Raw genomic sequence first — 56,420 nt, forward strand, 5'->3', positions numbered from 1 at the left:
GGCGACAGTGTGTGCCGCTTCCTGGCCCGCCACGGCGAGATCAGTGTGCTGTCGGTGGACTACCGGTTAGCACCGGAGTTCCCCTTCCCCGCCGGGGTCGATGACGCCGTCGCCGCATTCCGGTACTGCGTCGAACATGCCACAGATCTGGGAGCAGATCCGAAATCCATTGCGGTAGGCGGAGACAGCGCGGGTGGGAACTTGGCTGCCGTCGTCGCGCAGTCCACGATCGAAGACGACGTCAAGCCCGCATTTCAGCTACTCTTCTTTCCCTGGGTGGACCTTTCGTCGAAGCGCCCTTCGCACAAGATGTTCGGCACCGACTTCTTTCTCACCGACGCCCAACTCGACTGGTATGCGGCCCATTACCTGTCGGGCGGCGCTTCGGCCCTCGACCCGCGAGTCTCCCCGCTGCTCACTCCGGACCTGGCCGGCCTACCGCCCGCGTACGTTGCCGTCGCCGGTTTCGACCCACTACGCGACGAGGGTGAGGAATACGCGAACAGGCTGCGAGAGGCCGGAGTCCCGGTTGCACTCAGGCGTCACAATGGATTGATCCATGCCTTCGTCAACACCACCGGTGTCGGCCATACCGGTCAAGATGCGATGTTCGAGGCCTGCGGCGCTCTGCGGGTTGGACTTTCGGGCCCGCACTGAGGGCAGGGTCACGAAACGGGGAGTGCCAGATCCGCCCACTCGACCATCGCTTCGAGCACGGAGCGCAGTTCCATCCCCGTCGCGGTGAGTTCGTACTCCACTCGCGGCGGCACCTCGGCGTAGGCAGTCCGGGTCACCAGATCGAACTCCTCGAATCGCTTGAGTCTGGTGGACAGTGTCCTGGGACTGATGCCGGGCAATGCGCGTCGTAGTTCCGTGAAGCGCATCGGGCCGTGCGTGAGCTCACGAACGATCAGCGTTGCCCACGGTCCGTCCAGAACCAGCAGAAAGCGCGCGACGCCGCACTCCGGAAGCACGTGACCTGATTCACTCATCGATTCCCCATTAGTTCACTTGAAGTAACTGGTTCCCAATCTGAACTATAGGCGTCATGACTTACACAGTGCATGGCGCCACCGGCGCACAGGGTTCTCCCGTTCTCGCGGGATTGGTCGCGGCTCTCGCCGGATCGACAGGTGCCGAAGTCCGAGCAATCACCCGCAACCCTGACCAGACGTTCGAGGGTGCGAACACCGTCGTCGCGGACAATGCGTCAGCCGACTCTCTCGCCGACGCTTATCGCGGGGTAGACGGGGTGTTCTTCCACCTGCCACTCGCCGGCGACACCGAGACGCTAGCTGGTTACGCCCACAACGTTCTGGCAGCAGCAAGAGTGACAGGTCCTTCGCGGTTCGTGATCTCTACCAGCGGCACGGTGACCGGCGACGCTACTTCGCCGCTTGCCGGTCCCAACACACCCGTTCTCTCCGAGCTCGTCGACGGACTCCGCGCCGAAGGTATCGCGGTGACCGTCCTGACCCCGCGTTTGTTCCTCGAGAATCTTCTTCTGCCCACCGTGCTGTCGGGGGTGAAAGACGAAGGGGTCCTGCGTTACCCACTACGTGCCGATCTCGCGGTCGCATGGAGTTCACATCTCGACGTCGCTGATGCAGCCGTTGCGGCCCTGACTCTCGACGTAGCACCGGACGCGGTCGACATCGGACAGATTCCGGCGATCACCGGCATCGAACTGGCCGAGGCATTCGCCGAACACTTCTCGCGCGCGGTAACTTTCGAAGCCGTGACGCCCGACGCCTTCGGTGCGTCGATTGCGCCGATCATCGGAGCGGGCGCAGCAGCCGGGGTTTCCCAGCTCTACACGGGGCTCGAATCTGCCGACAGCGTCGCGTTCGACTCCGCGACGGGTTCTGCCGTTGCCTTGGGCATCGTCGCCCGCAGCCCCCGGGCCTGGCTGGTAGATCTCGGAGTGAACTGACCGGAACAACGCAAACGGCCGGCTCCGCGAAGTATCGCGTGGAGCCGGCCGATTTCCGGGGTTACCGGTGCGTGCGGGTCTTCAACTGGCGGTTCAGCTGCCGACTCCCGAAGTCCAGACCGGCACCGTCACTGGTGGCCAGCACGGTGAGTCCAGCGGCGACCAGCAACGAAATAAGCACAACGCTCATGGTGAGTCACCTTTCTTCCTGTCGTGAAACGGTTTTGCGCCTCCGGGAAATGTCGACATATCCGGCACCCCACTTCAGCTGACCTCAAAGTATCTGTAACTGTGGGTTACGCGCAATGTGTGGTCCCTCACCTGAAAGCGCAGGGTGATGCGCAGATCACGCTGCGTTCGACGGCGAACTTACCTGGCCAGAACCATGTTCACGAACTCGTCGGCGAGCGCCTGAGCGTCCGCACCGCTGCCAGGAACCACATCGGGCGCACTGTGTACCAATTGCATCTGGCCCAGGTACATCGAATAGGCAAGTACGCCACGATGTTCCGCTTTCTGCCTGTCCATCCCCAGATCGACCAACAACGTCACGATGTAGGTAACTCGACGCTCGGTGACACGTCGAACCGCCGCCGAAACCAAAGGATGGCCGATCCCGGCAAGCAGTTCCAACTCCGCACGGCGACCGGCCAATCCGGTCGTGACCGAATCCACCAGACGACGCAACCTCACCTCCGCCGGTTCACCAGAGGACTCGACGGAGGAGATCAGTCTCTCGGTTGCCAAAACTTCCCACCGGCCGAGCGCAGCTTGCAGCAATTCGTCGCGGTTGGCGAAGTGCCAATAAAAGGAACCCTTGGTCGATCCGAGCGTGCGCGCCACCTTTTCGACTGCAACTGCATCAGGCCCATGGCTTGTCAGAGCCTGGAAAGCTGCATCGATCCACTGGTCGCGAGAGAGTCGGGCGCGGGCATTCGGCACCTCCGTACGGTACCGTATGGGTAAGTTCCATACGGCACCGTACGGAGGACGAAATGACACTCGCTTTCAAGGCAATGCCTGCACCGGACTGGGCAGAAGCCACCACGATCACCATCCCGTCTGTTCCGACCCATACATCCGAGGAGTGGGCGCAGGCAGTCTTCGACGTCAGGAATGTCCCCGCACCCGTCCTCGCGATGTTCTGGCTCAGGGAGCGGATAGTCGGACTGCTCGGCATCGCCAAGGGACGCCCCGACACCTTTGCCGTCGACAAGATCGCCGACGGCGAGGCCCTCATCGAAGCGGACGAGAAACACCTACGATTCGTCGCCTCGGTTCAGGCCGACAACGACGCCGGCCTCCTGCACGTCGTCACCGCCGTGGAGCTGAAGAACCGCGCGGGCCGAATCTACTTCGCACCCGTTCAGGTACTGCACGGCGTGATCACGCGGGCAATGATGACGTCCGCTCGAAAGAGACTGTGCACGTGATCAACCGTCCGGACCGCCCTTGAGTTCGAGGCTGATCTGATCGGCATCCAGCGCGGCAAGTGCCGATCCGAGCATCCGTGCGTCGAACACGCCATCGTCACGTGCGTCGAGCAGTGCCTGACGCTGCGCGTCGATCACGTCGAGGCGGATCCTCTTCTTCGACCGACCCTCTGGCGGAACGACACTCGCAGCAGCATCTTCGAGGAGGTCGAGCAACCTGCGATGCTCGTCTAGTTCGGATTCGGTGAGGTCCTGCGCTGCCGGACCGGTCGCCACTACGACGCGCTTCAACGTTCCTCCCTGAAGGATCAACGAGCCTGCTGCCACCAGGAACGCAACCAAGATCAGGAGCGATCGACTCGGGGTGTCTTCCGGCAGAGTCTGCGCTGCAGCCAGAGTGACCGCCCCGCGCATGCCGGCCCAGATGACGATCGTGCCTTCACGCCATCCCAACGGCGCAGCAAGGTAGTAGTCGATATCGGCAACCGTCCGCCGAACCCGAACCTTGAACCTTTCCATCTGATTCGCCGAAGGTGCCCGGCGCCTGCTGCGTCGTTCGTCTGGCGGGTAATCCTCGGGATTGTCGAGGCGATTCGCGATGTCGGAGAGTCTGGGTTTCATGCGTTCACGAAAATTCGCCCGCGCTTGGAGCGCTCGCAGGAGCGGGGCCACGTACAGAGCCCGCACCAAGATCGTGAGGAACAGTGCACCCGCCGCCACGAAGACCGCCGTGGATATGCCCTCGTGGTCGACCCGGACATCGTCGACTATCGACGAGAGTTCAAGGCCCATCACCAGGAAGATCGCACCTTCGAGGACCAATTCGACTGTGCGCCAGTTCTGGGAGTCGGACAACCGGTGTCGCGGTGACAGCTTCCGAGGAGCGTCGTAGCCGGTGACGAGCCCGGCCACGACGGCAGCAACCAACCCTGACGCACCCAACTCTTCGGCGGGGATCGCCGCCAGAAACGGCACCGTGAACGAGATGACCGTGTTGACCGTCGAATCGGTGACACGGGCGCGAACCATCAGGTTGACCTTGCCGACGACAACTCCGATGACCGCGGCCACGACGACGGCAAAAGCGAACTTGCCCAACACACTCCACAGCGACACCGATGCGGCGGCCCCGGCGATGGCAGTACGCAACAGGACCAGAGCGGTGGCGTCGTTGAGCAGGCTTTCGCCTTCGAGGATCGACACCACCCGCGGCGAGACCGGGAGTTTCTTGACGATGGACGTCGCGACGGCATCCGTCGGGCTCACGATCGCACCGAGTGCAATGCCCCACCAGATACCGAGTCCTGGTATCACCCAGGAGAAGAACACACCGAGAACAAGCGCACTCACGACCACGAGCAGAACGGAAAGCCCACCGATGGCACCGAACTCACGCCGAAACTCCATCGACGGCATCGAGACCGAGGCGGAGTACAGCAGTGGCGGAAGCACGCCTGCCAGAATCCATTCCGGGTCGATGTCCACTGCTGGGACAAATGGTAGGAGGCTGACAACGATCCCGGCCATCACCAGAATCAACGGTGCTGCGACTCCGATCCGCGCTCCGAGCGTCGAGGCCGCGACGATTCCGAGCAGTCCGAGCACCACGATGATCAGAGCATCCACTGCTTCCCCCTGTACCCCCGGATTTGTGTCTGGCTCTTTCTACACCTTTGCCGGAGACGGGGGCGAGACCTGCCAGGCAACGGCGATCAGAACAACCGTGAACGCCGATGCGGGCCACAGAGCGTGAAGACCGATCCACCGATGAACGAGCGCACCGACCACCGCGCCCGCGATCAACCCCGCGCACATCCCGAAGTGCTGCAGCCACGCCCACTTCGGGCCACCCAGAAAGGCTCCGGTCAGACGCTGGCCCATCTTGACCAGCGCACCGGTCATGTACGTGACACCGATCGTCACCTCGCCGTCGCGCTGGAACACCGAGTTGACGGCTCCCATCGCCAAGGCCATCGCCGAGATCGCGCCGGGGGTGACGTCGAGGCTGCTCATCACCGAACCGATGGACAGCAGCCCGGCTACAACCGCGAGCACCGTGACCTTGCGAGCCCGGACCGAATAGCGCTCCGTGAAGTGGGTGACGACGGTTCCCAGCGCGATTCCCAGGAGGAAGAGCACGATGATTCCGCCGGCAACTCTCGCGGTCGACCACACCCCGTCGGCAAATGCGACGCTCGCCTGCGTCATGTTGCCGCTCATGAACGAAACGAAAGGCCCACCGAGCGTGATGAATCCGAGCGCGTCGACGTAACCGGCCAACCCGGCGAGCGCTGTCGCCAGGCCGATCAGCGACCTGCTGTATCCCGTCACCCGACGAGCTCGGTTCAGCTCAGCTTGCTGGTGCGCAGCTCGTGGCCCTTGGACGTCTTGCAGCGGCCGGTCTCGAGATCCCACTGCCAGCCGTGCAGATCGCAGGTGAGGTTGGTGCCGTCGACAACACCGAACTTCGACAGGTCCGCCTTGAGGTGGGGGCAACGACGCTGAATCTCGTACCCGCCCAACTCGATAGACGCGCTGTCGTCGTGGGCCTCGGCGAACCAGCCGTCGGCGTACGCGATGCGCTCGTCGGTGAGGCACTTGAAGAACGTGTAGAGGAATTCGTTGTACCCACCGATGCGCCACGCCGTGAAGCGTGTCGACAGGAAGATGGTGTTGACCCAGTCGGGCTCGTCGTCGCGCAGAACGGTGCGAACCAGTTCGGGAGCGATGCGGAAGCCGTAGCGGTACTTGCCTTCTCCGTCGATGGGCTCACGAACGATCCGCTTCGGGAAGTCGAGGACGACCGTCTCCTCTCCCATCACGAGTCCGACGGGGTAGCCGATTCCGTCGCAGATCAGATCGGACTGAGCCATGATCGGCTCGAACTTGGCCTTGAGACCGTCGAGCAGCGGCTCGCCTTCGGCCGGAGCCCACGTGGCCTTCTGCGCGGCGATGACCGGTGCCATCTTCTGCGCCATCTTCTCGATGTACTCGGCCTTGTTGGAGAAGATCTTGTCGACGTCTGCGTCCGGGATGGGATGCGTCAGCGCGACCTTCTCGCTTCCGCGAAGTTCGACGGCCGAGCCGGGGATCATCAGCAGACCACGATCGTTGCCGTTGATGCGCATCTGCTCGAGGAACGTGATCTGGTCGGGGAAGATGTTTCCCTCGTCGCCGTGATCGTCGTTGAGGTAACGCAGGTCGTCGTCGAGGAAGACCGGCGGGCCGGCCGACGGGACAACCCAGGCAGCGTCGACCTGGGAGATGTAGTTGCGGCAGCGGTCCATGCCGCGCTGACGCTTCTGCTTGCCGAAGTTGCGCTTGGTGCCCTTCGGGATGTCGTAGACCATCGGGTACCAGATCGCGCCCGAGTACTGCAGCAGATGGATGTCGACCTTCCCGAAGGCGTCGGTCAGCGGGTCCAGGTCGACGGGCCTGGCGTCGTTCATGTTGAAACAGGTGGTTTCCCCGTCCGAGACGACGAGGCCCGAGTCACCGATCGGACCGTCCGCGGGAGCGCGCAGAGCGATGATCATGATGTCGAGATCGCCCTTGGGACCGCTGACGGTGTGCTTGACGGAGTCTTCCGTCTCGAAGAACTTGTGGAAGCCGAGCTTCTCGAGTTCACGCTTGAGGTCCGGCACCGGGTAATCGGGGAGCAGGACTGTGGCGTCCTTGTTGACGTGCGCGATCAGATTCTTCGGATCGAAGTGGTCCTTGTGCAGGTGCGAGACGTAAAGGTAGTCGCAGTTGCCCAGCGCGTCCCAGTCCAACTCTGTGTTGTCGGGGAACGGCACCCAGGACGCAAAATACGTCGGGGTCACCCATGGATCACACAGGATGGATCCGGCCTCGGTCTGGATGTGAAATCCTGCGTGGCCGACGCTGGTGATCTGCATTGCAACCTCCGAAATCGTACTGCTGGTCAACTCAGCATAGTCGGCGCGATCAGGGCCAAATCGCGATCGAGGAGGCGGCCGGTTGTGACGTCATGCACGTCAGAGGTCGAAAGTGGGTTGTGAATCAGACCTGCCGGTGACGCGGACAACACTCTCTGTGCTGGCGTGTTCGCCGTATTTCTTGGCGTTCGCGGGAGCTGTTTCAGCATTCCCGAAGACAGCCCCTAAGGCTAACCTAACAAGCATGACTCGACTCCTTTCTCCCTCCACGACCGATCGCGACTACTGGGCGATCGTGGACAACCTGACGCGACGCGGTTTCTTCGGCGTCGGCGCGGGCGTCGCTGCGGCCGCGTTACTCGCCGCCTGCAGCAGCACGGAAAGTTCGACGCCCGACAACGCGGAGACCTTCGAGTTCACGCGCGGCGACGAGAAGCTGATCATTCCGACGGACCCGCAGAACGTCGTTGCCCTCGATCCACGGGACGGCCTCGAATTGTCGATCCTCGCCGGATACCCGGTGACCGCCTACCCGACCGGCGCCGCCGAACACCTGCGCCGTGAGGTCCCGGATGCCACGGGTGTCGAGATCTTCGCCGAAGGTGCTTCCGATCCCAACTTCGAATACATCTCGACCCTCGGCGCAGACCTTCTCGTCCTCAGCGCAGGCTGGTGGGACACCGGGTCGTACGGCAACGACCGGATGCAGCAGATCGCACCGGTCCTGCCCGTCGGCAAGGACTTCACCCCGGAATGGCGGAAGGTCATGTCGGACTTCCTCACCGGCATCGGGCGCAGCGATCGCGCCGAAGAAGTACTCGCCGAGTACGACGCCCATGTAGCTCAGGTCCGCCCGACCGTCGAACCGCTGATGGCCGGCAAGAAGGTTGCCTTCGTCGCCGCCGCGGAGGATCAGATCGCGTGGTTCCAGAACGATTTCCGCACCGCCGTCGCCGAGGACCTGGGATTCGAGGTGCTCCGTGAAGGCCCCGACCTTCGCGTGATGCTCGGGTCGGAGCAGTTCAACCGTCTCGAAGAAGCCGACGTCATCTTCGCCTTGGATCGCAGCGCCTCCGGCAGCGTGTACACCTCGCCGACGTGGCAGCGTCTGCCCGCCGCGCAGGCTGGTCGAGTGATTCCCTTCGACTACTACAAGGCCGCGGGATACGCCTTGACCGCCAAGGTTCTCGTCGACGACTTGGCGGCCGGGGTCAAGCGGTAGAACCTGTCCTTCGTCAGCCCGACGGGGCCCCGATCATTCGGCGCCGGCGGCTCGTCCTGTCACGCGGTCTCGAAACTCGCGGAACGCTTCGAATCCTCCGGTGAGCGCCCGCGCCAGTTCCTCGGCGCTGTCGACCCAGACGACGTCCTCCAACTCGGAAACGTCGTCGGGCTCGTGATTGCGCTGAGGAACGAGAAACGTCGGGTCACCCTGAGGGTTGACGATCAGGAACCCAGCGGCCGCGCAGAGGTCGTAGACGAACGCGCACTCGGCAGGCGACAGCGTCGCGTGGAAGATTCCACCACTGAGTGGATCGCTCTGCTCGAGCGAGTCGAGATGAAGGTCGGAGAAGGCCCCGTCGATCGTCAATGCCCTGTCGTCACGGTCGACGATCTCGCCTCCGTACGGGCTCTCGACCACGCGCAGCCCGTGCTGATCGAGGAAAGCGGCGACCGCCGCCCGATCAACATCGAGTTGCACGTCCTTCGTCACCCGCATGAAGTGCAGCGAGAAACCCATCGATCCCCCTCGTCCATTCGCGACGCACGTGATGCGCTCGCCAGTACCTCGACAGCCGAGAAGCGTCAAAACTACCTCTCGAGTAGGGTCCGGATCGCCTCGACCACTTCGGCAGGCGCCTCTTCTGCCATGAAGTGACCTGCGGACAGCGTGCGGTGCTCGAGATCGGGCGCCCACGCTTTCCACAGGGCCTCGGCGTCGTAGCCGAGCATCGAGCCCCAGTCCTGCTGAATGACCGTGACCGGCATGTGCAGTTGGTTGCCCGCCTCCCGATCGGACTGATCGTGTTCGATGTCGATGCCTGCCGACGCCCGGTAATCAGCAACGATCGACGGCACCGCCTCCCGTGAGGCGCGCAGGTATTCCGCCCGCACGTCTACCGGAATCGCTTCGCGGTTCTGCGTCCACACGTCGAGAAAGTACTCGAAGAACGCATCGGCGCTGGCGCTGATCATCTGCTCGGGAAGACCAGGTGGCTGAGCCATGAGATAGAGATGGAACGCCACAGCAGCATTCGATCCATGCAGGATGTCCCACATATCCAGGGTGGGGAGCACGTCCAGCGAGCCGAGTTGCGTGATCACATCCGGATGATCCAGCCCCGCTCTGACGGCAACCAGTGCGCCACGATCGTGGCCGACGAGGGCGAACTTCTCGTGTCCCAATTTCCTCGCCACCTCGACGATGTCGGCAGCCATTGTTCGTTTGGAGTAGGTGTCCGGGTTTTCCTCGACCGGTTTGTCGCTGGCTCCGTATCCGCGGAGATCCGGGCAGATGACGGTGTGATCCGACGCCAAGGCAGTGGCTACGTGACGCCACATGAGGTGAGTCTGAGGGAAGCCGTGCAGAAGGACGAGTGGTGTTCCGCTTCCGCCGACCGCGACGTTGAGCCGCACTCCGTCTGCTGTGGAAATCTGCTGGTAGTCGAAGCCTGGAATGGTGATAGTCATCGATCGCTCTCGTTAGTCGGGGTGATGGCAGGTCGGGGTGATGGCAATCAGCTTCGCCGCAGTCGATGAGCGTTCGATGAGCGCGATAGCGTGGGGAAATGCGAGACCACACATTTGAAGCCCCGGCTTTCGGAGTGCTCGGACCCGTGGTCGCGTGGAACGAGTCTTCACACCAGATCGATCTGAAGGGTCCACGACACCGAGCGGTCCTCGCTCGTCTCGTCGTCGCCCGCGGACGTGTTGTTCCCGTGGACGTGATTGTCGACGACCTCTGGGTCGATCCTCCGTCCGGCGCTACCAGCGCAATACGTACGTTCGTTTCCGCATTGAGGCGTGCGCTCGAACCGGATCGCGCGCCGCGAAAGAAGCCGAAAGTCATTGTCACCGAAGGGCCCGGTTACGCCTTTCATGCAGCACCCGACGCGGTCGACGCTTGGGAATTCGAAAGACTGGTGCGAGAAGCCGCAGATTCGACGCCGGCGCAATCACTCGAACTGCTCCGAACCGCGCTGCAGCTGTGGAGAGGGCCGGCCTACGCGGAGTTCGCCGACGAGCCTTGGGCCCGAACGGAGCGATCACGCTTGGAGGAACTGCGTCTGACTGCCGTCGAACGCTTGGCATCCGCGCAGCTCGATCTCGGGCGAGCTGCCGAAGCGATTCCCGATCTGGATGCCCACGTGACGGAACACCCTTGGCGCGAGGAGGGTTGGCGACTACTCGCTCTGGCGCTGTACCGGTCCGATCGTCAAGGCGATGCTCTGGCAGTCCTACGTCGCGCACGGAAGTTACTCGCCGAAGAGTTGGGCATCGACCCTGGTCCACGACTGAACGACCTCGAGTCCGACATTCTCCGCCGGGAAACCCGCCTGGATCCTGTAGGGGCAGAACAGATCTTCAGTCAGGTTTCGGCAGCGTACGACCGGACCGTAGCGGCAGGATCGAAATCGAGATTGGAGTCAACCGTCGGCCTCCTCCGAAGTTTGGCAGTTGCGGGCGGAAGCGGACTCGAGACTGCCCGAAACCAACGACTGACAATCATCGGCGCCGCTGAACAATTGGACGACGTCGAACTCACCGCGCGGATCATCGGCAATTACGACGTGCCCGGGATCTGGACGCGATCCGACGATCCTCGGCAGGCTACGCAGATCGTCGAGGCCGCTCAGCGCACTCTCGATCGACTTCCGGCCGGCAACGAACCCGCTCGGGCGAGACTGTTGGCGACAATCGCACTCGAATCGCGCGGACTGCCCGGTCATCACGGTCTCGAATGTGCCCGTGCCGCAGTACAGATCGGTTGCGCTCTCGACGATCCAGGGCTCCTGGCCTTCGCTCTGAACGGATTGTTCATGCAGACGTTCTGGACTACCGGTCTGGCCTCCGAGCGCGACGACATCGGCCGTGAACTGGTCGACCTCGCCATTCGACACGGCCTGGCTACCTTCGAGATCCTCGGCCATCTGATCCGCATGCAAGCCCTCAGCGCCCTTGGGCAATTCGATGCAGCCGAGCTACATGCCGAGACGGTTGATCGATTGGCCGGACGTCACGAACGCCCGTTGGCAGCGGTGTTCACCACCTGGTTTCGCGCTATGCGTACTGCCGCTGCCGGCGCGGAGGCCGCGCACTGCGAGAAGCTGTACGAAGCTGCGGCGGTCAATCTTTCCGATGCCGGCATGCCGGGTCTCGCGGACGGCATACTCCCTCTCGCAATTCTCGCCCTCCGCGTATGGCGGGGACTGCCGGCGATTTTCGACCCGACCACGCAGTGGGGCCCCTACGAACCCTGGGCCCGGCCACACCTGCTCATCGCACAGGGGCAGACGAACGAAGCAGCGAAGGCGGTCGAGGCATTGCCGGACCCGCCCGAAGACCTACTCTCCGAGGCACTGTGGTGCTTGACTGCCGCAGCGGCGACTGCAGTCGGCGACCGTCGAGTCAAGGAGCGTGCGCGAGCGGCGATCCTACCTGCCGCCGCCGAAATAGCCGGCGCCGGAAGCGGAATGCTCACCGTGGGACCCGTCTCGCACTACCTGGCCGAATTGGAGCAGGGCTGAACCGTCAGGTGAATGCAATCACCGTCTCACCCCACGCCTCCCGGATCTCGCGGTCGAGATCAGCGACGACGGCATCGCGTTTGTCGATCAACAGTGTCGAGCGTGTGTCGGTGTCGTAAGTGGGCCACCCCGGGTCCGCACCCAGTTCGCGATCGTCCCCGGCGTCGTAATTGCCTGCAGCTCTGGCAAAGTCCAACCACCTCGCCTGCATGCGCTCAGAGACATGACGCGCCGCGCTCAAGCCACCCAACTTGTAGGTGATGTCTCGTGCCCCGTGGTTGATGTTGCCGAAGACGTAGGCAAGTTCGGTGCCGTGGGTCGCACCGATCTTCAGCGCCTTGAGCATCGGCGGCGCGTAGTCGAAGCGATACAACCACGTCGGCGCAACCTTGCTGTGAGCCTCGGCGATCCACAACGTAGGCAGCCGGAATCCGAAATCACGGGTCAAACCGAGACCGGCGCCCAGCTTGGACAGTCCCGAATACGCGCCTTCGATTTGAGAATGATCCGGTAGCTCGAGTCCTGGATGCTCGTCGGCGATCTCCGCGAACATCGACGTGATCACGACGGGATCGATCGGCATCAACGGCGACTTCATCATCCGGAAGAGCGAAGATTCGTCCTTGTTGGTTCCGATGATCAGCGGAATCGGGTGTGCATTGCCGTGACGGAACGCGCGCACCGGGTAGTCAGGGAGCAGATCACCGTCGACGATCGGCGCGAACGCCAAAGTGCCAGGCGTCTCCTGGGGGACGCGAGCAAACAGTTCGTCTGACGGCCCGATCAAGTCTTCGGCAGACGTGGACCGCAACAGACCCAGATCGCCTCCGCCGCTGAAGATCTCGAGGAACAGCTTCGCGACGATCTCACCACGTTCACTACCGTACACCGAAGTGGCGGGCGAACTTTCGGCAATAGCGCGATGAAACAGGCCGCGAGCGGACGGGACGGTCATCAGCGTCGTCACCGCGCCGCCACCTGCCGACTCGCCGAACAACGTCACTTTGTCGGGATCGCCACCGAAAGCCGCGATGTTGCCTTGAACCCATTGCAGCGCTGCAATCATGTCGCGGAGAGCGACATTGGGCTCGAAGGTATGTTCACTCGAATTGAAGGACGAGAAATCGACGAAGCCGAACACACCGATGCGGTAGTTGATCGAGACGACGACAACGTCGCCGTTCTCAGCCAATGTGGTTGCGTCGAAAAGTGGTTGGCTGGACGCTCCGCGGAAATACGCTCCGCCGTGAATCCAGACCATCACCGGTTTACCCGGCGCATCAGAACCGACGGCGCCCGGTGCCCACACGTTGAGGAACAGGCAGTCTTCGTCCATCGGAACGTTCTCACCGAGCGGGATCATCGCGAGTCGACTTTGCGGCTCACACGGCCCGAATTCTGTTGCGTCCTGGACCTCGGTCCAGGGCTTCGGCGGAACCGGCGCGCGAAATCGCAGCGGACCGACCGGAGGTGCCGCGTAACGAATCCCCTTCCAACTCGACACCGAGCCTTCCGTCGATCCTCGAACCGGCCCGTACGTTGTCTCGACTACCGGCGCTTCGCTGGGTGTGATCGTCATTCGATTTCTCCTCGAAAACAAGTTGCTACTTCGACAGGGCTTCGACAACGTGCGAGAGTTCCAATGCTGCCAGCATCAGGAACAAAACGGTCATGATTGCTGCATTGTGGCGGATCAGAGTGCTTTTGGTGACGCTCAGTGCATCGGTCACCTTCGCCGAGGGCACGGCAGCCAATGCTGACAGCACGATCAAAGCGATGGACGCCGCTACCGCGAACAGAACGGAGTACGCGACCACTGATACCCAGCCGAGGTGCCCGCCACCGATGATCGAACCTGCCTTGAGTTCGAGCGGCAGGTTCTTCGCGTTGGGTACGGTCAACAACAGTCCCAGAACCGCAGCTTTGGCCGGTTGCATCGAGTCGATCTGTGCCAGCCACGACGGCATCGCCGGCTCGGCATCGTCTTTCGGACGGCCACGCCAACTCGAGTACGCGAGCGCCAGAAAACCGACAGTGAACACGACGGCGAACACCGTCTGGACGGTATGCGCGCTGCCGCTGGACTTCGATTCCACTCCGGTGGTCGAGAGTGCCGTCGCTGCTGTGATCGCTGTCGCGGCCAGCACGATGCTCGCGGTGTACGCGAATGCACTTGCCTTCGCCCGAGTGGACAGCAGGATCGCGATGATCGCAACCAGAGGAATCGGGCTGATGACGACGCCGGTGGCGAGTGGGATGAGCTGCGCAGTAATCGATTCCATTTCTGCGACCGTACAAGCGGCCAATCCGGCCATTGGCGAAACGTTCGGCCTCCACGACATCGCCACTCACGGTGTCACAGAAGCACGGCTGTGAGGACCACCCGGTCTTCCTCTTCGACAAGTTCGAGGGACGTTACCGTACCGGCGAGCGATTCAAGCCCGATCCCTGAGTCCCGTGCCACCGGCATCCGACCCGGCGAACTGATCCGCACTACTACCGCCCGAGCATCGGCGAGTGTCACCTCGAGGAAGACGGGCCCTCCTGCACCGTGTTTCACGGCGTTGGTCAGTCCCTCCGACAGGATCTCCACCACGCTGTCGAGCCGAGCGGAGCCGGAACCGATCACCGCCCAGACTTCGTCGTCGACGTGACTGACGACCGGAATTGCGTAGCGCCACACCGTGACAAGATCATCGATACGCTTTCGGGCATCGGAGTCAGCCGGCTGATCGGATGACGCAGACAGGTCGCTTTCCAAGCCGTCGAGAATGTGGGCAATGGTTGCCGCAACATCGACCGGGCGACCGGCAACGGCGCCCGAAGACCATGCGGCCGCTACGAGTTCGCCCTGCACCGACGAGTGCAACAACCTGGCCAGTCCACGTCGGGTGTGCATGAGCTCGGCATGGATACGAGCTGCATCGAGCGCTTGCCGGCTCAGGGCACTGCGGAGTTGACGCTCCTCGTCCTGACGCTGCGTATCCGCAGCCCTGATCAGGCAGACGGACAGCGCAACCAACGGGTAGACGGCCATCGACGAGAGATAGAAAGTCGGGGTACGGCCGAACACCGTCAGGAGCAGCCACGTCGCGGTACTGCTGATCAGCGCACTCGAGCAGTACACCGCAGAAAGAGTCGCGATCCGTCTCAGAGGGCCGTCTCCGCTGCTGACAACTCGGCGAGCGCACGCATTGCCACCGACGAAGAGCCAGAAACCGACGCCGAGCTGGACCGCCGTGAACGTCACGCTGTAAGTCGTGAGCAGGTAGACGGTCACCAGTGCCGTGTACGCGAACACCGGTACGTACAGTGGCGCCGGTTCAACACTGCGTACGACGCCGATCAGTCGATCTCTCGCCGTCAGCCGCACAGTCGGCGTCGGTGATTCGATCGGGGGAATCTCCCGGAACAGTCGATGACTCATCGGGCGAACCACGTCGTCGGAGATTCGCTTCAAGAGAGCTGCTCCTCGCACTCCCTCGAGTTCCGTTTCAGCAACCGCGTGCATGACCGTCTCGATACTGCGCTCGAGCTCTCGCCGACACTGCGCACGGGTTTGGCCGAGGCGGAATCGATCCCGGGTCTGTTGGAGTTGGACGGCGGCCCCGGCAACCTTCAAACTCCGTTGCAGCGCGAGGCGGTCGCGGAGAGCGCTTACCAGTACGGCGGTCAACGACAAGAAGACAACGCTGCACACGACGTTGAGTGCCACACGGACGAGCATCGGTCTGGGGTCGACGGGGAGTTCGAGCGAGCGGGTGATCGCGTCGAGGACGAACGGGCGGATCGCGCCGATCACTGCGAACAGGGCCAGGGCTGCGAGCTGCGATCGGTGTGCTGCAAGAACAGCCCTCGCCATCAGCAGCATCAGCCCGACGACGCAGTGGGTCGCGAAGGCGCCGACTGCCATCACGCCTACTTCGCGCACCCCGGTACACAGGTAGTAGTTGGCCATCACGGTCACCGCGAACGGCAGCGTCAGAATCCAGGACCACTTGGTGACGATGTTCCGATCACCGAGACGAAGCCACCACTCGCGCGGGTTCACACCGAGTCGGTCACTTCGGGCACACCGAAATGGCGGATGAAGATACTCGCAGCAAGCACTCGCGGATTGGTGGACGAATCGTGCGTCAATCCCAGGCTCTCGAGAGTGCGCGCGATGAGCTTCTCCACACCTCGGATCGAGGACCCACGATGCGCTGCGATTGCGCTGTTCGACCACCCGAGCGAGATGTAACGCAGAAGATCGAGCTGTGATCTGGTGAGGCTCGACAAGGCGGAGTCCGGATCACTCCCGAGCGCCGGTGGCTCGGTTTCCGTCAACGCGGCCTCCACTACGCCGATCAACTGATCCGCCGACTGGACAGCCGCCTTGTCCACGAACAGCGATTTCGGCGGCACACCCGCAGAACCTGGCGCTGTCGATGCGTTGGGGTAGTTCGTCAGGAACACGATCGCGCAATGCGGAGCCTTCACGGTGACGATGTTCGCGAGATCGACGCCGTTCGGCCGCACACCAAGGTCGATGTCCGTGACCAAGAGGTCAGGATCGAATCCGTCGAACTCCGTGAGCGCTTCGACCGCCGATCCGGCCGTACGGACCACGAACCCGGCGTGTGTGAGCGTGTCACCGACGAGCGCACGCATCAGTGGTTGGTCTTCCACCACCAACACCCGTCGCACCCACTGGCTGGTCTCCATGACCAGAGATTAACCGTTGGGAGAGTGCGTATTCGACCGAGCAGGTGGTGACGGATTCCGAGTAACACGGCAGTTATCAACCATGCGGGTTCCAAGCATTTCGCCCGATATGTCCCAAGCGTCGGAGCGCAGGGTGTTCCGAGTACACACCCCTTCGACCATCAGGACGGGCCATGACCGCACCGATCACCCCGAAGAACACCGCAGTACGACGAGCCACTTTGCTGGCAGTATGCGTGAGCACCGCAATGCTCATGCTCGACATCGCCGTCGTCAACACCGCCCTGCCGTCGATCGCATCCGATCTCGATACCGGAGTCAGCGCCCTGCAATGGGTGATCGACGCGTACACGCTGGCATTGGCGACGGTGGTTCTCAGCGCCGGATCGTGGGCAGACCGACGGGGTCGACGCCATGTTTTCATCATCGGCATCCTGTGGTTCACCACGGCATCTCTGTTCTGCGCTCTGGCGCCGAACATCTGGGTGCTCGACCTCGCGCGGGCCGCTCAGGGTATCGGCGGTGCCGTACTCTTCGCCTGCTCACTTGCCTTGCTGGCGGACGTGTTCGAGAAGGGTCCCCAGCGCGCGACTGCTCTGGCTGCATACGGCGCCACGATCGGGGGCGCGTTTGCCGTCGGCCCACTGGTGGGCGGGTTGCTCACCGAGTTGTTGGATTGGCGCGCAATCTTTTTGATCAACGTTCCGATCGGGTTGATCACACTGGCGATGACGGTGCGGTGGGTTCCCGAGTCACGCGATCCTCGACCTCGCGGCGCGGACGTGCCCGGGCAGATTCTGGTGTCCACCGGCCTGGCAGCTCTGGTGTTCGGTTTGTTACGCGGTAACGAGGATGGGTGGTTCGAGCCGCAGCCGATGATCGCCGCGGTGATCGCCGCGGCCGCCATGATCGGTTTCTCCCTGCACGAGCTTCGTACCACCGAGCCCATGCTGCCCCCGCATCTGCTCGCCAATCGGGCCTTCGCCGGAGCGCAGATCGCAGCGTTCTCGATCTCCGCCTCCCTGTTCGCGGTGTTCGTCTACACGACCATCTACCTGCAGAACGTGCTGCATCTGTCTCCCGTGGACGCCGGCCTGGTGTATCTACCGGCGACGATAGCGATGTTCTTCGTCGCGGGCGCCACCGCGAAATTGGACGGGCGCATCCCCGTCTCGGTCTCGTTGACGTGCTCGCTTCTACTCGTCTCGGTGGGGCTGGTCATGATGACCGTCGTCGACGTGACCAGTACGCCGTACGCGATACTTCCCGGATTTGTTGTCGCGTGCGTGGGGGCCGGGGTGTTCAACCCCGTCATGAGTGGGTTGGTTCTGGGCGAAAGCACTTCGAACCATTCCGGATTGGCCGCAGGGATCAACGACGCGTTCCGGCAGACCGGCATCGCAGTCGGGGTTGCCGTGCTCGGCGCCTTCCTTCCGGCGCAGTCGATGCTGCCCGGCGGATCACCGGACGACTTTGTCGGTGGACTTCGGTTGGCACTGTTTGTCGCAGCCTTCATCGCAGCTCTCGGTGCGTTGGTCTGTGCGGCGACGCTGCGCACTACCAGCGTCAACCAGACTCTTTCCGAGGAATCCGAGCAGATGTTGACGAGAACTAGTTGACCGTTTTGTCCTGCATGTATGAATTTCGCTCCTTAGAATCGAACCGTCCTGCATCCGCAGGTACGAGGGGAAACGGATGATCTATCGACTGCTCGGGCCGTTGGAGGTCGCACGGGGTCCGGCGACGAGCGACGTGATCGATCTGGGCCCTCGAAAACAACGAACGGTCCTTGCCGTTCTACTGCTCAACCGTGGTCGCGTCGTCTCCACCGACCGGCTGATCGATGCTCTCTGGCACGACGACGCACCGGCGAGTGCGATGGCAAGCATCCAGGCGTACATCTCCAACCTGCGCCGAGCGCTACGCGTCGAAACCGGTACGGCGTCACCGATAGTGCGTCAATCGCCGGGCTATGTCCTCGAGGTCGCTCCGGCAGACGTCGATCTGTCGGTGTTTCTCGACGACGCCGAAACGGCGCGACAACACGCTGAGAACGAACGGTGGCAGGAGGCTTTGACGACCGCTGACCGTGCCCTCGCCTCGGTCCGGGGGCAGCTTCTGGACGACCTGAACGACGCGCACTGGGTGGAGGTGGAAGCCGCAGCCTTCGAGGAAGTGCGGACCGAGTGCCGGGAGACCCGGATAACGGCGCTTCTGGCTCTGGGGCGCCTGGCACCCGCGCTGGTCGAAGCTGCTCAACTCTGTGGCGAGTACCCGTTCCGCGACCGGACCTGCTGGCTGCGAATGGTTGCCCTGCATCGGGCGGGCAGGTCACCGGAAGCCTTGGAACAGTTTCGATTACACGCGTCTCGGCTCGACGCCGAGCTGGGACTGGAGCCCGGCGGGGAGCTGACAGCATTGCAAGGCGCGATCCTGCGCCACGAACCCGGCCTGGCCGCCTGGCCGCGCACTCCGGGATGGACGGGGGCCGAACAAGTGTCGGTCCCGGCTTCTCCCCCAGCCGTAGCAGCGATGCCCGAGACGGATTCCTCACGCTTGTTCGTCGGGCGCGACGCTCAGACGATTGTCGCCGACAAGATGCTCGACGACGTTCGCCGTGGCTCACCTCGCTGGTTGATCTTGACCGGCCCCGCCGGCATCGGCAAGACACGATTCGCCGAGGAGTGTTCGTCGAGAACAACGTCCATTCGAGGAGCCACCGTCTGGGCACGTTGCCCGGAGGACGACGGAACGCCGCCGTGGTGGCCGATCCGCCGACTGGTTCGGGAACTCGGAGCCGACGCCGATTTCGTACTGACGCCGCCGACGGACATCGATCCGGACGAAGCGAGATTTGCCGTCTACGAACGGGTTCGCACCACCATCGAAGCTGCGGCGAAAGATGCACTGTTGACCGTCGTCATCGACGACATTCAATGGGCCGATCCCACGTCCCTTCGTTGTCTGACCTACCTGGTCGGCGCAATGACCAGTGCCAGAGTCTGGTTCGTGTCGACGCTCCGAGACTCGGAAGTCGGGCCGGCAGTGCGCAAGTTCGAGGAAGCCGTACTCCACGGCGAAGGAAACCGAACCATGATTGTGCCGGCGCTCGCGCAGGGCGAGGTTGCAACACTCGCAAGGTGCGTCTCCGGGGACTGGCTCGACGACGCGGAGGCGCGAACCCTGGCGGAACGAACCGGCGGCAACCCGCTGTTCGTCTCGGAGTACGCCAGGCTTCCCCGGAACGAGCGACTGGGCGACGGCATCCCCGTCGCCGTTCGATCTGTCCTCGGTCGACGGCTTGCCGCAGTGGAACCGGCAGTGTTGCACGCTCTTCGGGTTGCCGCAGTTATCGGCGACGCCATCGAGGTGTACACACTGGCCGCAGCCACCCGTCTCGATGTCGACACTCTCGCCGACCATCTCGACGCGGCTGCTGATGAACGAATCATCGTCGCGGACTCGGCAAACGGCGGTTACGTCTTTGCTCACGGCCTTCTCCGAGACGAAGTCCTCGAAGCGATACCCACGCTTCGTCGCCAGCGGATACATGCCCGAGTTGCCGAAGTGCTCGAAAATTCCTCCGATCCGGACCGGCTGAGCCGCCGCGCGCAACATCTGATGTCGGCACTTCCCCTGGTCGATCCACTCGTCGTTCTGGAGGCATGCACGGCTGCAGCTCAGGATGCGACCGATCGGTGGAGTTCGGAGACCGCGGCCGAGTGGTGGGAGGCAGCTGTCCGCGCGTTCGACTTACTTCCGGTGTCCCAGCAATCCGCTGACGATCGGGACGACCTGCTGGTGGCCAGAGTCGAGGCCCTCGCCCGCGCAGGTCGAGGGCAGACAGTTCTCGACGTCGTCAATGCCGGTCTCCTCGAGGCTGTTCGGGAGGGGCGAACCTCCGCCGTCGGACGATTGGCAGGCGCATTACTTCGGGCCGCCGGTGCGTGGCCGTGGGTTTCCTACGGTACCGATCCGGGACCACTGCTCGAACGGCTCGCGGCGGTCGAGCCCTTGGTCGAGAACGACAGTTCAGCTCACGCACGGGTTCTTGCTGCGCTGGCGGTGGGAAGTTGCTACCACCCCGAAGCCGAGATCCCGAATCGATGGAGCGCCCGTGCTCTCGACATCGCCCGCGAACTCGACGATCCGGATGTGATCGCGGACGCGCTGCTCGGACGGATTCTGCTTTTCTCCGGAGTCGCGGTGCACAGCGCGGAGTCCATGCGCCTACTGCGCGAGCTTTTCGAACTGCCGCACCAACAATCGCGTGTCGACAGCGTCGTCGCACACGCCGTCGCGAGCATGACGGAGATGAATCTGGCCAATGTCGATGCTGCCGTCAAACACGTCAGGCAGGGGATCATCGGCTGCGAGCTACTGAGACTCCCGGTGGTTCGGGTCCAATTACGCTGGATGGAAGCAACTCTCGCCGAATGGTACGGAGACTTCGCGCAAGCCCGCCGGCAGTACGAGACGGCCAGGCAGATCCATCTGCAAACGGAGTTGTACACGGCTGGCAGCGCAGATCTGGCGTTCAACACTCTGGAATGGGAGCGAGGTGCGTTGGCAGAATCTGATCCCGGTGTCGTGGAACCTGATTCGTGGACCATCGCCATCGACGCCGCCCGAGGCGAGCGCGAGGCCACTTCCGACGGCATCAAGAAGTGGCTGATCAATCGCGGGCCACAGACGTGGACGACATTGGGACACCAGACACTACTTGCACGCGTCGTGGCAGATCTGGAACTGGTCGAATACGCCGACACCTTCATCGAACTTCTCTCGCCACACACCGGCTGCATCGCAACGGTGGGCCATGTCGGTGAACTGGGCTCGGTCGCCGAAGCCTCCGCTCGGCTGCACGCGCTTCTCGGTCACGTCGAGCAGGCATCGACTCTCCTGGATCAGGCCGAGAAGATCGCAACTGGCTCCGGTGGAGCACCAACACTGCTGCGCTGTCGACTGCTTCGGGCGCTGCTTCGAGAGCCGTCCGCCGAACGTGAACGGGAGCTGACGGAAGTGGCGGCCGAATCGGAGACACTCGGCATGCGGGGCGTAGCTGAACGAGCGCGATCGACATGGCCCTGAACTGCGAGAATGCGCTTGGATAAAACTTGGATCCGCTTGGGATACATACGTCAAGAACCACCCAAGCCTGTTCGGACATCCTTCCCTTGACCGAAAGACGGATGAGGAAAGGAAGACCATGAACCTTCAAACCCCCACGCTCGACGCCGCGGTCGAATCACTGCGCGCAGAGGTGACCGGCTCCGTTTCCCTGCCTGGCGAAACGGGATACGAGTTGGCGATTCCGTGGAATGCAGCGGTTCCCGTCGCGCCTGGCGCTGTGGTGGCAGTCGAGAGCGCGCAAGACATTGCCGCAACGGTGCGATTCGCGGCGAAGTTGGGTCTGCGCGTCGGTGTTCAGCGCACCGGCCACGGCGCGGTCCCTCTCGGCAGTGACGTTCTCCTCGTCCACACCGGCAGGCTCACGGAGTGCGTCGTCGACCCCGAAAACCGCACTGCCCGAATCGGCGCGGGCTTGATCTGGCAGGACGTCATCGACGCTGCCGCACCCCACGGCTTGGCGCCACTGGCAGGTTCTTCACCCACTGTCGGAGTCGCCGGCTTCCTCACCGGCGCCGGCATCGGCCCGTTGGTGCGCACGTACGGGCTGTCGTCGGATCACGTTCGTTCGTTCGACATCGTCACCGGCAGTGGCGAACTCATTCATGTCACCCCCGACGAACATGCCGAATTGTTCTGGGGACTGCGCGGCGGCAAGGCCACACTGGGCATTGTCACAGCCATCGAGATCGACCTACTACCGGTCACCCACTTCTACGGCGGTGCACTCTATTTCGACGGCGCAGATGCAAGTGCGGTCGCGCACGCCTGGCTGGACTGGGGCGCCGACCTGCCTGAGCACAGCTCGACCTCTCTTGCCTTTCTGCAACTTCCACCCCTTCCACAGGTTCCGCCACCGCTGGCCGGCAGGCTCACCGTCGCGGTCAGATTCGCAAGTCTTGCCGAGGAATCCGATGCCAAGTCACTGATCGACCGAATCCGTTCAATCGCAACACCCTTGATCGACGCAGTCGGTGTGCTGCCTTATGCCGCCCTCGGGGCAGTGCACGCCGATCCCGTCGACCCGATGCCGACGCACGAATCCACGGCATTGACCAACGAGCTGTCACACGAGGCCGTCGACGCACTGCTCGCCGCTGCCGGCCCCGGATCCGGTTCACCCCAAACCGTCGTCGAATTACGTCTCCTCGGGGGCGCCCTCGCACGGGAACCTGAGCACCGCAGCGCCTTCTGCCATCGTGACGCTGCCTTCTCGCTGTTCACCGTCGGAGTTCTTGCCCCACCGATGGTCGACGCGGTAGTCCCGCACGCCGAGACTCTCGGACGAACGATGGCGCCATGGACGAACGGGCATGCACTGCCCAACTTCGCGCCGAGCGTCGACCCGGAGAAGATCGCCCGCACCTACGACGAGGACACCGCTCACTGGCTGAGCGCTTTGGCGGACACGCATGATCCGCAGGGAGTCCTGGCCGTCGGTCAGGTCATGCGCCGGATCGCCTGAACTTCGCCAACTCTCGCAACCGGACCAGATCCCAGGCGTGCCGGGGGCGACGGATGCCCGGTCGATCTCGGGGGACTCTGACCCTCAGCGCCTGCGGACTGACCGTGCATCTGACCGGAGTTGGCATCACCAGCGCCTCGCCGTCGACGCCGACCGGAATCTCGTCGGTGTCGGCGTCGACGATCACCTCGAATCCGGTGCCCTGAGCCAGACCGTGTTGATGCGCCCGATGGAGCAACCCGATGGCCTGACGTGCACTGCTGACGGAGATCGCGACGATTCCGAGAGTGCCCCGGTCCAATCGCGGCCGATGACCGAGCCCCGCCAGGTCGTTCATCTCGTACGGGCCGTTGCTGACAAGCACAGCCTGTGGACCCACCGCGGACACGCTCGGGGAGCGCGCGGTCAGCACCGCTCCGGCACGTCCGGCGAGGAGATCCGGGAGCATCTGCAAGAAGGTGCTGGTCTTGGCGTCGCGGTACTCCGGACTCTGGACTACCTCGGCGTACGCCCCGAACGATGCGTTGTTGACGAAAGTTCGACCGCCGACATTTCCCAGATCCACCGTGACCTCGACGCCGTCGACGAGCGCGTCGAGGCACCGAGATGGATCCTCGAGATCGAGCCCCAGATCCGCGGCGAAGTGGTTGCGCGTTCCCGCACTGACGACGAGGAAGGGCAGGTCGTGTTCGGCCGCGACAGCAGCAACCAGTGCCTGTGTTCCGTCGCCACCGGCCACACCGAGTAGGTCGGCGCCGTCCGCGACCGCCTGCCTGGCCAAGGCCGTCACGTCGATCTTCTCGGGCCCCTCGAGCAGTGCGACCGTGGCCCCCAGTTCCTCGGCCTTGCGTTTCAAGTCGAACTTCTCGACCTTGCCACCACCGGAGTTCGGGTTCATCACGAAGAACGGCTTGACGGGCGGCGGTGCCGGTCGCTCGACAACCGGCAATTCCTTCTCCTCCCCCGCCAAGGCGGTGCGAGCGCAGATACCGGCTACCACGAACAACCCGATCGCGAGCAGCACCACCCACAGGAGTCGTTCTCGGACCAGGAACGTGAGCACCACGATCGGGGTCAGTACCACCATCGCCAACGAGATCCAGCGGAGGAATCCGCGGGTGGTCAGAAACCAGTACACGGCCACGACACACACGACCACCCCACCGATCCCCAGGATCAGCATGGTCAAGGCTTTCAGTCCGGCGAAGATCAGGAGCACCGCGACTGCAAGAACCAGGGCCGCGAAGGCTGCGCGCGCCAACCAACTCTGTTTCGACGAGGGCCGATCCGTGTGGGCAGAGGTCGTCATCGAGCCACCTCCCCGCGATTGTCATTTCGGCCGGTACTTCGACGCTATCCCTTCGAAGCAGGCCAGTCACCTACCGGCAAGAATCTCGCGATCGCGCACTGCTACTTTATGACGACACCTCGTCATAAAAAGGAGTAGCCGTGACAACACCGCCGTCCGAAGCGTGGGAATCCGCCGAAGGAACCCTGACCGGCATTCGGAAAGCGGGACTCCACGGACTACGTTGGACGGCCTGGTTGGCCGGCGCGACAGGTCTCGCACAGTTGGTGTCGATCGGGCTGAACTTCACCGACACTGTCAGCGGAATCGTTCCGGCCACGTACCCGCCTGTAGATGTGGCGTGCAGCGTCGTCGCGCTCGTTCTTCTGGTCGGCCTGCTTGTCGGCCGCCCCAACGGTCCCGCGATGTTGTCGAGTCTCGCCCTCCTCATGGCCATGCTGATGGCGCCCACCCTTCACAAACATGCACCCGAGTCGCTCTGGCTGGCGGCGGCACACGCCGTCTCGGTCGTCGCCGTCATCACGCTGTCCGTGATGACCTCGCGGTTCTCCAGTGCCGAGTTGGATCGGTCGTGACACCGGATTCACCCCTCTCGCTTGCAGCCGAGGAATGGATCACTGATCTCACTACCGCGGAGATGGAGCGATTGCGCAAACGCACGACGCTCACACTCGCCGAAGAACAAGAGGTCTGCCGATCCGTACGCTCGATCGCGCAGCAGATGATGCTCGCACCCGTATCGATGTGGCAAGGTGATCCGCGCCTTGTTGCGGACCTGTTCGACCTCCCCGTGACCGTGAATCAGACCCAGGAGGATCGACCATGCCGAAGTTGACCGGTGGTGCGACAACCGCAGAGCACAAAATCGCCACCCGAGAAGCCATGTTGGACGCATTCATTCGCGAACTTCACGAGCAGGGCTGGCAAAACGTGAAGCTGCAGACGGTGGCCCAGGCGGCCGGCGTCTCGCGGACAGCGGTGTACAACTACTTCCCCGACAAATCCGCGTTACTGCTCGCCTGGTCCACACGCGAGATGGACAGATTCCTACTCCTGGCCGAGCGTGAACTCGCGGACCGCGAGAATCCTGTGGACCGACTCGAAATCCTCGTCAAACTGACACTCGTCGAGTTCTCACTGCAACGATTCACAGGAATCGCGTTGGTCGAATTGTTGTCAGCGCAGGATCGCGAAATTTTCCTCGAACATATTGTCCCGCTGTCGGTTCTGGTCGAACAGCTCGTTCAGGAAGGTGTCGACGCCGGTGTCTTTGTCGATTCCGATGCTGCCGCATCCGCGCAACTCATCCTCGCCTGCGTGGAAAGCCGACGGCCGATGCTCATGGCCGGCGACCGAGTGGACGCCGTCGTAGCGACCACCGTCCCGTTCATCATGCGCGCGTTGGGCGTTGCGTGGCCGGCCTCCCTCGCGGCCGAACCCTCCGATCGCTCTGCTCACGATCGGTAGGATCGCAGGTATGCATTTCGACCTCCCGCCCATCGATCAGCAAGCCGAGCGATTGATCGAACTCGGTGTTCACGAGATGGCCGGACTTTCTGCCGGCGATGTCAGGGAGGCCGCAACCGGGCACGGTGATGTCGGACTACTCACCGTGCACGAAAAACTGGCTCCGGCTTCAGTTCTGACTCCGTTGCTCGAGCTCGGGAACAAGCGCGGATTCATAGTCGTCGACATGGCGGACGTCGATCTGTTCACCCCCACCGAGCAGTCAACGCTGCCCGAAAGCCCATTACATCTGCTCAGTGGAGTCGACCGCGGGGATCACCTGGCCAACTGGAGCCCGGACGAAGCATTGCCCGCAATCGTCGACGCACACCGTACGCCGCTGACGCTTACCGAAGGCATCCACTGGCTGTTGCAGCGCCCCGACATTCTCGAACGCGGAAAGTGTTTCATGACCATCGGCTCCCGACTGCGCAAACCTGACGGATCCTTCGACACCAGAACTCCCGCCGTGTGGATCAGCAACGGAACCGGTCGCGACGGCAAAGACAACCGCAACGCCCCGAAAGTCGGGTGGTGCTGGTGGGGTAACCGCCACACGTGGTTGGGGTTCGCATCGGCGAGCGACCGGGTACCGCTCCCGAACTAGAGCACGGTTGCGCGGTCGAATCGGTACCGATCCTTCCACGGCATCTCGGCCTCGAGCATTGCAGCGGCAGAAAGTAATTCCGCGTCGCAACCCCATTTCGCCGAGATCATCACGCCGAGTGGAACGCCGTCTTCCGTCCAACCGAGTGGCAGACTGATCGACGGGAAACCGGTTGCATTGGCGACGACGGTGTTTCCTGTGAAAGCGACCATGTCGATCAGTTCGGTCGCGGGGTCTTCGTCGTTGCGCAACTCCCCGATCGCAAGCGGCGGCTTCGTCACAGTCGGAGTGACGACAAGGTCGGCGTCGGCGTAGTCGAGACTCCATCGCCGCGCCCAGGCCTGAACAATACCGATTGCCGCGGCCAGCTCACCCGAAGACACCTGGTTTGCTTGAACTCGCAAGTGCTGCACTATCGGACGCAGAAGGTGTTCGTACTCCTCCGGGATCGGCTTGGTTCCCGCCAAAGACGAGAACATCTTGACGAAAGCATCGATGAAAATGTCATCGCGAGCCTGCGGTCGCTCGAACACGTTGTGGCCCAGACCCTCCAGCACAGACCCAACCTTCGATACAGCAGCCGAGAGCTGCGCATCCACGGCTCCGCCGGAGACCGATCCGTGAGCAAGAGCGACGGTCAAGGGGCGAGCCCGAACTCCCCCAGCCTGTACGACGAACTCTTCGAACGACTTCGGCCGAGGCGGGTGGATAGTTCCGGCGCCGGGTCGCGTCGCCAGAACGTCCAGCAGCGCAGCGGTATCGCGAACTGTCCGGGCGATCGGCCCCTTGCTCGCAAATCCGAAGTTGTCATGCCCCGCCACGCCCATCGTGATCAAACCGCGGCTCGGCTTGAGGCCAACGACTCCGCACGTACTTGCCGGCGAACGCAACGAACCGGCGGTGTCACTTCCCTGTGCAAACGGCACCAGACCAGCGCCGACGGCGGCAGCAGCGCCGCCACTGCTGCCGGCGGCACTCCGCGTGCGATCGAACGGACTGCGAGCAGGCGGAGCGACTTCCGGCTCGGTGTAACAGGCTGCCCCGAACTCGGGCACCGTCGTCTTCCCGATGTCGATCAACCCACCTTCTCGGATCGCCTCGACGATCTCGTCGTCAGCGTCCGGCACGAAGTCGCGAAAGAGCGCCGATCCGAAGGTCGTGCGAATGCCGCGCGTTGCGTCGAGGTCTTTGATTGCCGTCGGAACGCCGAACAGACGCGGAAGGGGCCCGGCGTCCCCCTCGTCCAACCTGCGCTGCGCTTGTTCGGCGAGGGCGACTGCGTGCTCCCCGGCGATCGTCGTGAAGGCGCCGACGTCATCGGAAGTGGTCGCACGGTCGACGAAGTACCTGGTGACTTCGGGGATCGAGACCTGTTTGGCGGCGATAACACCGGCAAGTTCGACGGCGGACAGTTGATGGAGATCGGTCATCGGGCAGCGCTCCTTGGAGGTCGATGGACACTTGTAATTTCGATACGCGTATCGCTATTGTTGTCAGCATGGTATCCGAATCCACCAGCTCTGCAAGGGCTGGTCGACCAAAAGCATTGAGTCACAGACAGATTCTTGATGCCGCGGCAGAGATCGCCGATACGGACGGCCTGGATGCGGTGTCATTTCGAGTGCTCGCCGAACGACTCGGCATATCGCCGATGTCCGTCCACCGCACAACCGGCGGCATCGACGCCTTGAGGCGAGATCTGATCTCGACTCTCGTAGGCGAAGCCGTCTCGTCGATCGACTGGCCGACCGACTGGCGCGGGGTTGCCCGCACGTTCGCCTACGGCCTCCACGATCTCCTGATGCGCCATCCCCTGGTCCTGGAAGCCCATCGGCAGGCATCACTGGAAGCACCCGGGGCCGACGATACCGCCCACCGAGTCGTGAGCGCCCTTTCCTTGGCCGGCCTCGAGGACGAGCAGGCCACGTACGCATACGGCGCGCTGCATGATTTCGTCACCGGACACGTCGCAATTCAATTGGGACGCGGCGCTTTCGACAGCGCACCTGCCGATCGACGCGAGGCATCGGTGTTCGCACTTCATCACGATCCCACCCGAAGGTTCGAGTTCGGAGTCGCCCTCATCCTGGACGGTGTGGCGTCGATCGCGCAGCAAGGAACCACATCATGACGAGCAGCGTGACCACAACCGAAATTCGCGACGCGTCGGGGCGTCGTATCGCATTCTGCGAGTACGGCGATCCGACTGGCCACCCGGTAGTCGTGGCCCACGGATCACCTGGCAGCCGATACGAAGGGCTCTCACTCCACAACGCGTCTTCGACGGCAGGCATGCGGCTGATAGTCCCCGATCGACCCGGCTTCGGACGCACGGATCCGTACACGGACAAGGGATTTCATTCCTGGGACGACGACTACGTCACCCTGGTCGATCACCTAGAGTTGGACTCGGCCACACTGATGGGTTTCTCCGGAGGCGGCGGTTACGCGCTCGCAGTCGCTGCAGCCGTTCCCGAACGAGTCTCGAAACTGGTGCTGGCGTGCGCCATGATCCCCGGGGCACCGCGAGATACTTTGCGACGCAGAATAAAACTGGTATCTGCGTTGTACTTTGCCGCCACCTGGGCTCCCCGTGTGGCCGGCGCAATGCTCGCAGGAACCGGAGTGTTCTCCAAGCTACGCAGCGACTCAGTCTCGATCTGGCCGGCCGCCGATCAGGCCGTCATGACCGACGAGGTACATCGCCCCGCTCTCCAGTTGGATTCATCCGAAGGGATCGCACAGGGTGGATCCGCAGGGGTTGTCGACTTGGCTCGGTATCGCCACGAGGTGCCTGGACTCTTCCAATCGATCTCGGTACCAACGGTTTTCCTACACGGAACCGACGACGGAAACGTACCCATCGAAGTAGCCCGCTGGGCACACTCGTTGATTCCCGACTCTCGCTTCGAAGAGATCAACGGAGGCGGCCATCTGTTCGTCGTCGCCGACCCCACTCCACTCCTTCGCGCCCTCGCCTAATTCCCTCTTGACTCGAACGCGTGTTCGAGTATCCTTTGGGGAGGGGATCGGGGGATTCAATGAGTGTCTTGTTGTCGGACGTGGTTTCGGGTTCTGCGGTGGGGTTACGCGGACGGTTGTGGCAGTTGTCTGCTGCAGAGTTGCGCGCTGCTGCGGTGTCGGCGAGTGCGGAGATTCTGCGCCTCGAAGCTGTGCGTGTGGCGGTGGTGGACGAGTTGTCGTTGCGCCCGGATGATCAGGTGATTGCCAGCCGCGGAGTGGGGTCCTGGTTGGCGGCCAACACGATGCTGCAGGTTCGGGACGGGAAGAAGATCGCCGCGTTGGGTACTGGTTTGCGGCCGTTTCCGGCGGTGGCTGCTCGGTTCGATGGCGGGGATTGCTCGTTCGAGCATGCTGTGTTGATCGTGGCGTTCTGTGAATCACCACCTAAAGGCATGCCGGAGGAGGCGCTACCGAAGTGCATCGATTTGTTGTTGGCTGCTGCGTCGGGTGTGGAGGCGACGACGACGAAGGTGCGGAACGTGATCGCGACCTTGGAGCGGTTGTTCGAATCGGATGAGATCCCGCCCGCCGAGGATGTCGATCTCAATGAGTTGCGGATTGCTTCGACGCTCAATGGTCGGGTGGTGGTGCGTGGTGATTTCGATGCCCTCACCGGCGAAATGTTGTTGTCGGCGTTGTCGAATCTGACGATGCCGACCCCAGCACCGGACGGGACCCCCGATGCCCGGTCGGCGGCGAAACGCACCGCGGACGGGTTCACCGAACTGATCCGCCGGTATCTCGATTGCGCGAAAACCGGTACCGATGGTGGTCAGCGTCCGCACGTGAACGTGCACATCAACGCTCGGGATCTGGCCAAGCACCGGGACTGCGCCGCAACACCCTCCACTGCTGATGACGGAATGGCTGTATCGGATCTCGATGTCGGGCACATGCCCTGGCTCGGACCACTGTCCGTATCGCAGACCAGGCTCCTCGGGTGTGACTGTTTCCTCTCCACTGTTCTGCTCGACGATCACGGCGCACCGCTCGATGCGAAACCAGGAAAGAGGTTGGTCAACGCCGAACAACGGACTGCGTTGATTGCCCGAGACAGAGGCTGTGCGTTCCCGGGTTGCACATGCGTGCCCGCCTGGACGGATGCGCACCATATCCGGCACTGGGCCAACGGTGGCCCGACGGTGATGAACAACCTGGTCCTGCTGTGCCGTTCGCACCACCGGTTGATGCACCGGAAATCAAGGTTCGTCGGGAAGTGGGCGATTCGGATCGGTGTCGACAACAAACCGTGGTTCATCCCGCCACCCTCGATCGACCCCGGACAGCAACCCAGGCCGGCGAACACCACCTTCAAAACCTGAGAGGTCAAACCTCTTTGGCGACAACAGAACACGGACCAGCGCCGCATCGAGGAGACCTCGATGCGGCGCCAAAAAACATGCTCAGCCCAAGTCGGCGACAATCCGCTCGGCGAGAGGCCGTGACGACGCCGGATTCTGACCGGTGTAGAGCTTGCGGTCCACCACGACATAAGGCGACCACGCCTCAGCCTTCGAGAATTTGCCGCCCAATTCGCGTAGGCGAGTTTCGAGCAGCCACGGAGCCTTGTCCGCCAGACCAGCCTGCGTCTCCTCTTCGTTGGTGAACGCGGTCAGCTGATAGCCGTCGAACAGCCAGCTTCCATCGGGTCTCTGGGCCGGCAGGAGTGCCGCCGGCGCGTGACAGACCGCCGAGACCACCTTGTCCGCGTCCAAGAAGTTCACGAGAAGCTCACCGAAGGATGCCGACACCGCAAGATCCTCCATCGGTCCATGTCCACCCGGTACAAAGACCACGTCGTAATCGGCAGCATCGGCGTTCTCCAAAATCTCCGGCGAATCGAGCACCGGCTGCAGATCGGCGATGTACTTGCGCATACGGTCGGCGCCTTCTTGCCCGCCGTTCACCTCGGGCGCCAGGCTTCCCTCGTCCACAACGGGAGCTTTACCGCCAGGCGTCGCGATCACGATGTCGTAGCCAGCGTCGACGAAAACGCGATGCGCCTCGACCAGTTCTTCCGCCCAGTACCCGGTCGGGTGGGGTGTTCCGTCCTTCAGCGTCCAGTGATCTGCAGAAGTGACCGCAAACAACAGCTTTGTCATCGCGCAACCTTTCGTCGGTAAAAGGAACCCATTGGTGACAAGACACCATCTTCAAGGCCCGATCAATGAAATAACGTCCAGTCAGTGCAACACGCTGCCCTTGTGAGAATTCCTCACCACCGCAGAATCACGTCACCCGTCAGGTCCCGATCGGCTTGCCGAACAGTCCCGCGACGAGTTCACCAACCGCATCCACCCAGACTGGCCAGGTCCTCTGATCAAGCGCCATGGATCCAGCGTCGAAGGTGCTGCATCCCTGCTGAGCAGGCACACCAGCGAACCGATCGCGAAGCCACAGTAGAGCACTCGGCAAAGCGACGACTTCCATGCTGACATGCTCACTGAAGTGGTCTCTGGTGTAAACGACACTCGCAGAAGGATCTTGGCAATAGGTATCGACAAGTTTGTTCACCGGGCCAACAGGCACCAACCAGTCGGGATTCGACTGATAAATGTACATCGGCACGTCAGGAACAGACTTACCCATGGCAGCTCGGGAGAGCGCAGCTCTCACCGTGGGGTGTTGGACGGGATCTCCCGGGACATCGAGGAAGCCCTTGATGTTGAGGAAGGGCACTGCAGCTGACGTCCAGAGCATGCACAGGTTGTCCTTGGCAGCGAAAAGCGCTCGGCCGGCAGGGTTTATGTGCTGATCGATGAAGCCTGCAAGTTCAGGATCTTCTCGGCTCACTCCGATTACACCGGCAGCGACGATCCCGGCCCCTAGAGCGTTGTTGGCATTGTCGAGCAAAGCGCCGAGATCCGCGGCAACACCACCTTCGGCGACTCCGACGATATTCAGTTCCGGCGCGTACGCCTGCCGTATTTCAGCTGCGTGACCGGTAGGAATCGATCCACCCGAGTAGCCGAGCAGCCCTACGCGAGTTGACCGCCCTTGCAGCTCCATGGGTTCGAAGTTCTCAGCAGCACGAATACCGTCGAGCGTGATCCGGGCCGCGACGGGGCCGGAGGCGAAGGAAGAATTGGGTCCCTGATGATCGGGCACCGACAATGCCCAACCCTGCGCCAGTGCCGCCTGCACTTCGAGGAATTGAGCCCCACCGGTCGCAGCGCCCGTCACCAGCCACGGCAACGCGCCTTGCTGCATGACATACGAAGGTGCGCAGTAGTTTCCGAGTGAATCCTCTGCCATCTGAAAGGACAGCAGCGGGCGCGGGCCCCCATCGCGAGTGTCGCCACGCGGCTTGATCACTGTGGTGACAGCAGGAATTGCCTCGCCCGCAGCATTATTGGATCGATACGAGATCTGCCACGCATCCACGTTGGTCGGAATCAGGTTGAGAGTACCGAGATTCACCGCACGAGCGGCGATGATCTCACCCGGTTGCTTGGATTCGACGACCTCGACAGGCGGTTCATAGAAGGCCTGGTCCAGTTCAGGCAAAGGCGGTGCAACCGCAGGCGGCAGGGCAGGCTGGACCTGAATTTGGGCGGGAACACCTTCGTCCGGTGCCGCTGAGGCAGGTGCCGAAAGTCCGATCTGCCCGATTACTGCAATCACGGCAATTGCGAGGCCCCCGCGTTGTCGGTCAGTTGTCCAGCGTCGTCCCATACCAATTCCTCCCCGGAAAAGCACAGATTGCCTTGTGTTGCCGCAGTTCTCATCACGAGCACACAAGTTAGATGCGAGTGTCTAACACATTGAGGACGAGAGTAGAGCGTTGTGGGCCGGATTACAATCCCCTGGTGTTCGTGACCTATTCGTCGGCGTGAAGGGGCGCGTCGTCGATCAACGCATTCAAGAGCACCGTCATCAGATCGACCAGTACCGACACGGGAGGACGAGGCTCCGCAGTGCTCCACTGGTGCACCAGCGCGGTAAGCGCGCCGATGAAGGCGGTGGACGCCCACCGGTAACCACCCGGCGGTTCGTAATCTTCGCCCACGATCCCTTTGATGATCGACTCGAAAAATGTTGCCCAGACCGAACGTTGGTCCACACGATGCTTTTCCACCCGGGGACTGACACCTACGACGTCGATGAAGGCAACGTGTGCGCGTCGTGGGTCACTTCCGACCGACTCGACGAAGGCGGCCATGGCCGTCGCTGCCTTGTCACGGAGATTGACCGAAGGCTCTGCATCGAGTGCGTCGACCATTGCAATTCTGGCGTCGAGTTGAATCTGGTCATACAGCGCGAGGAGTAGATCCTCGCGACTACCGAACTCGTCGTAGAACTGCCTTCTGGCCAGACTCGCGGACGCGCAGATATCCGCCACCGAACTTCCGGCATACCCCTGGTCTGCAAACACGCTGAGAGCAGCATTCAAAAAGAGGGAACGGCGTTCGGCCTTGCGAGCCGCGACCGACCTTCCGCCGTAGTTTCTGTCTGTTTCAGCAATTGCCACGTCTGCCAGAGTATGCGGCATCGCGCCGCACACAAAACGCATCTGACCTGCTGCAAAGTTCCTTCACCACCACTACCGGCGCACCGGCACTGCAGCACGATCAGGCCAATACGAAGGCCACGGCAAAAAGTGTCCAGGCGGCAGCGAGAACCGTTGACGCCGCAGTAACTGCCCCGGTCACGGCAGGTCGAGTGCTGCGGTTGCGCGCGGCGATGATCCCGACCGTCATCAAAGTCAACGCCACCAGGAACGACAAAACCACGATTTTCACCAGCAACCCCTTCGACGACGGTCAACAGAACCGGAGACCATTTAGATAGTACACAAATAAATCGTGCATTAATTAAACTCGAAGTCCGTCAGGGGACTCTTGACAGAATTCAACAGCGCCTGTCAGGCTAGTCCTGACGAAAGGAGAACTTCTCATGGAAGACCTGATCGAACGCGCCCTGACTGCGAAGATCGAGACCGCCGCGATCACCACGGTCAACGCCGCGATCACCGAGGCCGGCACTCAGGCAGACAAGATTGTCGGAACAGATCCTTTACCTGGCAGCCCTGAGTGGGCGGCAGAACAGGACACCGACATCCCGGCGCAGCGTCAGATGGCGTGGCAGTTGGCCTGTTTCCGGATTCAGCTCGCCGCGGGTATCGATTCGACGGCAAGCGTCATGAGCCTGCGTAGATTCGGCGCAACATGGTCAACCATCGGCCGCGCAGCGGGAATTACCCGTCAGTCCGCGCATGAACGGTGGGGTCGACGTGTATCGGACATGCTCGATCCCTACGGAGTCGGGATGCCGCCCATGGTGCCGAATGATGATCCGACTCAGCCCTGACTAACAATCGCGTGACTACCGATCCGGCAGCAGCGCATCGGCTTTCGCGACCAGCACAGCGCGCTCACGCTCGTTCCCGGCCAGCCGAGCCGCTTCGAGGAGTTCGGTTCTAGCCTCCTCGGATCGGCCGAGCTGACTGAGCAACTCCCCCCGAACGCTGGGAAGCAGGTGGTAGTCGGCCAGTTCACCTGAAGCGACAAGCTTGTCGACGAATTCGAGCGCAGGGCCAGGACCGTATGCCATGGATACCGCCGCCGCATGATTGAGGTCGACCACAGGCGATGGCGTCAGTTGCGCCAGAGCCTCGTAGAGGATGACTATCTTCTTCCAATCAGTGTCTTCGAAAGTTGCTGCTCGCGCATGACATTCGGCAATCGCCGCCTGCAGGCCGTACGGGCCTCGTCCACGCCCGACGGCGTCAGCTCGTTCCAGCGCGGCAAGCCCACGCGAGATCTGTAGGCGATCCCACCTCGTCCGATCCTGGTCAGCCAGCAGGATGGGTTCACCGGTCGAGGTTGTCCGAGCGCCGAATCTCGAGGCTGTCAGCTCCATCAAAGCGACAAGGCCGTGTACCTCGGACTCCCTGGGGACCAATTCGGCGAGTATTCGCGCGAGCCGCAGAGCCTCAGCACTGAGCTCCGCCCGCATCCACTCGTCCCCGGAACTGGCTGCATAGCCTTCGTTGAACACCAGGTACAGCACTCCGAGGACCGCGCTCAATCTGCTCGAAAACTCTTCTCGCCCTGGAACTTCGAAAACCGCTTTCGAGGCGGTCAGCGCCTTCTTCGCGCGGACTATCCGCTGCTGCACCGTCGCCGTCGGTGTGAGGAACGCTTTCGCAATCTCTTCCGTGGTCAAACCGCCCACCACCCGAAGCGTCAACGCCACCTGCGCTTTTCGATTCAACACGGGATGGCAGGCGATGAACATCAGGCGAAGGACATCGTCGTCGATGCGGTCCGGATCCCAGCTGACGTCGTCGAAATGTGAAGCGTCGTTCTCGAGTTCACGCGCAAAGTGGGCGTAGCGCTCGTCCAACCTCTCACGTCGTCGCCACCCGTCGATCGCTCGTCGTGTCGCCACAGATGTCAGCCAGGCAGCGGGGTTTCTCGGAACCCCCGTCGCGGGCCACTGCTCGACGGCTTCGAGCAGAGCCTGCGCGGCCAGATCCTCGGCGAGATCAAGATCTCCGACGGTGCGAGTCAACGTGGCGACAATCTTCGCGGATTCGATACGCCAGACCGCGTCGACAGCCTTTCTCGTTTCTTCTCGCACCGCCTCGTCGGTCATGGTTCAGCCTGCGACCGGACGATCGGTACCGAGCTCTTCACGCCAGCCGGCCTCTTTCTGGATGTACTCGTTGTCCTGATCGAAGTCCGACATCTCGCTCACGCGGCGTACCTCGAGCTTGCTTCCCGGCCCGAGCGGGCAGCGCTTCGCCCATTCCAAGGCTTCGTCTTTGGTCGACGTCTGAATGATCCAGAATCCCGAGAACAACTCCTTCGTCTCCCCGTACGGGCCGTCGGAGACCAGCGGAGGATCGGACTCGAAATCGACGATGAATCCCTCCTCCATCGCCAGTCCCTCACCGGCCAGCAAGACACCTGCCTTGATCAGGGACTCGTTGTACTGCCCCATCGCGGCGATGATCTCGTCGAAGTCCATGTCTTTGGATGCTTCGATGGCCTCATCGGTGGAACGCATGATCAGCATGTACTTCATGAGAATCTCCTTCGTTCGTGGACCGCTCTGTTCGGTCCCTCTGCTTACACGTCGAACGGCGCACTCACCGATCGACAAACTTCCGCAACAATTTTTCCGAGTACATAACCGCCGGTCGCGATACGCTGCCCACGGTATCGGCGGACGGGCCGTCGGGCCGGTCAGAAGTCGAGAAATCCCGGTACAACTTCGCGAACGAGCCCGGTCGCGTCAGAGCTCCCGTAGAAATACACCGACCCGTAACCGAATAGGTACTCCTCTACGAAATCGGGGTGGGACTCGGCAACCACCGGCCACCCCTCTTCGTTGATCTGGAACAGGAAGCTGTGTCCATCCGCCTCAACGGCATCGGCGTAGGACGGTTCGTTCTGAATGAGCACCGGTTGCGGAGCTATCAACACCAACGGCATCACCTCGTCGTCCGATGGAATCCTGATCAACGCCGCGCTGCCAAGGCCCGCATGGCTGCCCGCCGATTCCGCACTTCGTGACGACGGCAAGTGCAGGACTGCCCTAACCCCGATGTCCGGGTATTCGAGGTCGTCGTCGCCGATGGAGAAACCTCGACGGATGAAGATCGAAAGCTCTCGCACGCCGAGCCACGGCGCCGTGTGTGCCTCGAGCGTCAGAAGGTACTCGTGCGACCGCAGAATCGCCTGACCAGCGAAAACCTGCGGAGGTCGTCCACCAATCCGTGCCCCACTATTCGAATCGCTCGAACCCACCCCGAGATGTACCCTGTCCACCGGCGTCATCCTAGGGAGATCCGACGGGTGTCGGAGGGAGACTCTCCGATTTCCTACAAGCCGCTGGTGACGTAGGACACAATCAGGCTCGATGATGGGTGCATGACAACATTCCCGACTCTCGACCCCGAACTCGCCGCGGCACTCACCATGCTCCCGAAGGTGGACTTCGCTGACCTCCCCAACGCACGGGCCACCTACGACGCTCTGGTCGGCACCATGTTGGCCGACCTGTCATTCGACGGAGTCTCGCTTCGTGAACTGTCGGCACCCGGCCTGGACGGCGATCCGGAGGTCACGATTCGTTTCTTCACCCCGGACAACACTGCCGGCCCTGTCCCCGTTCTGCTCTGGATCCATGGCGGCGGATTCGCAATCGGCACCGCAGAATCCAGCGATCCATTTTGCGTCGAGGTGGCGCGGGAACTCGGATTCGCCGTTGCGAACGTGGAGTACCGCCTCGCCCCCGAAACCCCCTTCCCCGGCCCCGTCGACGACTGCTACGCCGCACTCCTCTACATCCACGCCCATGCCGAGGAGCTGGGGGTCGATCCACGCCGCATCGCAGTGGGAGGGCAGAGCGCAGGCGGTGGACTGGCCGCAGGCACTGTCCTCAAAGCCCGTGACGAGGGCGTTGTGCCCGTGGCCTTCCAATTCCTCGAAATCCCTGAACTCGACGACCGCCTGGCGACGGTCTCGATGACGAACTTCGTCGACACCCCCTTGTGGCACCGCCCTAACGCCATCCTGTCGTGGAAGTACTATCTCGGCGAGTCGTATTCCGGTCCCGAAGATCCTGACGTGTCCATTTACGCTGCGCCGTCCCGGGCTACCGACCTCACCGGCCTGCCGCCGACCTACCTGTCCACCATGGAACTCGACCCGCTCCGCGACGAAGGAATCGAATACGCCCTTCGGCTGCTGCAAGCGGGAGTCAGCGTCGAATTGCACTCCTTCCCCGGAACCTTTCACGGGTCGGCACTGGTCGCGACCGCCGCGGTCAGCGAAAGAGGTGCCGCCGAAGCCCTCACTGCGCTCAGGAGAGGGTTGCGTTCGCTCTCGCCGGTCTCGTAGCGTTGCGAGATGCAGGGACTGATGTACCGGCTTGCCGAGCTCGATGCAGACTCGGCAGGCCTGGTACGTGTCATCGATTACTTCGACGCCCTCGTGCGGCACGGCTCCGACACCGCGTCTTTGCTTCGTGCGAGCGCGCAGTTGGCGGACTGCGTCGTGGGTATCGAGATCGTCGAGCGCGGCAGAAGCAAGAAGAATTTGCGCCGTTGCGATCCGCGCGGCCGCTGGTCACCCGATCCTCAGCTCCCACCGAGCATGACCAGAAACATTGCCGTAGACGACGAGGTTCTCGGAACGGTATGGATCGAACGACCCGGGGCCAGCTTGCCACTCGACGAAATGCTCGTCGACCGGATGGCCCTGACCGCAGCGATAATTCTGCAACCGCGACGCCTGCCTACCGAAGCCGAGCACACTCGAAATCTGTTGTTCCCGATGGATGAACTCGCGGTGCTCACCTCCTGCGCCGGTCTCGGTATCGAACCCCATACCCCAGTCCGTGTAATGGCAACCAAGGCAGTCTCAGGCACGGCCGAAGGTGCTGCACACCTTGTCATTTCGCCAGATTACAAACCTGGCAAAGCCACTGGGATAGACGCTGACGGCGAGTATCTGAATCTCGTGACGGGTTCGTTCGCGGCGACACCCGAGCTGTCCGAGGCCGCGCTGTCGTCATTCATTCGCGCCGGAATATCTTTGACTGCTCCCGCTTCCGAAGTGAGCACAATACTGAGCACTGCACGATTCGCTCGCGCACAGGCGTCGGCAACAACACCGATCGTGAACGCCGACGATCTCGGCGCCCTCAACCTCTTGGCGCCGGGACCACACATCGATCACTCGCGAATACCGGATCTGGTTCGTGCCGAAGAGATCGGCGACACCAAACAGGGGTTAGAACTACTCGAAACCTTGAGGTCATACCTGCAGTCCGGAACCTTGAGGGCCGCAGCAGATTCCATGCATCTTCACCACAGCAGCGTCGCGCACCGATTGGCGAAACTGTCCCAGCACGTCGGATTCCACGTCGATTCCATCGAGAACCGAGCACGCGCAACGGCCATGATGCTGGTCCTCGATGGCGGATAGGACCCACCGCGCATCACAGGTACTACGCAGTGGTTGAAGATCTTTCGCGTTCAGCGAGCGCAACAAACGGCGCAAGCGCCGGATTCGGATTATCCGGCCGGTAGGTCACTGCCACGTCGAGAGTTGGTTGCTCACCGGCGATCTCACATAGATGGACACCCGGGATGCGGAGCATCCGCGCTCTGCCCTGGGGGATCGGCGCAATACCCACCCCGTCCGAGACGGCATGCAGCACCTGCTCGTCGTCGGCCTCGAATCGAACGATGCTGGGCGCACCGTTTGGCCAAAGTTGTTCGAGCGTACGCAAATACATCCCCGGGGCGTTGGCCTCCGGCCAGAACACAACGGGGACGTCCACCAGATCTCCGAGTTCGAGCGTCGCTCGATCTCCGAACGGATGATCCACGGGAACAGCGACCAGGATAGGTTCGGTATCGAGGACGATCAGGGGAAGTTCTCGATCGTCTTCATCGAGCGGCGGGCGAACAACCGCGATGTCGACGGCTCCGGTTCGGACGAGGTCGACAGTCTGCGCCGAAGTGCCACGATGAACGACAACTTCGACGCCCGGGTAGAGCCTTCGATAGGTGCTGACCAGATCCGCGACTGCGCCGCCCGCCCACGAACGGGTGTACGCGATGCGCAGTTCTCCGTCCACACCGCGCGCGGCCAACCGAATTCGTTCGACAGCCCGGTCCGCACACCCGATCAAAAAGCGCGCCTCTCGTACCGCCACCTTGCCGGCTTCCGTGAAGGTGAACTGCGGACCCCGACGATCCACCAGCGGAACTCCGAGTTCGCGCTCGAGAACCTTGATCTGTTGACTGAGGGCCGATTGCGCGACGTGGACGTTCGCAGCGGCTCGAGTGAAGCTCCCATGATCCGACAGAGCGATCAGATAACGGGCACGCTGCAGGTTCATACGGCGATTATAAGAAAAACAGATGGTGGTGTCACTACTTGGTCTTGGACACGGCATCACCTGAGGTCGGAGGATCGAGTTCACGTTGATCCACCGTCTGTCTCCCGAAAATTGTCACCCGAACGATCACAAGGTTGCACATGAATCCCCGAGCACTCACTGAACCTGCAACAGACGCGAGGCTTCTCGACGCCCTCGCAGAGATCGTCGGCCACACGCATGTCCTTACCGATCCCGAACTAATCGAGGGCTACACACGTGACTGGACGGGACGTTGGATCGGCGACGCGATCGCGGTCATCCGCCCCGGCAACACCTCGGAAGTGTCTGCGGTTCTTCGAGCATGCTTCGACGCGGGGGTTCCCGTCACACCGCAAGGCGGCAACACCGGACTGGTCGGTGGTGGAATCGCCTCGACTGGGTCCGTGGTGCTGAGTACCAGACGTCTGGAAACGATCGAAGCCGTCGACCCCATCGGTCGGACAATCGCAGCCGGCGCCGGCGTGACCGTTGCTCGCGCCGACCTGGCCGCATCGGCACACGGTCTCCGCTTCGGAATCGATTTGGCATCAAAGGAATCCGCAACACTCGGCGGCATCGTCGCAACCAACGCCGGTGGGACGCGCATGGTCCGATACGGAAATACACGCGCACAGATACTCGGTATCGAAGCCGTGCTCGCGGACGGTTCGGTACTGAGTAGATGGACTCCACTCGTCAAAGACAATGTCGGATACGATATTCCAGGACTTCTTGCCGGCAGCGAGGGAACGCTCGCAGTCATCACCAAGGTCCTGATGAAGCTGGTCACCCCGGCGACCGACACCCAGGTCGTACTCGCGGGTGTACGCGACGTCGATCAAGCGCTTCATTTGTGTAATCGCGTGCGTCAGAGCGGATTGACCGTCGAAGCCGCCGAGATCATGACCGACGACGGCATCTCCCTCGTCTGCGCACACACCGATGCCCGTCGCCCGTTCGGCACCCCTTCACCGATGTACACACTCATCGAGGTGTCATCACCGCGCGAAACGGAAGAGTCGCTCCTCGAAGTACTCTCCGACTCTGCCGACCTCATCGAGGACGCGACGGTCGAGCCTGGGCCGGCTCGAAAACTGTGGACTCTGCGGGAAAGCCATACCGAAAGCATCAGCGCGTCGTCGACGACGCCGGTAGTCAAGCTCGACATCTCCGTCCCCTTGTCCGTGATGGGAATGTTCATCGACAACCTCCGAGAAAGCCTGGCACAACGATTCCCCCTCGTGCGGCCAATCCTGTTCGGGCACTTCGCCGACGGAAACATTCATGTGAACCTTCTGGATGCCGAGCCGAGGGTCGCACACGAACTGACCGATACGGTGTTCCGACTCGTCGCCGCCCACCATGGAAGCATCAGCGCCGAGCACGGGATAGGCCGCGCGAAGTCGCCGTGGATATCGCTGGGGCGCACTGAAACCGACATCGCCGCAATGCAGTTGATCAAATCGTCCTGGGATCCCCGTGGAATCCTCAATCCTGGAATACTGTTGCCGGAAAAAGTCGGGTAAGCAAAAGGGGTCTCATGCAGGATCTTTACGTCGTCACTCATCCTCATGCCGAACACACAGCGCAGGACGTAGTCGGCGGTTGGCACAATTCGGTTCTCACCCCCGCTGGTCGGCGCGATGCAGGTTTGATCGCCGAAGCACTGAAACGACGACGCACCGGAACTTCGCGCGCGGTCCGCATCACCTCGTCCGACCTCGAACGGTGCACCGAGACATCCACGATCATCGCCCGGACACTCGATGCTCCGGCGACAACAGACACTCGATTGCGCGAAATCAGCTTCGGCGAAGCCGAAGGACGCCCGAACTCGTGGCTGGCCCAGCGGCAGGTCCCGGCCCCTGACAACAACCGCCTCGATCACCGTGGCCCCGTTGCCGGTGCCGAGACCCGCCGCGACATCGCAGCAAGGGTTCACGAATGCATGCGCGAACTGATGGACGATCTCGATCACGATCACATCGTCGTAACCCACGGCTTTGCACACACATTCGTCGTCTCCGCCTGGCTACAGATTCCCGTCCACGCCGCAGGATTTGCGACCTTCGCGACCACCCCGGGCGCAATCACACATCTCCGACACGACGACTACTGGCGCAACCGAACCCTCGTGCAACTAGCTGATACGACGCACCTGGACTGTGGCACGATGGCCTGATGCGCCATGTCTCCGACGACGAACGCCGTGCTCGCATAGGAGTACGTCATGCGCTGGAGCCAATGTTTCACGTCGATTCGCCGGAAGCTGCCACGCGGGCGATGACGGTACTGCACGCCACCGAGTCAGCGACGGTCTATCTGTCTTGCTGGGCGAGGGTTCGGTCCGTGGACGCCGCCGACGTCGACCGCGCCCTGTACGACCAACGCAGTCTCGTGAAGCAATTGGCAATGCGCCGCACACTCTTCACCTTTCCCCGCGACTTGCTGCCGGCCGCGTGGTCGAGTGCGTCCGCCCGCGTCGCGAACACCGAGCGGGCACGAATGGCCAAGGATGTCGTCAAGGCCGGACTCGCCGTCGACGGCAACGACTGGCTCGATCGCGCACGGACGGAAGTGCTGAAGTTGCTCACCGATAGGCCTGAAGGGCTTTCAGCGGTAGAGATTCGTCAGGCCGTGCCGATGACAGACGTCAAGGTCGAAGGTTCGGCAGGTGGAATCTGGTCGGCACCCAGGGTTCTCACGCATCTCGGGGCGACCGCAGACATCATGCGCGGCACCAACACCGCCCGCTTCCCCGTCTCACGCCCACTGTGGACTCTCACTCGACACTGGCTCGACGACGCCCCCGTCGATCTCGAATCTGCAGACGGCTATCGAGAAATAGTCCGCCGTTGGCTCTACACCTTCGGACCGGGCACGGAAGACGACATCGTCTGGTGGCTGGGCTCGACGAAGACGGTCGTCCGGGCCGCCCTCGCCGAACTCGACGCCGTTGCAGTCTCACTCGACGGAGGCGACACCGGCTGGTTGCTACCGGATGACGTCGCCACGGTGCCTGATCCAGGTCCTTGGGTGGCACTCCTACCGGTGCTCGACCCGACGATCATGGGGTGGAAGAACCGTGACTTCTACCTCGGCCCGCACCGCAACCAACTCTTCGACACCCGCGGTAATGCCGGCACCACCGCGTGGGTCGACGGTCGCGTCGTGGGGTGCTGGATCCAAGACGAAACCGGTGTGGTACACGTCCGATTGCTCGAGACCGTGTCAGCGTCTGCGCGACGTTCTCTCGATGCCGAGGCCGCGCGCCTCACCGAGTGGCTGGGCGGCGTCAGAATCGGCACGGGGTACGTCTCACGGGCTATGAAGCAGGCGGCTGAAATTGCTGGAGCCACGCCTTGACTATGTGACCAGAACACTGTTCTAGCTGGTCTTTCTGCTAACGCCATCCATACGCGGCAAGGCAACCATCGACAAGTGTACGAAACGTACAGTACACTTCGAACTTCACCGATTGACCGATCTAGGAGGATCCATGGAAGGTCAAGCAGTTCGTGAATACGGTGCGTACATCGATGGAGCGTTCCGAGCCATCGGCACATCCACCTTCGAGGCGCGTGACGCCGCTTCCGGCGCTCTACTCGCCACACTGTCCCGATGCGGGGCAGAAGAAATCAATGATGCGGTCGAAGCCGCCAGGCGGGCATTTCCTGCATGGGCGAACCTGACCACTGAAGAACGATCCGCAAAAATCTTGCAGTTTGCCGCGCTCGTGGAGGATCGAACCGAAGAGCTTGCCCAACTCGAGTGCAGGGATACCGGGCGGCATATCAGGGAGATGCGAGAGGACTATCGAGCCGCCGTCTCACACCTGCGATACTTTGCGTCAATCTCGTTGGCCCACCATGGCTTCGGCCGCGAGTTGGCATCGGGATACCTGGTCGCGAAGCGAGTGCCATTGGGCGTATGTGGACAGATCATTCCCTGGAATGATCCCGTGGTGATGACGGCATTCAAGATCGCGCCGGCTCTCGCAGCCGGAAACACCGTCGTACTCAAACCTGATGAAAATGCCTGTGTTTCAGTCATGGAGCTGGCCAGGATCGCCGCCGACGTGTTTCCCGCAGGCGTTTTCAATGTTGTCCCTGGTCTTGGCGAGGAAGCCGGCGCAGCCTTGATAGACCATCCGAAGGTCAGCAAACTCGCTTTCACCGGAAGCACCGAAGTCGGCCGACTCGTGGCACACGCCGCAGCATCCCGGCTGATCTCGACCACTCTCGAACTCGGCGGAAAGAGTCCCAGCATCGTGTTTCCTGATATCGAGGACATCGATGCAGTGGTCGCCGATGCCACCGCGGGTGTCCTCATGTGCAACGGCCAATCCTGCCTGGCCGGAACACGTCTCTTCATCCACGAGGATATCTATGACGCCTTCGTGGAAAAACTCGTCGCAGGATTCCGATCATTGCGAGTCGGGCCACCACTCGAGGAGGACACCGAACTGAGTGGATTGATCCACAAGGAACATGCCGATCGTGTGATCTCGATGATCAATTCCGGAATCGAAGAAGGCGCACAAGTACTTACCGGCGGCAACCGAACGGTCGTGCCGGGATTCGAAGCCGGAAACTTCGTCGAACCGACAATTCTGGAGGTCACGAACTCGATGCGAATTGCGCAGGACGAAATCTTCGGGCCTGTTTTGTGCGTCCTCAAGTGGAACAATAACGAGCAAGTGATCACAGAAGCCAACGACACTCCATACGGACTCGCTGCTGGGATCTATACCTCAAACCTGAAGAACGCCATGGAAACCGCGGACCGTCTCGATGCGGGCTGCGTCTGGATCAATCAGTACTTCAATCTGGGAGGCGGCGTCCCCTTCGGCGGATTCAAGGAAAGCGGTCTCGGGCGAGAGTTCTGCCTCGAGACGCTCAACGAATACACCCAACTCAAATCCATCACTGTCGCCACGTCGACGCCCACGACAAACCAAGGAAACACACATTGAATATCTCGGGAAATACCATCTTCATTGCCGGCGGAACCTCCGGTATCGGGCTCGCACTTGCAGTGGCATTGCAGAACGAGGGGAACAAGGTAATCATCGGTGGACGGCGATCCACTCTGCTGCAAGAGATCTCGAGCAAGCATCCGAAGATAAGTACCGTCGTCATCGACGTAGACGACCCGAAATCCATTCGAACGGCGTATGAATCCGTAACGGAGGACTTTCCCGATCTGAACGTCCTTGTGACGATGTCGGGAATCATGTACCCGGAGGACCTGAAGAACCCGGACTTCCTCGACGTCGCCGAACGAACGATCACGACGAACCTACTCGGCACTATTCGACTGGTCGGCCAGTTCATTCCGCATCTGTTGACGAAGCCGACCGCCACCATCGCCACTGTGTCATCCGCCGTCGGCTTCGTCCCACTTCCCATCACGCCCACGTACAACGCCACGAAAGCTGCCGTTCATCTCTTCACCGAGAGCATGCGCGTTCAACTCGCCGATACTTCGATCCAGTGCATCGAACTCATCCCACCGGGCGTCCGCACCACACTGATGAACCAGGAGAACTCGGAATCGGCTCTACCCCTTGATGATTACATCGAAGAAACCATTGCTCTACTGAAAGCTGACGACAACGCCACAGAGATTGTGGTCGAAGCGGCCAAGCCACTTCGTCATGCCGAGATCAACGGTGAGTACCAGAACGTGCTGAAAATGCTCAGCTGACAGTGCCGAGTTGACACACATCGCGCAACGCTGGAGAGGGCAGTACCCTCTCCAGCGCAAAGGATTTCAGCGAATATCCCGTTTAGACACCGTTCCGGAGTCCACGAACTGCATGATCGATGATCGAGCGCACCGTGTTGTCGTCGATACTCGCGTGCCCCACCAACATCCGGTAGATCAAGGGACCGAAGAAGAGATCGATCGCTTCCTCGATCTCGATGTCGTCGCGGAAGTATCCGGACTCAACACATCGTCGAATCAGTTCGGCAAAGCCGCGACGACGTTCGTCGAGGAAGAAGGTACGGAAGTATGCAGCCGTCGTCGGGTCGTTGGCACACGCGCCGACAAGTTCGGCAAAGATCGACCCGAGTGGACCTCGGTAGAACCTTCCGATGTCCTCGAGGTAATCGTTCAAATCGTCTTGCGCACTGTCGGTCTCCGGAAACGTCAAGTGCCGGGCCATGAGCACACCGAACGCTTCAGCGGCGATCGCCTGCCGCGACGGCCAGTGCCGATACAGCGTTACTTTGCTGACGCCCGATTGCTCGGAGATCGCATCGATGGTCGCCGCCTTCATTCCCCCGGATTTCAGAAGCGCTTCCGCTGACCGAAGGGCCTTCTCGTGGGCCGCCTCGCTACGTGCACCGCTCGGAGGAGTGAGCAGTCCAGCCTGGGCGCCGGCCGAGTCTCGAAACACGCCGTCATCGGGAGCGCGCTTACCCATGTCCACTCCTTCGTCCTTCAAGACCTTGCAGCACAGAACATTTCCCGGAATCGGACGACCCGGAACAGCCCAAGGCAGCAGCTCGTCGCGACAGCTACTAGTCGTATCGTACACATGGCATCCTGAGCAGAATTATCAAGGCCGCTTCAAAGATCTCAATCACATTGCGTCCATGCATGATTCAAGCAACCGGCGCAAGCCTCTCGTTTATTACTCAAAAGTAAGATAGCGTGTGGTCGTCATCACACCAGCCCGTCAAGTACCGAGAGACATACGAAACCGAAGGGTCGATCGTGGCATCAAAGATTCTCTTTCAGGGAGCGGTGGCGCTGACAGCCATTGCACTCACAGGCATCACAGCACCTACTGTCGCCGCGCAACCGTCGGCGGATTCCTTCTATCAGTACGACGGTTCGGCACCGCTGTCGTCGTATCAGCCTGGGGCCGTGCTCAAAACGAGAACCTTGCCCTATCACGTCGTCAACATTCCTACCCCGTTGCAAGCCGTACAGGTGTTGTACCGGTCGACCGACGCTCTCGGCCGGCCGTCTGCGAATGTCACATCGATTCTTCGACCACCCAATGCCCAGCCGGACAAAGTTGTCTCGTTCCAGTCTGCCTACGATTCGCTGAACCCGGAAGACGGACCGTCACGAGCAATCGCGGGGGACACCCCGATCGGCAGCCTTACCGTCAGCGGGCGCAATGTCGCCTTCGGCGGGACTCTCGCTTCCGGCGAAGCCGTCATGTTCGGTCCTCTACTGGCGCTGGGCTACACCGTCGTCATTCCCGACACCGAGGGCCCGAACGCGGACTTCGCGGCAGGACCCGAATACGGAATGATGACTCTCGACTCCCTCCGTGCCGCTCGCAACACATCCGAGACAGGTATTTCCGACTCAGCCGAGATCGGTCTGATGGGATACTCGGGCGGAGCAATCGCCACCAACTGGGCGTCCATCCTCGCGCCGGACTACGCCCCGGACATCAACGAGGACCTGATCGGCGCCGCCCAGGGTGGTCTGTTGGTCAACCCGGCAAACAACCTCCGGTACGCAAACGGAAGCATCGGTTGGGCAGGCGTTGTCGGGATGGCGGTCGTCGGACTTGCCCGTGCCTACGACATAGATTTCGACCCGTATCTCGGCGATCGCGGACGCGAACTCCTACCTCGGATCGAGGATGCCTCGATCGGGAACGTCATCCTGCAGTACCCGGGGGTGACCTGGCAGGACCTTGCCAAACCAGAGTATGCGAACCCGAACTCGGTGCCCGAGTATGTCGACGTCGCCAACAAGATCAACATGGGCAACGCGCCGATACCCGCCATCCCGATGTTCATCGCTCAAGCCGCAAACGGAGCCCTCGAGGGCACCCAGCCAGGTGGACCGGGCGTCGGCCCTGGCGACGGAGTCATGGTTGCCGGGGACGTCCGCTCACTCGCCACTCGCTATTGCGACGCAGGTTTGTCCATCCAGTACGACCAGTTCGACACCATCAGTCACGTTCCGGGTGGCGCGCTGTGGCTCCCCGGCGCCATCACCTGGCTCAACGACCGTTTCAACGGAAGTCAGTTGCCGAACAACTGCTCGAACATCGCACCGGGCAATTCCCTGGCGCCGGAAGAACACGCGGCGGGCTGACAAATCCAACAGTCGCATCAGATACCGATTGCCAGATCGTCGATGTCTGCGAGCGTGCCGCCGTTTTCGAGGATGCTCGTGTAGTTCCGAAGTCGGTTCTGATCTATCTCGGTAGTGCTGACCCCTCGCTTCCAGTACCCGAAGACAACTACATCGTCCTTCGCCAGGCCGACTGTCTTGCGGAAATGCGCTCGAATGGCTCGCATCTCGTCCCGTTCCCCGGCACCCCACACCGCGTAGTCTCCTGGGTTTTCGAGTTCGACGGCGTACTCGGCGAGGCCATCTTCGACATGGTGCAGCTCGAGGCCGGGGATCACGGGCAGTTCCGCGAAAGCCTCGGCGTCACCGGTGGCGACCCAGCCGACGCCGGTCAGTCCCTCGGGCCACTGAAGCAGAATCGAATAGAGGGCAGGTATCGCGGTGTCGTCGGCGAAAAGTGCGACGCGGCGACCAGCGATCTCGGGAACGAGGAAGTGCGGGCGAGGACCGGTGAGTGAGAACGTGTCACCCACACGCAGGTCGGCGGCCCACCTCATCATCGGGCTGGTGTGGCCGTGCAGCACTACGTCGAAGGTCATCGAACTGCTCGGCGCGTTGCAGGTGCGCACCGTGTAGACGCGAGAGACGTCGCCGTACTGCGGACCGAGCTGGATGCGAAATGCGACGTTGGGCCGCAACCAATTCGGGTCGTCCGCCGACGAAGTCAACTGGACGGCGATGCGCAAGATGCTCTCGGTCGGCCGTTCGACGCGTTCGACGACGGCAACCACGTCGTTGAGACCGCGGTCGTGGTCTTCTCCGCGTGGCGCCTTTGCCGACGCAGACGTTTCAGTTTCTTCAGGTCGAGATGCGGTAGTCATTGATATCTCCTGATCGGTGGTTCAGTTGTGGACGGGTAGCTGACTGACAGGTCTTCGATCACGCGGAACAACAAGTGGCCGTCCGGTTTCCGGGTCTTCGAGAACCAGCGCCTCGAGGTCGAAGACTTCGCGCAGTAACTCAGGGGTGAAGACGTCCGAGGCACTGCCCTGCATGACAATTTTTCCGGACCGCATGGCAACTACGTGCGTGGCATATCTGGCCGCGAGGTTCAGGTCGTGCAGGACCGCGACCAATGTTCGACCGGACTGGTGGAGTTGGGAACAGAGGTCGAGAACCTCGATCTGGTGGGCGATGTCGAGAAAGGTGGTCGGTTCGTCGAGCAACAACACCGGGGTGCGCTGCGCGAGCGTCATGGCGATCCATACCCGCTGACGTTGTCCCCCACTCAGCTCGTCCACCAATTGGTCTGCTGCATATCGCATTCCGACTTCATCGAGGGCCTCGGAGACAACATGCTCGTCTTCGGGTGACCACTGTCGCAGCATGCTCTGATACGGATATCGGCCGCGGGATACGAGGTCTGCGACACTGATCGCTCCAGGCGAGAGCGGGGACTGTGGCAACAGGGCGATTCGCCGGGCGACTTCTTTGGTTCGATAGGACCGAATATCGTTACCGTCGAGCACAACACGACCCGATCGAGGTGTCAGCATTCTGCCGAGCGCACGCAACAATGTCGACTTGCCGCACCCGTTCGGTCCGACGACGACGGTGAACCCTCCATCGGGGATCTCGAGACTCAACTCGTCCACGATGGTTCGATCGGCGTACCGTAGTTCGATCTTCTCGGCGCGCAGCCGCGATGTTGGGGTGGCAGTAGTCATGAATCTCTTTCGTAGCGAGTTTTTTTCAGGCCTGACGAGCGAGCAGCCAGATCAGATAGGCACCACCGAGCAGACTGGTGACAAGACCGACCGGAGTGCGGAGACCGACCTCGACCGCTTGCGCGATCAAGTCGGCGCCCGCCAGCAGAACTGCGCCTAGCAGGAAGGAAGTCGCGACAAGAACACCGCTGCGCCGTGCCAACCGTCGTGCGATCTGGGGAGCGGCGAGCGCCACAAATGCGATGGGGCCGGTGGCCGCGGTCGCCGCGCCGGTGAGCGCGACCGCAAGCAGAATGCCGGCAAATCGGTATCGCTCCACGGAGATCCCGAGCGAGGACGCTGCGTCGTCGCCCATCTCCATCATGGTGACGCGCCGGGACACCACGACGAGAGCAGGAACGAGAACACCGACGGCGATCGCAACACTGACCGCGTGTGGCCAACCGCGCCCGGTCAGCGAGCCGGCCGTCCACTGCTGCACAACGGTGGCGTCGTCGATATCCGCACGCACCACCAGGAACGACATCACGGCGCTCAGCATCGCGCCCACGCCGATACCGACCAAGACAAGTCGAAGACCGCCGCTGACGCCGTCTTTGCGTGCCAGCGCGTACACCAGAAGCGCCGTCAGCATGCCGCCGAGAACAGCGGCGCCCGCGGTCTGCAGTACCCCGCCTCCGAAGAAGACGATCTGAACCACGGCTGCAGTCGCAGCGCCGGTGGTGAAACCGATGATGTCCGGCGAGCCGAGAACATTGCGCGAAAGCGTCTGGAAAACCGCGCCGGCCACACCGAGGCTTCCGCCCACGCCGATCGCCGTGATCAGCCGCGGCAGCCTGCGATTCTGGACGGACCGAACCGCCGCTGGGGCGCCTTCGCCGTGCAGGGCACGCCATACTTCACCCAAGGACAGATCCAGGGTTCCATACATCAGCGTGGCAAACGAGAGCGCCGCCAATGCCGCACTGATTGCCACGGCTACGAACAGCACTCGCGGAACTATCCGCCACGAGTACGACCCGATTCGAACCACCCAACCGCGGAACAGCGGTGGAACCGGCTGCGCTGCAATCGCATTCACAGCGACGCCACCCGCCGCGAGCGAACAAGCGCAACAAACAAGGGGCCACCGAGCACCGCCACGGCGATCCCCGTCTGCAGATCTCCCGGCGCTGTGGCAACGCGACCGAGAACGTCGGCCAAGAGCAGAAATGCCGGGGCGACAACGAGCACGCACGGCAGAAGAAATCGCAGATCCGGCCCGACGACGCCGCGCACGATGTGCGGCGCAGCCAGGCCCACGAATCCGAGCGGTCCAGCCGCCGCAGTTGCGGCCCCTGCCAGCAGGATGACTGCGACAGCGGATCCGACCCGTGCGGGTCCGGTGCTGGCACCGAGCCCTTTGGCGACATCCTCGCCGAGCGCGATTGCGTTGAGTGGACGAATCAGCAACAACGACAACACGATACCGACGATGACGAAGGGCAGAACAGTGACGATCACGTCTCCGCCGCGGCCTTGCAACGAACCCACTGCCCAAAATCGGAACTGATTGAATGCGGCCTCGTTGCTTATGAGAACCATGCTGGTGAGAGCCGTGATCGCCGTCGCAACAGCGGCACCGGCAAGCGCCATGCGCGCTGGGGTCGCGGCGCTGCGATGCGCCGACCCCAACATGTACACACCTACCGAGGCAACGGCCGCGCCGGCAAGCGCGAACCACAGATAGCCGCCGACCGAAGTCACCCCCAGATAGGCAATCGCAATGACGACTGCTGCTGATGCTCCGGCGTTCACACCGAGTAGTCCCGGATCGGCTAGAGGGTTGCGGGTGATCGACTGCATCAGCGCGCCGGCCAGTCCGAGCGCGGCCCCGACCACAAGCCCGAGAATTGTTCGAGGCAAACGTGATTCGATCACTATCAGGTGCTCGTTGTTACCGGCGTCGTAGGAAAGAACTGCATCGAGGACAGTGGAGACGGGGATGTTGCGTGAGCCGATGACGAGTCCGCCGACGGATGCCAGCACGATTACAACGATGGAGACGAGGACCAACAACCCCGCACGCGCTGCCGTCCCGGACCGCAGTGGCGCTTCGGTCCGGGACTGCACAGAAACACCCACGCGGTCATCCACCGAACGTGGACACCAGCGACTCGACCGTCTGCTTTGCACTGAAGTAGTCGAGACGGAAGGCTGCCGTTCCCATCGCGTATACCCGATCACCCTTGACCGCAGGTTGATTCGCAAGGAGCGGGTCGGCCGCGAGTTGCTTCTCCACGTCCTTGGGCCCCATCGAGACGGCAAACAGCGTCTGCGCCCCGTCTAGTGCGGCAGACATGTTTTCGGAGCTGACGATCGCGACGCCGGAGGCACCCCGCTTGTCCGGAGCGACAAACTGCTCGGCGGGCTCGGCATAGGTGAAGCCGAGCGAGGCCAGCAGATTGCCCTGCGGGCTGTCGGCTCGGAACGTCCAGACACCGTCGGCACCCATGTAGACCAGTGCCGTCACCGGCTGCTCGGGAAGTTTGATCTTCGCGGCTTGGGTGGTGACCCAGCTGTCGTATTCGTCGACGGTTTTGGCGGCCTCGCTCTCGAGTCCGGTGACAGTCCCGAGCTGATCAGCGAGCTCCTCCCAGGAGCTGGCGCCGTAGTCGAGAAGAACAGTGGGTGCGATGTCGCTCAGCTGTGAGTAGGCATCGAGTGTCGAGTCGCCGCCGTTAGCGGAGCCGATGATCAGATCGGGCTCGAAGGTCTCGATCGCGTCGAGGTCCAGCTCGAGATTTCGGTAGAGCACCGCGACGCCACGATCAGCCGCCACGCCCGACCACTGGGAGAAAAACCCCTGGTCATCGGTCATTCCCGACGGCGTTGTCGCCGCACTCGCGACCACCGGCGCTCCGATCGCAAGCAGCGTGCCGGTCAACGACGGCGAGGTGGACACGATCCGAGTCGGCTTTGCAGTGATCTCGGTACTACGGCCGCCGTGATCGACGGTGCGCGGCCAGCCCTCGGTGGCCCCGGAGGTTCCCTGGGTGCCCTCGGTTCCGGTGTCACTACCTGACGAATTCGAGCAGCCGGCAAGAGCGAGGGCGACGACCGCGGCGAGTACTGCCGCCGCCGGGCGTAGAGATCTGCGCATGAGTATGTGGCTTTCTGAAGATACGAGAGTGCGCCGCTGCGAACACAGTCGGCAGAGGTAAAGTTAGCCATACTTAAGTCGCAAGGGTTGTCCAGGAGCGCCAACGTGTTACCACTATCGGGAAGGTCGGACGCAATCGACTTGGGGCCGATCCGCGCCTGCCGCACCGAGCCAAGCATCGGCCGCTCACCGCTGTTGTTCTGGGTTCTCGCAGGTAGTGGACGCGTCAGGACCGGATCGACCGTCTACGAGGTGCCGGCGGGCGAGTTGTTGTGGATCCCTGCGGGCGTGCGACATTCGATGGAGACGGACTCGGATTCCGTCGCGTTTCCCATCCTGCTTCCGCCCTCGAACGGCGTCAGCGCCGGGCCGGCTACCGTGACGCGTCTGCGCGTTCCGCCCGGATGGGAAGACAGACTGATCCACGAGTTCGTTCACAACCTGGGCTATCTGCGCGGCGACGCTGCACACCCGTCGTCCTTGTTCGAAATGATTACCCGGGCCGACGACGGGGCCACCTCGCTGCCGCAATTGCCGCAATCACGGGAAGCGTTCGAGATCGCGCACGCCCTGTTGCGAACACCTGGCACCGACGACACCGAGGCACAATTCGCGAAGCGTGCCGGGATCAGCATTCGAACGCTCCAGCGATACTTCGTGGAAGAAACCGGCCTCACCTTCACGCGCTGGCGGCTTCGAGCTCGGATCGCCGCGTCGTTGGAGTACCTGAAGCAGGACCGCGAGATCGGTTGGATTGCAAACGAAGTCGGCTTCGAAACGGGCAGCGGATTCACGCGTGCGTTCCGGTCCCAGATGGGAGAGAGCCCGAGCGACTATCGCCGCCGGGCCCTCTCCGGTCCAACCGATCGCAGCGTGGACACCGACAACGATCAAGCATTGGTCCGCATGCTCGCAGAGACCAGGCAGCCCGGGGAAACAGCGCCGCCGATACCGGCCAATGCGACGTGGCCGCGCGTCAACGGCGCCCACGTCGCCGTGTGGGTCTACCGAGGCCAAGCCCGGGTGGACGTCGCGGACCGCAGCTGGGAACTGCGCACCGGAGAGGCCATGATTCTTCCTGCAGGCGTCCTCAATACCGTCACGGTTCCGACTGGTTCACTGCTTCTGCCGCTCGGCTTCCGTTCCTCGAACGGGTCGACCGTATCTGCCGACGCCCTCGAGACCGTGCAGTTCTCCCCCGCTGACGAGTTGGCATTGCTGCACACTTTCGTCGCCGCCTACACGCCCTTGCGCCCGCGCGGCCACGACAGCGCCATGGCATTCGACATCATCGCCACCGGCCCTCTTGCACAACCGGTTTCGAACACCTCGCCCGCCGCTTCGATTGCCACACGACTGGCAGCGACGACCGCCGCCCGCCCGGCCGACCCTCGCACTCTGGACGAGTGGGCGCAAGAGTTCGGTACTGACGCAGCCACGCTGCGCCGGGAGTTCCGTATCGAAACCGGCACCACGTATCCGCAGTGGCGATCGCTTTCACGGATGACCCAGGCACGCACCCAACTCCAACTCGGGGTTGCACCCGGCACGGTGTCGAGGAACCTGGGTTACGCGCACCTGCCCGCATTCAGCCGAGCGTTTCGCACTGCGCACGGGATCTCACCGCAGCGCTTCCAAGCCCAGTCCGTCGAACGCGCCCTCTGGTTACGTTCTGTGCCGCGCGCCGCGGAGCCGAGCGCTCGGGTTCTTCACACCCACTGAACGAGTTGCCACACGATTCCGTTGGCGTCGACGAACTGGCAGTAACGCTCACCCCACGGTTCCGTCTCCGGTTCGGTGACGACGGAGGCACCTTCAGCAGCGATGCGGGCGAACTCGGCGTCGACATCGTCGACCACGAATGCAATGAGCAAGCCTTGACCGGCCGGACCTGCGACGAAGTCGGGCTTGAACGTCCCGAGCCCGGTGCGCAGGAAGACCACGTTGACCCCGGCATCCGGATGATTCAGGGAAACGAAGCCGTCATCGGCCATGGCCTCGGTGAAACCGAAATGGGTTTTCGCGAAGTCTGCCGATGCGTCGGTGTCGGCGACGTTCAAGGACAGAGCAGTGCTGGTGATTTTCATCGTGGGCCTCCCGTGATCGATAAACCTTATGCAGTGCATACAGTATGCACCGTATAAGGTATACCACCGTTGAGGTATTCCCGATTTCTGGAGACGACTGATGGCACGCGAACTGATCGACCTGCTCTGGCGCGATCACCCCCTCGCGCCGAAGGGTGGCACCCGCGGCCCGCGAGCGAAGGTCACCACCTCACAGGCGGTCGACGTCGCGATCTCCGTCGCGAATACCGACGGCCTCGACGCCGTGACGGTCCGCCGATTGGCCGCCGAACTCGGAATCTCGGGCATGGCGGTGTACACCCACGTCGGATCCCGCGACGATCTGCTGGTGCTCATGGTCGACGCCGTACACGGACACAGCCCACTCCTGCCGTACGGGAACATGACCTGGCGCCAACGTGTGCGTCGGGTCGCCGAGGAAGAACTTGCCCTCTATACGGAGCATTGGTGGCTCCTGGACATCTCCGATCAGCGCTCCGCGTTGGGTCCGGGAACTATCGCGAAGTACGACCACGAACTTCACGCCTTCGACGGCACGGGACTGAGCGACATCGACCGGGACTCCGCCCTGACATTTGTCGCCGACTTCGCCCGATCCTCGGCGCAAGCGCGGCGCCCTGACCCCCGAGCAGCCGACATGGCCGAGGTGTGGTCGTCCTGGAACCAGCGTCTGGCTGCTTATCTCGGCGACGACTTCCCGCTGGCGCAGCGAGTCGGAGGGGCGGCCGGCGAGGCCAAGAACTCCCCGTACAGCCCCGAGGCGG

General features: G+C 62.3%; 55 protein-coding genes (2 of these 55 running past the window's edge). 26 read left to right on the forward strand and 29 right to left on the reverse strand.

All coding sequences use genetic code 11. The features are described from left to right. Window positions 1–657: the 3' portion of an alpha/beta hydrolase gene (locus A0W34_RS27580; protein WP_081558884.1), read on the forward strand. Its footprint begins 405 nt before the window's first position; 657 of the gene's 1,062 nt are visible here — the last part of the coding sequence; the start codon falls outside the window, past its left edge; it ends in the stop codon at window positions 655–657. Between the two features lie 8 nt (window positions 658–665). On the opposite strand, the gene A0W34_RS27585 is transcribed toward A0W34_RS27580, so the two are convergent. Further along, a complete protein-coding gene (locus tag A0W34_RS27585) occupies window positions 666–992 on the reverse strand; it encodes a winged helix-turn-helix transcriptional regulator (RefSeq protein ID WP_063315475.1) in 327 nt (108 codons plus the stop codon). Window positions 993–1,048: 56 nt separating this feature from the next. On the opposite strand from A0W34_RS27585, the gene A0W34_RS27590 reads away from it, so the two are divergent. Continuing rightward, on the forward strand, window positions 1,049–1,933 hold the full coding sequence (locus A0W34_RS27590) for an SDR family oxidoreductase (RefSeq protein ID WP_042922879.1): 885 nt from the start codon (window positions 1,049–1,051) through the stop codon (window positions 1,931–1,933). 61 nt (window positions 1,934–1,994) lie between these two features. Here A0W34_RS27590 and A0W34_RS33685 read toward each other — a convergent pair whose 3' ends face one another. Further along, complete coding sequence (locus A0W34_RS33685) at window positions 1,995–2,123, reverse strand: hypothetical protein (protein ID WP_003943237.1); 129 nt, start codon at window positions 2,121–2,123, stop codon at window positions 1,995–1,997. Window positions 2,124–2,302: 179 nt separating this feature from the next. Then, a complete protein-coding gene (locus tag A0W34_RS27595; protein WP_039973149.1) occupies window positions 2,303–2,875 on the reverse strand; it encodes a TetR/AcrR family transcriptional regulator in 573 nt (190 codons plus the stop codon). A gap of 53 nt (window positions 2,876–2,928) precedes the next feature. Between A0W34_RS27595 and A0W34_RS27600 the strand changes: the two genes are divergently transcribed. Next, window positions 2,929–3,366 (forward strand): DUF2867 domain-containing protein, encoded by a 438-nt coding sequence (locus A0W34_RS27600; protein WP_007730272.1) that lies wholly within the window; start codon window positions 2,929–2,931, stop codon window positions 3,364–3,366. On the opposite strand, the gene A0W34_RS27605 is transcribed toward A0W34_RS27600, so the two are convergent. Genes A0W34_RS27605 through A0W34_RS27615 form a run of 3 tightly spaced genes read right to left on the reverse strand, consistent with a single transcriptional unit; the run spans window position 3,367 to window position 7,265 of the window. Beyond that, window positions 3,367–4,992 carry a cation:proton antiporter gene (locus A0W34_RS27605; RefSeq protein ID WP_003943093.1) on the reverse strand — a complete coding sequence of 542 codons (1,626 nt, stop codon included), beginning with the start codon at window positions 4,990–4,992 and terminating at the stop codon, window positions 3,367–3,369. A 39-nt stretch (window positions 4,993–5,031) separates the two neighbouring features. Next, a complete protein-coding gene (locus A0W34_RS27610) occupies window positions 5,032–5,697 on the reverse strand; it encodes a YoaK family protein (protein WP_003943143.1) in 666 nt (221 codons plus the stop codon). A 14-nt stretch (window positions 5,698–5,711) separates the two neighbouring features. Then, window positions 5,712–7,265, reverse strand: a complete 1,554-nt coding sequence (locus tag A0W34_RS27615) for an MBL fold metallo-hydrolase (protein ID WP_003942885.1) — start codon at window positions 7,263–7,265, stop codon at window positions 5,712–5,714. 244 nt (window positions 7,266–7,509) lie between these two features. Here A0W34_RS27615 and A0W34_RS27620 point away from each other — a divergent pair, with 244 nt between their 5' ends. Further along, window positions 7,510–8,487, forward strand: coding sequence for an ABC transporter substrate-binding protein (locus tag A0W34_RS27620; protein ID WP_075834789.1), 978 nt, complete (start codon window positions 7,510–7,512; stop codon window positions 8,485–8,487). 33 nt (window positions 8,488–8,520) lie between these two features. On the opposite strand, the gene A0W34_RS27625 is transcribed toward A0W34_RS27620, so the two are convergent. Beyond that, the gene (locus tag A0W34_RS27625; protein WP_081558609.1) at window positions 8,521–9,006 is read right to left on the reverse strand and encodes a hypothetical protein; all 486 of its coding nucleotides are present in this window, start codon (window positions 9,004–9,006) and stop codon (window positions 8,521–8,523) included. A gap of 71 nt (window positions 9,007–9,077) precedes the next feature. Then, window positions 9,078–9,956, reverse strand: coding sequence for an alpha/beta fold hydrolase (locus A0W34_RS27630; RefSeq protein ID WP_003942926.1), 879 nt, complete (start codon window positions 9,954–9,956; stop codon window positions 9,078–9,080). A gap of 98 nt (window positions 9,957–10,054) precedes the next feature. On the opposite strand from A0W34_RS27630, the gene A0W34_RS27635 reads away from it, so the two are divergent. Beyond that, window positions 10,055–12,013, forward strand: coding sequence for an AfsR/SARP family transcriptional regulator (locus A0W34_RS27635; RefSeq protein ID WP_081558610.1), 1,959 nt, complete (start codon window positions 10,055–10,057; stop codon window positions 12,011–12,013). Window positions 12,014–12,017: 4 nt separating this feature from the next. On the opposite strand, the gene A0W34_RS27640 is transcribed toward A0W34_RS27635, so the two are convergent. From A0W34_RS27640 to A0W34_RS27655, 4 genes are all read right to left on the reverse strand, one after another. Next, window positions 12,018–13,592: a carboxylesterase/lipase family protein gene (locus tag A0W34_RS27640; protein ID WP_081558611.1), complete on the reverse strand. Its 1,575-nt coding sequence runs from the start codon at window positions 13,590–13,592 to the stop codon at window positions 12,018–12,020. Window positions 13,593–13,617: 25 nt separating this feature from the next. Continuing rightward, window positions 13,618–14,295, reverse strand: coding sequence for a GAP family protein (locus A0W34_RS27645; protein ID WP_198035672.1), 678 nt, complete (start codon window positions 14,293–14,295; stop codon window positions 13,618–13,620). A gap of 74 nt (window positions 14,296–14,369) precedes the next feature. Next, window positions 14,370–16,064 carry a two-component system, sensor protein gene (locus A0W34_RS27650; RefSeq protein WP_081558613.1) on the reverse strand — a complete coding sequence of 565 codons (1,695 nt, stop codon included), beginning with the start codon at window positions 16,062–16,064 and terminating at the stop codon, window positions 14,370–14,372. Next, window positions 16,061–16,720: a response regulator gene (locus tag A0W34_RS27655; protein ID WP_058226809.1), complete on the reverse strand. Its 660-nt coding sequence runs from the start codon at window positions 16,718–16,720 to the stop codon at window positions 16,061–16,063. The genes A0W34_RS27650 and A0W34_RS27655 overlap by 4 nt, the downstream gene beginning before the upstream one ends. Before the next feature lie 173 nt (window positions 16,721–16,893). Between A0W34_RS27655 and A0W34_RS27660 the strand changes: the two genes are divergently transcribed. From A0W34_RS27660 to A0W34_RS27670, 3 genes are all read left to right on the forward strand, one after another. Next, the gene (locus tag A0W34_RS27660) at window positions 16,894–18,339 is read left to right on the forward strand and encodes an MFS transporter (RefSeq protein WP_081558614.1); all 1,446 of its coding nucleotides are present in this window, start codon (window positions 16,894–16,896) and stop codon (window positions 18,337–18,339) included. Window positions 18,340–18,415: 76 nt separating this feature from the next. Next, window positions 18,416–21,811: a BTAD domain-containing putative transcriptional regulator gene (locus A0W34_RS27665; RefSeq protein WP_081558615.1), complete on the forward strand. Its 3,396-nt coding sequence runs from the start codon at window positions 18,416–18,418 to the stop codon at window positions 21,809–21,811. 118 nt (window positions 21,812–21,929) lie between these two features. Beyond that, window positions 21,930–23,315: an FAD-binding oxidoreductase gene (locus tag A0W34_RS27670; RefSeq protein ID WP_054188288.1), complete on the forward strand. Its 1,386-nt coding sequence runs from the start codon at window positions 21,930–21,932 to the stop codon at window positions 23,313–23,315. Here A0W34_RS27670 and A0W34_RS27675 read toward each other — a convergent pair. Beyond that, a complete protein-coding gene (locus tag A0W34_RS27675; protein WP_058038414.1) occupies window positions 23,296–24,624 on the reverse strand; it encodes a diacylglycerol/lipid kinase family protein in 1,329 nt (442 codons plus the stop codon). The two genes, A0W34_RS27670 and A0W34_RS27675, sit on opposite strands and share 20 nt — an antisense overlap. A 140-nt stretch (window positions 24,625–24,764) precedes the next feature. Between A0W34_RS27675 and A0W34_RS27680 the strand changes: the two genes are divergently transcribed. Genes A0W34_RS27680 through A0W34_RS27695 form a run of 4 tightly spaced genes read left to right on the forward strand, consistent with a single transcriptional unit; the run spans window position 24,765 to window position 26,737 of the window. After that, window positions 24,765–25,199, forward strand: a complete 435-nt coding sequence (locus A0W34_RS27680; RefSeq protein WP_058038415.1) for a hypothetical protein — start codon at window positions 24,765–24,767, stop codon at window positions 25,197–25,199. Beyond that, a complete protein-coding gene (locus A0W34_RS27685) occupies window positions 25,196–25,459 on the forward strand; it encodes a hypothetical protein (protein ID WP_007730221.1) in 264 nt (87 codons plus the stop codon). The genes A0W34_RS27680 and A0W34_RS27685 overlap by 4 nt, the downstream gene beginning before the upstream one ends. Beyond that, complete coding sequence (locus A0W34_RS27690) at window positions 25,447–26,091, forward strand: TetR/AcrR family transcriptional regulator (RefSeq protein WP_058038416.1); 645 nt, start codon at window positions 25,447–25,449, stop codon at window positions 26,089–26,091. Before A0W34_RS27685 ends, A0W34_RS27690 begins: the two co-directional genes overlap by 13 nt. A gap of 10 nt (window positions 26,092–26,101) precedes the next feature. After that, on the forward strand, window positions 26,102–26,737 hold the full coding sequence (locus A0W34_RS27695; RefSeq protein WP_058038417.1) for a DUF5701 family protein: 636 nt from the start codon (window positions 26,102–26,104) through the stop codon (window positions 26,735–26,737). Here the strand turns inward: A0W34_RS27695 and A0W34_RS27700 are convergent. Continuing rightward, window positions 26,734–28,167 carry an amidase gene (locus A0W34_RS27700; protein ID WP_081558616.1) on the reverse strand — a complete coding sequence of 478 codons (1,434 nt, stop codon included), beginning with the start codon at window positions 28,165–28,167 and terminating at the stop codon, window positions 26,734–26,736. The genes A0W34_RS27695 and A0W34_RS27700 overlap by 4 nt on opposite strands. 116 nt (window positions 28,168–28,283) lie before the next feature. On the opposite strand from A0W34_RS27700, the gene A0W34_RS27705 reads away from it, so the two are divergent. From A0W34_RS27705 to A0W34_RS27715, 3 genes are read left to right on the forward strand one after another with little or no spacing between them, the layout of a single operon-like run. After that, window positions 28,284–28,868: a TetR/AcrR family transcriptional regulator gene (locus A0W34_RS27705; protein ID WP_230359246.1), complete on the forward strand. Its 585-nt coding sequence runs from the start codon at window positions 28,284–28,286 to the stop codon at window positions 28,866–28,868. Then, window positions 28,865–29,719, forward strand: a complete 855-nt coding sequence (locus A0W34_RS27710; RefSeq protein WP_058038420.1) for an alpha/beta fold hydrolase — start codon at window positions 28,865–28,867, stop codon at window positions 29,717–29,719. The genes A0W34_RS27705 and A0W34_RS27710 overlap by 4 nt, the downstream gene beginning before the upstream one ends. A 59-nt stretch (window positions 29,720–29,778) precedes the next feature. Beyond that, entirely contained in the window at window positions 29,779–31,083 is a 1,305-nt protein-coding gene (locus tag A0W34_RS27715) for an HNH endonuclease signature motif containing protein (protein ID WP_081558617.1), read from the forward strand. 81 nt (window positions 31,084–31,164) lie between these two features. Here A0W34_RS27715 and A0W34_RS27720 read toward each other — a convergent pair whose 3' ends face one another. The 4 genes from A0W34_RS27720 to A0W34_RS33250 all read right to left on the reverse strand — a co-directional run bounded on the left by A0W34_RS27720 (window position 31,165) and on the right by A0W34_RS33250 (window position 34,503). After that, complete coding sequence (locus tag A0W34_RS27720; protein ID WP_047272333.1) at window positions 31,165–31,863, reverse strand: type 1 glutamine amidotransferase domain-containing protein; 699 nt, start codon at window positions 31,861–31,863, stop codon at window positions 31,165–31,167. A 139-nt stretch (window positions 31,864–32,002) separates the two neighbouring features. After that, window positions 32,003–33,436: a lipase family protein gene (locus tag A0W34_RS27725; protein ID WP_116057683.1), complete on the reverse strand. Its 1,434-nt coding sequence runs from the start codon at window positions 33,434–33,436 to the stop codon at window positions 32,003–32,005. Between the two features lie 145 nt (window positions 33,437–33,581). Beyond that, window positions 33,582–34,274 (reverse strand): TetR/AcrR family transcriptional regulator, encoded by a 693-nt coding sequence (locus tag A0W34_RS27730; RefSeq protein WP_007735740.1) that lies wholly within the window; start codon window positions 34,272–34,274, stop codon window positions 33,582–33,584. A gap of 58 nt (window positions 34,275–34,332) precedes the next feature. Next, window positions 34,333–34,503, reverse strand: a complete 171-nt coding sequence (locus tag A0W34_RS33250) for a hypothetical protein (RefSeq protein WP_007735738.1) — start codon at window positions 34,501–34,503, stop codon at window positions 34,333–34,335. Between the two features lie 154 nt (window positions 34,504–34,657). Here A0W34_RS33250 and A0W34_RS27735 point away from each other — a divergent pair, with 154 nt between their 5' ends. Further along, window positions 34,658–35,071, forward strand: a complete 414-nt coding sequence (locus tag A0W34_RS27735) for a hypothetical protein (protein ID WP_081558618.1) — start codon at window positions 34,658–34,660, stop codon at window positions 35,069–35,071. A gap of 15 nt (window positions 35,072–35,086) precedes the next feature. Here A0W34_RS27735 and A0W34_RS27740 read toward each other — a convergent pair whose 3' ends face one another. The 3 genes from A0W34_RS27740 to A0W34_RS27750 all read right to left on the reverse strand — a co-directional run bounded on the left by A0W34_RS27740 (window position 35,087) and on the right by A0W34_RS27750 (window position 37,548). Continuing rightward, window positions 35,087–36,361 (reverse strand): RNA polymerase sigma factor, encoded by a 1,275-nt coding sequence (locus tag A0W34_RS27740; RefSeq protein ID WP_058038423.1) that lies wholly within the window; start codon window positions 36,359–36,361, stop codon window positions 35,087–35,089. A 3-nt stretch (window positions 36,362–36,364) separates the two neighbouring features. Next, complete coding sequence (locus A0W34_RS27745; RefSeq protein WP_007735729.1) at window positions 36,365–36,793, reverse strand: YciI family protein; 429 nt, start codon at window positions 36,791–36,793, stop codon at window positions 36,365–36,367. Between the two features lie 161 nt (window positions 36,794–36,954). After that, entirely contained in the window at window positions 36,955–37,548 is a 594-nt protein-coding gene (locus tag A0W34_RS27750) for a hypothetical protein (protein WP_030537406.1), read from the reverse strand. A gap of 93 nt (window positions 37,549–37,641) precedes the next feature. Between A0W34_RS27750 and A0W34_RS27755 the strand changes: the two genes are divergently transcribed. Together A0W34_RS27755 and A0W34_RS27760 are read left to right on the forward strand one after the other, a co-directional pair. Further along, the gene (locus A0W34_RS27755) at window positions 37,642–38,613 is read left to right on the forward strand and encodes an alpha/beta hydrolase (RefSeq protein WP_007735725.1); all 972 of its coding nucleotides are present in this window, start codon (window positions 37,642–37,644) and stop codon (window positions 38,611–38,613) included. A gap of 9 nt (window positions 38,614–38,622) precedes the next feature. Next, window positions 38,623–39,702: a helix-turn-helix domain-containing protein gene (locus A0W34_RS27760; RefSeq protein WP_232329945.1), complete on the forward strand. Its 1,080-nt coding sequence runs from the start codon at window positions 38,623–38,625 to the stop codon at window positions 39,700–39,702. Between the two features lie 22 nt (window positions 39,703–39,724). Here A0W34_RS27760 and A0W34_RS27765 read toward each other — a convergent pair whose 3' ends face one another. Then, window positions 39,725–40,624 (reverse strand): LysR family transcriptional regulator, encoded by a 900-nt coding sequence (locus A0W34_RS27765; protein ID WP_003943243.1) that lies wholly within the window; start codon window positions 40,622–40,624, stop codon window positions 39,725–39,727. Between the two features lie 140 nt (window positions 40,625–40,764). On the opposite strand from A0W34_RS27765, the gene A0W34_RS27770 reads away from it, so the two are divergent. From A0W34_RS27770 to A0W34_RS27790, 5 genes are all read left to right on the forward strand, one after another. Continuing rightward, on the forward strand, window positions 40,765–42,171 hold the full coding sequence (locus A0W34_RS27770) for an FAD-binding oxidoreductase (RefSeq protein ID WP_081558619.1): 1,407 nt from the start codon (window positions 40,765–40,767) through the stop codon (window positions 42,169–42,171). 14 nt (window positions 42,172–42,185) lie between these two features. Then, a complete protein-coding gene (locus A0W34_RS27775) occupies window positions 42,186–42,827 on the forward strand; it encodes a histidine phosphatase family protein (protein ID WP_081558620.1) in 642 nt (213 codons plus the stop codon). Then, window positions 42,827–44,011 (forward strand): winged helix DNA-binding domain-containing protein, encoded by a 1,185-nt coding sequence (locus A0W34_RS27780; RefSeq protein ID WP_081558621.1) that lies wholly within the window; start codon window positions 42,827–42,829, stop codon window positions 44,009–44,011. The genes A0W34_RS27775 and A0W34_RS27780 overlap by 1 nt, the downstream gene beginning before the upstream one ends. 133 nt (window positions 44,012–44,144) lie before the next feature. Next, window positions 44,145–45,620, forward strand: coding sequence for an aldehyde dehydrogenase family protein (locus A0W34_RS27785; RefSeq protein ID WP_081558622.1), 1,476 nt, complete (start codon window positions 44,145–44,147; stop codon window positions 45,618–45,620). Further along, complete coding sequence (locus A0W34_RS27790) at window positions 45,617–46,354, forward strand: SDR family oxidoreductase (RefSeq protein WP_064073397.1); 738 nt, start codon at window positions 45,617–45,619, stop codon at window positions 46,352–46,354. Before A0W34_RS27785 ends, A0W34_RS27790 begins: the two co-directional genes overlap by 4 nt. A gap of 82 nt (window positions 46,355–46,436) precedes the next feature. On the opposite strand, the gene A0W34_RS27795 is transcribed toward A0W34_RS27790, so the two are convergent. Then, window positions 46,437–47,078: a TetR/AcrR family transcriptional regulator gene (locus A0W34_RS27795; protein WP_058038428.1), complete on the reverse strand. Its 642-nt coding sequence runs from the start codon at window positions 47,076–47,078 to the stop codon at window positions 46,437–46,439. Window positions 47,079–47,371: 293 nt separating this feature from the next. Between A0W34_RS27795 and A0W34_RS27800 the strand changes: the two genes are divergently transcribed. Next, window positions 47,372–48,721, forward strand: coding sequence for a lipase family protein (locus tag A0W34_RS27800; RefSeq protein ID WP_081558886.1), 1,350 nt, complete (start codon window positions 47,372–47,374; stop codon window positions 48,719–48,721). A gap of 17 nt (window positions 48,722–48,738) precedes the next feature. On the opposite strand, the gene A0W34_RS27805 is transcribed toward A0W34_RS27800, so the two are convergent. The 5 genes from A0W34_RS27805 to fepB are packed head-to-tail and all read right to left on the reverse strand — an operon-like array spanning window position 48,739 to window position 53,569. Then, a complete protein-coding gene (locus A0W34_RS27805) occupies window positions 48,739–49,581 on the reverse strand; it encodes a siderophore-interacting protein (RefSeq protein ID WP_042448187.1) in 843 nt (280 codons plus the stop codon). A gap of 21 nt (window positions 49,582–49,602) precedes the next feature. Further along, a complete protein-coding gene (locus A0W34_RS27810; RefSeq protein ID WP_081558624.1) occupies window positions 49,603–50,427 on the reverse strand; it encodes an ABC transporter ATP-binding protein in 825 nt (274 codons plus the stop codon). 25 nt (window positions 50,428–50,452) lie between these two features. Beyond that, window positions 50,453–51,508 carry a FecCD family ABC transporter permease gene (locus A0W34_RS27815; protein ID WP_080726583.1) on the reverse strand — a complete coding sequence of 352 codons (1,056 nt, stop codon included), beginning with the start codon at window positions 51,506–51,508 and terminating at the stop codon, window positions 50,453–50,455. After that, window positions 51,505–52,551 (reverse strand): FecCD family ABC transporter permease, encoded by a 1,047-nt coding sequence (locus A0W34_RS27820; protein ID WP_225320184.1) that lies wholly within the window; start codon window positions 52,549–52,551, stop codon window positions 51,505–51,507. Before A0W34_RS27820 ends, A0W34_RS27815 begins: the two co-directional genes overlap by 4 nt. 4 nt (window positions 52,552–52,555) lie before the next feature. Then, window positions 52,556–53,569 (reverse strand): Fe2+-enterobactin ABC transporter substrate-binding protein, encoded by a 1,014-nt coding sequence (gene fepB / locus A0W34_RS27825; RefSeq protein WP_075834821.1) that lies wholly within the window; start codon window positions 53,567–53,569, stop codon window positions 52,556–52,558. Between the two features lie 105 nt (window positions 53,570–53,674). Between fepB and A0W34_RS27830 the strand changes: the two genes are divergently transcribed. Beyond that, window positions 53,675–55,291, forward strand: coding sequence for a helix-turn-helix domain-containing protein (locus A0W34_RS27830; RefSeq protein WP_081558626.1), 1,617 nt, complete (start codon window positions 53,675–53,677; stop codon window positions 55,289–55,291). Here the strand turns inward: A0W34_RS27830 and A0W34_RS27835 are convergent. Then, window positions 55,279–55,656, reverse strand: coding sequence for a VOC family protein (locus A0W34_RS27835; RefSeq protein ID WP_030537422.1), 378 nt, complete (start codon window positions 55,654–55,656; stop codon window positions 55,279–55,281). The two genes, A0W34_RS27830 and A0W34_RS27835, sit on opposite strands and share 13 nt — an antisense overlap. A 100-nt stretch (window positions 55,657–55,756) precedes the next feature. On the opposite strand from A0W34_RS27835, the gene A0W34_RS27840 reads away from it, so the two are divergent. Then, a protein-coding gene (locus A0W34_RS27840) for a TetR/AcrR family transcriptional regulator (protein WP_007735703.1) crosses the window boundary here: on the forward strand, window positions 55,757–56,420 show its 5' portion. It continues 62 nt past the right edge of the window; the window shows 664 of its 726 coding nt (coding positions 1–664); the start codon lies at window positions 55,757–55,759; its stop codon lies off the right edge, out of view.

This window comes from Rhodococcus sp. BH4 (assembly GCF_002079265.1).
GTDB classification, from domain to species: Bacteria; Actinomycetota; Actinomycetes; order Mycobacteriales; family Mycobacteriaceae; genus Rhodococcus_F; species Rhodococcus_F qingshengii.

What these genes read in the sequence shown, in the direction of transcription:
- A0W34_RS27725 (WP_116057683.1), bottom strand. Translation starts at nt 33,436, where the DNA reads ATGGGACGACGCTGGACAACTGACCGACAACGCGGGGGCCTCGCAATT.
- A0W34_RS33685 (WP_003943237.1), bottom strand. Translation starts at nt 2,123, where the DNA reads ATGAGCGTTGTGCTTATTTCGTTGCTGGTCGCCGCTGGACTCACCGTG.
- A0W34_RS27810 (WP_081558624.1), bottom strand. Translation starts at nt 50,427, where the DNA reads ATGACTACTGCCACCCCAACATCGCGGCTGCGCGCCGAGAAGATCGAA.
- A0W34_RS27600 (WP_007730272.1), top strand. Translation starts at nt 2,929, where the DNA reads ATGACACTCGCTTTCAAGGCAATGCCTGCACCGGACTGGGCAGAAGCC.
- A0W34_RS27720 (WP_047272333.1), bottom strand. Translation starts at nt 31,863, where the DNA reads ATGACAAAGCTGTTGTTTGCGGTCACTTCTGCAGATCACTGGACGCTG.
- A0W34_RS27590 (WP_042922879.1), top strand. Translation starts at nt 1,049, where the DNA reads ATGACTTACACAGTGCATGGCGCCACCGGCGCACAGGGTTCTCCCGTT.
- A0W34_RS27760 (WP_232329945.1), top strand. Translation starts at nt 38,623, where the DNA reads ATGCAGGGACTGATGTACCGGCTTGCCGAGCTCGATGCAGACTCGGCA.
- A0W34_RS27655 (WP_058226809.1), bottom strand. Translation starts at nt 16,720, where the DNA reads ATGGAGACCAGCCAGTGGGTGCGACGGGTGTTGGTGGTGGAAGACCAA.
- A0W34_RS27670 (WP_054188288.1), top strand. Translation starts at nt 21,930, where the DNA reads ATGAACCTTCAAACCCCCACGCTCGACGCCGCGGTCGAATCACTGCGC.
- A0W34_RS27640 (WP_081558611.1), bottom strand. Translation starts at nt 13,592, where the DNA reads ATGACGATCACACCCAGCGAAGCGCCGGTAGTCGAGACAACGTACGGG.
- A0W34_RS27745 (WP_007735729.1), bottom strand. Translation starts at nt 36,793, where the DNA reads ATGAAGTACATGCTGATCATGCGTTCCACCGATGAGGCCATCGAAGCA.
- A0W34_RS27675 (WP_058038414.1), bottom strand. Translation starts at nt 24,624, where the DNA reads ATGACGACCTCTGCCCACACGGATCGGCCCTCGTCGAAACAGAGTTGG.
- A0W34_RS27695 (WP_058038417.1), top strand. Translation starts at nt 26,102, where the DNA reads ATGCATTTCGACCTCCCGCCCATCGATCAGCAAGCCGAGCGATTGATC.
- A0W34_RS27735 (WP_081558618.1), top strand. Translation starts at nt 34,658, where the DNA reads ATGGAAGACCTGATCGAACGCGCCCTGACTGCGAAGATCGAGACCGCC.
- A0W34_RS27770 (WP_081558619.1), top strand. Translation starts at nt 40,765, where the DNA reads ATGAATCCCCGAGCACTCACTGAACCTGCAACAGACGCGAGGCTTCTC.
- A0W34_RS27715 (WP_081558617.1), top strand. Translation starts at nt 29,779, where the DNA reads ATGAGTGTCTTGTTGTCGGACGTGGTTTCGGGTTCTGCGGTGGGGTTA.
- A0W34_RS27700 (WP_081558616.1), bottom strand. Translation starts at nt 28,167, where the DNA reads ATGACCGATCTCCATCAACTGTCCGCCGTCGAACTTGCCGGTGTTATC.
- A0W34_RS27785 (WP_081558622.1), top strand. Translation starts at nt 44,145, where the DNA reads ATGGAAGGTCAAGCAGTTCGTGAATACGGTGCGTACATCGATGGAGCG.
- A0W34_RS27585 (WP_063315475.1), bottom strand. Translation starts at nt 992, where the DNA reads ATGAGTGAATCAGGTCACGTGCTTCCGGAGTGCGGCGTCGCGCGCTTT.
- A0W34_RS27630 (WP_003942926.1), bottom strand. Translation starts at nt 9,956, where the DNA reads ATGACTATCACCATTCCAGGCTTCGACTACCAGCAGATTTCCACAGCA.
- A0W34_RS27615 (WP_003942885.1), bottom strand. Translation starts at nt 7,265, where the DNA reads ATGCAGATCACCAGCGTCGGCCACGCAGGATTTCACATCCAGACCGAG.
- A0W34_RS27775 (WP_081558620.1), top strand. Translation starts at nt 42,186, where the DNA reads ATGCAGGATCTTTACGTCGTCACTCATCCTCATGCCGAACACACAGCG.
- A0W34_RS27795 (WP_058038428.1), bottom strand. Translation starts at nt 47,078, where the DNA reads ATGGGTAAGCGCGCTCCCGATGACGGCGTGTTTCGAGACTCGGCCGGC.
- A0W34_RS27740 (WP_058038423.1), bottom strand. Translation starts at nt 36,361, where the DNA reads ATGACCGACGAGGCGGTGCGAGAAGAAACGAGAAAGGCTGTCGACGCG.
- A0W34_RS27765 (WP_003943243.1), bottom strand. Translation starts at nt 40,624, where the DNA reads ATGAACCTGCAGCGTGCCCGTTATCTGATCGCTCTGTCGGATCATGGG.
- A0W34_RS27805 (WP_042448187.1), bottom strand. Translation starts at nt 49,581, where the DNA reads ATGACTACCGCATCTCGACCTGAAGAAACTGAAACGTCTGCGTCGGCA.
- fepB (WP_075834821.1), bottom strand. Translation starts at nt 53,569, where the DNA reads ATGCGCAGATCTCTACGCCCGGCGGCGGCAGTACTCGCCGCGGTCGTC.
- A0W34_RS27755 (WP_007735725.1), top strand. Translation starts at nt 37,642, where the DNA reads ATGACAACATTCCCGACTCTCGACCCCGAACTCGCCGCGGCACTCACC.
- A0W34_RS27780 (WP_081558621.1), top strand. Translation starts at nt 42,827, where the DNA reads ATGCGCCATGTCTCCGACGACGAACGCCGTGCTCGCATAGGAGTACGT.
- A0W34_RS27625 (WP_081558609.1), bottom strand. Translation starts at nt 9,006, where the DNA reads ATGGGTTTCTCGCTGCACTTCATGCGGGTGACGAAGGACGTGCAACTC.
- A0W34_RS27835 (WP_030537422.1), bottom strand. Translation starts at nt 55,656, where the DNA reads ATGAAAATCACCAGCACTGCTCTGTCCTTGAACGTCGCCGACACCGAC.
- A0W34_RS27635 (WP_081558610.1), top strand. Translation starts at nt 10,055, where the DNA reads ATGCGAGACCACACATTTGAAGCCCCGGCTTTCGGAGTGCTCGGACCC.
- A0W34_RS27660 (WP_081558614.1), top strand. Translation starts at nt 16,894, where the DNA reads ATGACCGCACCGATCACCCCGAAGAACACCGCAGTACGACGAGCCACT.
- A0W34_RS27750 (WP_030537406.1), bottom strand. Translation starts at nt 37,548, where the DNA reads ATGACGCCGGTGGACAGGGTACATCTCGGGGTGGGTTCGAGCGATTCG.
- A0W34_RS27730 (WP_007735740.1), bottom strand. Translation starts at nt 34,274, where the DNA reads ATGCGTTTTGTGTGCGGCGCGATGCCGCATACTCTGGCAGACGTGGCA.
- A0W34_RS27645 (WP_198035672.1), bottom strand. Translation starts at nt 14,295, where the DNA reads ATGGAATCGATTACTGCGCAGCTCATCCCACTCGCCACCGGCGTCGTC.
- A0W34_RS27690 (WP_058038416.1), top strand. Translation starts at nt 25,447, where the DNA reads ATGCCGAAGTTGACCGGTGGTGCGACAACCGCAGAGCACAAAATCGCC.
- A0W34_RS27620 (WP_075834789.1), top strand. Translation starts at nt 7,510, where the DNA reads ATGACTCGACTCCTTTCTCCCTCCACGACCGATCGCGACTACTGGGCG.
- A0W34_RS27710 (WP_058038420.1), top strand. Translation starts at nt 28,865, where the DNA reads ATGACGAGCAGCGTGACCACAACCGAAATTCGCGACGCGTCGGGGCGT.
- A0W34_RS27665 (WP_081558615.1), top strand. Translation starts at nt 18,416, where the DNA reads ATGATCTATCGACTGCTCGGGCCGTTGGAGGTCGCACGGGGTCCGGCG.